Origin of the sequence: Acidisoma cellulosilyticum, from assembly GCF_020621385.1 — a bacterium.
In the GTDB taxonomy this organism is placed as follows: Bacteria; Pseudomonadota; Alphaproteobacteria; order Acetobacterales; family Acetobacteraceae; genus Acidisoma; species Acidisoma cellulosilyticum.
In genome coordinates this window covers 114,863-163,247 of the sequence record NZ_JAESVA010000011.1, presented here as the reverse complement: position 1 = coordinate 163,247, position 48,385 = coordinate 114,863, and the positions used below count along the sequence as shown (strand labels likewise).

Genomic DNA, 48,385 nt, shown 5'->3' with positions numbered 1-48,385 from the left:
TGTCGATCGTCTCGCTGTCCGTGACCTCAAGCATCGCATCCGCGCCGGTCAGCGCGATGGTGCCCGGCGTGCCGTCCGCGTTCTCGACCGTGATCCCGCCCTGAACCACCACCGTGTCGCCGTCCCCGATGGTCAGCACGCCCTCGATCGTGTCGGCGTCCAGCAGTCCGATGCCGAAATCAAGCGAGCCGCCATTTTCGATGATGGTCGCGTTGGCGATCGTTCCGTCATCAATCATCTGGCCGGAGGTCAAATTGACCTCACTGGCCGAGAAAGCCCCGTCGACCTCCACAACCCCTGCCGCGTCATCAAGCAACAGGCTGCCAACCGTGACGCTGTCTGATGCGCCGACCAAGACATCCGATACCGAGGATCCGGAAATCGTTGCGCTGTCTGTCGACCCCGGCACTTGCTGCGGGGTCCAATTTTCAGCATCCGACCAGTCGCCAGAGCCGCCATTCCAATTGATGCTAGGCATGTCGACGCCTTTCCCAAAATCTTCGCAACGAAAATCTTCGCCCCGGCGTCAATGCCTGGGCGTCGGTCACATTTGATTCTTGCACATTCAATTCTTGCTATTCGCCATGCGAAAAATCCTCACGGCGACATGTAGTCGACCGGCGAGGCGTGGAGTTGTTAACCTTCGAAGAAACTCATCCTGAAGCATCAGGCCCTCGGCACAGGTTCCCGTTTCGTTTGATGCTTCCAATCGATAGGATTTTTGGGACGCATCAAAATATAAGAGGCTTGTCCTATTTTGTCGTGACGGCTTCGTGACACCTGCCTTGCGATCGGCATCCACAAAGCCCTGCCGAACTCTAAGCTCGGCGCGGTCTGCAGGCGGAAGTTATTGCGAATAAATCGCAGTATCAATCACAATCAAAAATCGAAGACGTCGAATTATTTTTAGAATCAGTCGGATTCTGAACGCATCGGTCAATAATTCGCCGAATCATCGCATTATGATTACATGCATTGCGCTCTGTGTAACCCAATCTTAATCGTTTTGATAAGGACAGCAATTGGCTCTTTCTGGGAAAAGCGGTGCGACGACATCAAGCGGCGATTCAGTCCGCGTCAATCCACTTTGGAGATGAGCCAATGAGGACCAAGCCAGTATCGTGCTTTGCACGATCACTGCGATTGTCGGTTTTTGCCGCGACAGCATTGTCTGTCATCGGCAATCCGGCAATTTCCTTCGCCCAGAGCAGCACAGGCGTTGACCAGCTTATCGGCGTCGGAAGCCCGACAACGCCGATCGACCATGTCATCGTCATTATCGGCGAGAACCGGACCTTCGACCATGTCTTCGCGACCTATAAGCCGAAGACTGGTCAAACCATTAACAACCTTCTGTCGGAAGGTATCGTCCGCGCTGACGGCACACCGGGCACGAACTTCGTGAAAGCCGGCCAGTTCTCTGCCTCGCAGACCGGCACCTATGCCACGGCGCCCGGCGGCAAAGTTCTCTATTCCGCTCTGCCGCCGGTCGGCACTGACGGCGCTCCCTCGAAGGCTGCCGACAACGATCCGCCGCCGTTCGCGACCGTCGCTGCGGTCTCCGCGATCGAAAGCGTCATTCAGGATGGCCTGCCTTCCGCAAGCTATCGCCTGCTGACCACCGGCGCGACCGGCCTGACCTCCGACAGCACCGATACCCGCGTGACTAACGGGGCAGCACCCGGGAACGGCCCCTATCAGATCTCCGGGCCGAAAATGCCTTACGATGCCTATACCGCCAGCCCGGTGCATCGTTTCTATCAGATGTGGCAGGAAGAAGATTGCGCGGCCACGCACATCACCGCCGCCAACCCCTCCGGCTGCTTGGCTGATCTGTTTCCCTGGACGGAAGTGACCGAAGGCGCTGGCACCAACGGTGCGACGCAGCCTGCGAACTTCACGAACCTGACGACGGGCGAAGGCTCGGCCTCGATGGGCTTCTACAACATGGCCGAGGGCGACGCGGCCACGTTTAAGTCTCTCGCTGACCAGTACACCATCAGCGACAATTTCCATCAGTCCATCATGGGCGGCACCGGCGCGAACCACATAGCGATCGGCACTGGCCTCGCCATCTATTACACGGACGGCCAGGGCCATATCGCAACCCCGCCGACCAATGAAATCGAAAACCCGAATTCCCAGTCCGGCACGAATAACTGGTGGGTTCAGGACGGCTATTCCGGTGGTTCCTACAGCGATTGCTCCGTCGCGACGCAGCCGGGCGTGGCCGCGGTGCGGTCCTATCTCGCAGCGCTGCCGACCGCCATTGCGCCGAAATGCGCCACCGGCGCCTATTACCTGCTGAACAACTACAATCCGGGTTATTTCGGTGACGGCACCGTCAATACCTCGACCTTCACCATCCCGCCCTCCCCGGTGCCGACCATCGGTGACGTGCTCAACAAGCACAGCCTTTCCTGGGCCTATTACGGCGCAGGCTGGAACGACTATGTGAAGGACCCGACCAGCGACACGGGCAGCATCTACTGCAATATCTGCAACCCCTTCCTCTATGAAACCTCGATCATGACGAGCGCCGCTCAGCGCACCGCCCATCTGAAAGACGTCACGGATCTGACGACGGCTATCAGCTCCGGCTCGCTGCCGGCGGTTTCCTTCGTGAAGCCGGACGGTCTGCTCGACGGTCACCCGGCCTCGTCCAAGCTCGATCTCTTCGAAGCCTTTGCGAAGAATATCGTCACGGAAGTCCAGGCGAACCCGAAGCTCTGGGCCCATACCGCCATCCTCATCACCTTCGACGAAGGCGGCGGCTACTGGGACTCCGGCTATGTGCAGCCGCTTGACTTCTTCGGCGACGGCACGCGCATCCCGGCGATCATGATCTCTCCCTACTCCACGGGCGGCAATGTCTCCCATGTCTATGCCGACCACGTCTCTTTCCTGAAGTTTGTCGAAAAGAACTGGGGACTTGAGAAAGTCGGCACCACGACCCGCGACAATCTGCCGGACCCCGTGTCCACGACCAGCAATCCCTATGCACCGACCAACAGCCCGGCCATCGGCGATCTGATGGATATGTTTACCTTCCCCGCGACCAAGAGCTGATTGCAACAGGCCGGATGCCGCCCAAAGCGGCATCCGGCTGCCTTTTAGAAGTCTGATCAATGCTAAAGCCCGACGACCGCATCGAGGTCACAAGCCTCTCTGTCATACCGGCCTTTTCGGATGCCCGCCGTATCGCGCGCATGCTGCGGCGGGTGGCGGTTGTCGACGCTCTTTGTATCCTTGCTCTTGTCGGAACACTTGCCTGGATGCGCCGTCATATCGGCGCTCTTCCTATTTTTGGGGCCATGACGCATGACGGCCTGACCGGCGCGGTTATTGCGGCTTTGGTCGTGACGCTGACCGGTCTGCTCAGCTGCCTTCTCATCCTGTCAGGCCGCGCCCGCTCTCTCGACGCCAAGGCCGTGACGCGGCCCTCCGCCGTGTCCACCGCCGCTGGCTGGCCGCAGGGCCTGCTCATTCTCGTCGGGACGGTCGCAAGCCTCATCGCTCTGCGCGCTCTGCCACCGTCAGCGATCCCCACGACTTTTGCCAATTGGCCGATACTCATTGGCCTCCTGACATTTCCCGCCTTCGTCTTCCTGATCGGTGAGCGGCTGATCGCCGCCATTCCACTGCCTTGCCTGCCCGAGCGCGTGGCGCTCACCGCTCTGCTGCGGCTGCCGGCCGCCGTCCTTCTCGCTTATGCGGCACTTTTGGCTGCACGCGGCATGGGTGTTCCCCTCGGCAGCTGGGCTGCTGTCCTGATCCAGGGCTTCGTCGGTCTGCTGGCGGTCGAACTGGCGCTGCGCACGCTCGGCATCTGGTTCCTGCCGCCTCGCGCACCGATCGCCGCCCGCGCCATGATCGGCAGTGCGGTCGCCGCTTTGCTGCAGCCCGGCAGCGTGCAACCCGGTCGGGTCGCCGAAAAACTGAGAACGCAGTTCGGGATCGACATCACGCGTAGCTGGGCAATGGGCTATGCCCGCACCGCCGCGGCCCCCGTTCTGCTCGGACTTCTGGTTTTCGCCTGGTGCCTCTCCGGTGTCGTCCGCGTCGGCCTCAATGCCCGCGGCTCGTACGAGCGTTTCGGCGCGCCCGTCGCCATGCTAGAGCCGGGGCTGCATATCCTGCTCCCCTGGCCCTTCGGACGCGTCCGCATGGTTGAGTATGGCGTCGTTCACGCGGTCGCCCTTGACACCGCGTCCGAGGGTAGCCTCGCCGGCAAGGATGTCTCGACCGCCGACGGTCCGCCGCCGCCCAGCGCCAACCGGCTTTGGGATCAGCGATTCGTCAACGAAACCTCCTATATCATCGCAAGCGCCATCGGCAGCCGCCAAAGCTTCGAGACCGCAAACGTGAGCATCAACGTGCTCTATCGCGTCGGGCTGACGGACGCGGATGCGCGTCTTGCCCTCTACAGCATGGTTGACCCGGCAAGCCTGGTGCGCTCGGTCGCCGGCCAGGAACTGGCACATTTCTTCGTCGACCGCACGCTCGCGGAAGTCCTCGGCGAGCGCAATGAGGAGATCGCGACCGGGCTCAAAACGGCCGTGCAGCAAGATCTGGACAAGCAGCATAGCGGGCTTGAGGTCCTCTCGCTGATCGTCGAGTCGCTGCACCCGCCCGGGGGCGCCGCCATCGCATACCGAGGCGTGCAAACGGCCCAGATTATCGCCTCCATGCAATATTCGCAGGAGCAGGGACGCGCCCATACCACGCTGAGCGCCGCCCAATCGACCGCCCATAATATGCGCGTCCTGGCCCAGGCATCGGCGGCCGAGCGAATCGATTCCGCGCGCGGTGAACAGTCCCGCGCAGATGCCGATATCCTCGCCCATCACGAGGGCGGCCGCGCCTTCCTGCTCGAACGCTATTTTCATAATCTTCAGACCGCCCTGGCACAGGGTGAGGTCGAAATCGTCGATCATCGTCTGGACCAGTCCCAATCGGCCATCGTCGATCTCCGCCCGGCCGCAGGGACAATGGCGACCCCCGTGCAGGCGGCCAATGCCCCCTACACAGCGCCATGACCGATCTGCGACACAAGCTGAAAGCGCCATCATGAATACCGCCGCCCTTACCGGAACCGCGACGGCCGGCCCAAAGCGTTCAGGGGCGCGGCTGGCCATTCGCCTCGCTTTCGCCGGCATCATTCTCGCCGGTGCCGCTGTCGTCTCGTCCGACGTCATGGTGACGGACGGCGAAGCCGTCGTCGTCACGCGGTTCGGAGATCCCGTGCGCGTGCTGACGCGACCGGGCCTTGCCTGGAAAATCCCGGCGCCGATCGACAGCACCATCAAGGTTGATCTGCGACTGCATACGACCTCCAGCGGCGTGCAGGATGTCGGCACACGCGACGGGCTCCGCATTCTGGTGCAGGCCTTCCTGGCCTGGCGCGTGCCGAGCGACCCCGCTCGTATCCAGCAATTCCTGCGCGCCACCGGGAACAATCCGGACGAGGCCGCGCGGCAGCTGCGCAGCTTCGTCGGCTCCGCGCTCCAGATCACGGCAAGCGACTTCGACCTCGACGATCTGGTCAATACCGACCCGACCAAGGTGCGTCTGGCCGCTTTCGAGCAGCAGTTGCAGGACACGATCGCGCAACAGGTGCTCGCCATCTACGGCGTGCAGATCGAACAGGTCGGGGTCGAGCGCCTCAGCCTGCCGGCCGAAACCTTGGCCGCGACCGTCGCGCGCATGCGGTCCGAGCGAGAGACCGTGGCCGCGGAACGCACCGCCGAGGGGTTGCGCATCGCGGCACAGATCCGCTCCGACGCGATGCGCGACGCAAGGATCACCATCGCCAATGCTCAGGCCGATGCGGCGGCGATCGAGGCCCAGTCGCGTGAGAAGGCCGCCGAGATCTATGGCGCGACCTATGCCCGTGATCCGTCGCTTTACCTGATGCTGCGCTCGCTCGACACGCTGACGGCGATCGTCGGGCCGCGCACCCGCCTCATTCTTCGCACGGACGCGGCGCCCTTCAACGTTCTGGTCCAAGGGCCGCCACAAGGGGGGGCGCCACAAGGGGGACCGCCACAGGGCAACTCCCCCACGATCGACCGTCCCGCCCCCGCTGCACCGCCGCCATCGGCGCCTGACGCGGCGAATGACCCGGCGGTCGCGACGCCGGCCCCGTCCACGCTTGCTGCCACTGCGTCGGAACTCGGCCTGTTCGGCCGCAGCGAAGGACAGGTCGCCCGATGAGCCAAGCGCCGCGCGATCCCGCCCTGCAGGGACCGGTTGCGGGCACCGTCCGCCTTGGCTTCCTCATGCTCTACGCCCTCGTCATTCTGCTCGGCGCCGGCTGGGCCAGCGGCAATATTCATCAGGTGCCGCCCGACAGCCGTGCGGTCGTCTTTCGCTTCGGGCGGGTCAATCGCGTTCAGGAAGCGGGGCTTCTGCTGGCCTGGCCTTCACCCATCGAACAGGTGCGCATGCTGCCGGCTGCTGACCGGCAGATTGCCTATAAGGTGCAGGCGCAGGCGACCGGCTTCCAATCCGACGAGACCGATTTTCAGCTGGCGCCGAATGACGACGTCATCCACATGCAGGGTGAGCGTGACCTGTTCAACGCCGCCTATCTGATGACGGGGGACGGCAATGTCGTCTCTCTGGACGCCACGCTGTTCTACACGATCACTGCCCCTTCGGCTTACCTGCTGGTGGAAGATCACGCGCTACCGGCCCTGCAGCGCATCTTCCAGGCGAGCGCGGTTTCGCTGACGGCGTCGCGCAACCTGGATGACTTTCTTGTCGCGCAACCGGATGAGGACGTGACGGCACCGGGCAGTTCCGCCATCAGCGCCCTTGCCGCACGACGCGAAGCGCTGCGCAACGATCTGGTCGCCGCGATGAATGCGCGGCTGAACCGGCTGCGCGCGGCAGGGGAGGATCTCGGCATTGCGGTCAGCCGTGTCGATCTTGTGGCGCTGCTGCCGCCTGTCGCCAAAGCCGCCTTCGATGGCGTGCTGACGGCGGCCCAGATTGCGGATCAGAACGCCGCCGCCGCCCATACCGATGCCGAACACACCATGCAGGACGCCAATCAGCAGCGCGACGGCATCATTTCATCGGCAGCGGCTGCCGCCGATGAGCGCATCAAGACGGCCATGACGGATACCGCCCCGATCGGCGCGCTGGAAACGCAGGAAACACCGGCTGACCGGGATACGCTGCTGACCCACGCCTATCAGGACGAAATCGCCGCCATCCTTCAGCATGCGGGTGAGGTGACTGCCGTCGATCCGCGCAGCGCCCAGCAAATTCTTCTTCCGGGACCGATGCCATGAGCGCGACCGCCCTTCCCCATTCTGGCCTGGATCGTGACGCCGACAGCGATAAGGCGCCGCGCCCGACGCTGCTGAGCTTCGCCGAACGGTCCTCCCTCGCCGTTCGCCTGACCCTCTCCATGGTCGCGGGCGGGCTGCTCTGCATCGCGCTGATATGGCGTGTGGTCTTTCCCGCCGATCAGAGCTTGTCTGAACTGGTCGCCGGTCTGGCGGCCTTGCTGGTGACTGTGCCTGTCATGACGGCCGCCTGGGACAGCCTGCGCCACCCCAGCCTTCATGGCATGAGCGATCAGCTGGTGGCGCTCGCGCTGCTGGCCTGCTGGGCGACCGGGGATCTTATCACCGCCGCCATCCTGCCCATCGTCATGATCATCGGCCATGTCCTGGAGGAGCGCAGCCTGCTCGGCTCCCGAGAGGCCATCGGCGCGCTTGGGCGGCTGGTGCAAAGCAACGCCCGGCGCCTGACGGCGGATGGTCGGTCTGAGGAGGTGCCGACCCAGGCTTTGCGCATCGGTGACCGTATTCAGCTCCATGCCGGCGACCGCGTGCCGGTGGACGGCATGATCCTCGACGGCGCGGCCAGCATCGATACCGCCTCGCTGACCGGTGAGTCTGTGCCGATCGAAGTGCAGGCCGGCCAGCCGATCATGGCCGGCTCGGTCAATCTCGACGGCAGCCTTGTCGTGGAAGTGACCAGCATCGGCGACGACACCACGCTCGGCAAGATCGTGGCGCTGATGCATGAGGCCGAAGCCGCCAAACCGCCGGTCACGCGGCTGCTGGAGGCCTATTCCGGCCATTACATGGTGCTGATCCTGCTGGTCGCCGCCGGCGTCTGGTTCGCGACGGGCAGTACCGCCGCCATGCTCGCCGTGCTCGTCGCCTCCTGCCCTTGCGCGCTGGTATTGGCCGCACCGGCCACCGCCGTGGCGGCCATCGCGGTGGCCGCTCGGCACGGCATTCTCATCAAAGGCTCCGCCTTCCTCGAACAACTGGCGGAAGTCACCTCCGTCGTCTTCGACAAGACCGGCACCGTCACGTCAGGCAAGCTCAACCTCGTAGGACTGCACGCCATGCCGGGCGTCGCGGAAGGCGAAATGATGGCGCTCGCCGCCAGCCTGGGGGCTGAGAGCAACCATCCCGTCAGCCGGGCCCTTGCCGGCATCGTGCAGCCCGAACTGCATCTGCCCTTGCATGAGGCGAGGGAGGATCGGGGCCTCGGCATGCATGCCAGATTGGGGGAGGACCGGATCGCCATGGGCCGCCCCGCTTTGCTCGCCTCCTTCGGCATTGTCGCGCATGACATGCCCGACCATGACGGGCCGATGGTGGCGCTCAGCCGTGGTTCCCGCTTCCTGGGTTGGCTGATGCTGGCCGACGAACCCCGCCCGGAATCCTTCGAGGCTTTGGAGGATCTGCGGCAATTGGGACTGCGTCGCCAGATCCTGCTCACCGGAGATCGCGCCAAGGTCGCTCAGCGTATCGGCCGCCAGCTGGGCATCGGCGACATTTGTGCCGACGCGCTGCCCGAGCAGAAGATGCACCGGGTCTTGGACGAAGTGCAGCAGGGCTTCAAGCCGATGGTCATCGGCGACGGCATCAATGACAGCCTGGCGCTGAAGGCGGGCGCCGTGGGTGTGGCGATGGGCGCCCAGGGCACTGACGTCGCCCTCGCCTCCGCCGATCTTGTGCTGATGACGAGCGATCTGCGCCGGCTCGCGACCTGTATCCGCCTCAGCCGCCGCTGCCGCCGCACCATCCACATGAATGTGGCCTTCGGTCTCGGCTGGACGATCATCCTGATCGTTCTGGCCGCCTGCGGCTTACTGGGCGCGGAGGGCGCGATTATTGCGGCCGTCGTGCATAATTTCAGCACCCTGGTCGGCATGGCAAATTCCGGCCGCCTGCTGCTGTTTGACGAAACCGTCGCTGTACCGCAGGCACCTACGACAAGCCTTGCCGGCGCCGCGGCGGTCGCCTGACGCCATGGCAGGACAAGCCGTCATCGCGTTTTTGCGGCAGCATCGGGCAAATCTTCTGCTCAGTGGTTTGATCCTGTCGCTGGCGGCCGCGGTCATCGTGGAGGTCTTGCCCGCTGATCCGCGCGAACCCGTTTCAGGCGGCCGTCCAATCGCCCTGCCGAAGATAGATGCCTCCGCCAAGGATGCGGCAGGACCCGCGCAGCAATGGCAGGATAAAGCGCTGGACCGACCGCTTTTCGCGTTGGACCGGCGACCTCTGCCGATAGACGCCACGCCTGACGGCACCATGCCGCGCCTCTCCGGCACCATCCTATTCGGCAATACGGCGATGGCGATCTTCGAAATGCCCGCCGGTGCGGGCACCGCCGCCGGGACCGATGCCGGCAGCCCTCCACCGAAATCCTTGGTGCTGGGAACCGGCGCCGAGGTCGCGGGCTGGACCATCCAGACCGTGTCGGATGAACGGGTCCTGCTCACCAAAGCGGGGCAAGTTCGCGCCTTGGCTCTGGCATTTTCCAAGGCGCCACCGCCGCCGGTCAGACGTGCTTCCTTGATCCGCGTGCTGCACGGTAAACGAACCAATGTCTTCTATCAGCCCTGATGATAGCGACGGCTCCGTTTTCTCCTCCAAAACTGTCACGAAACTGAGATCGCCCTCGTCGAAAAACCCGTTAAACTTCGCCGATTAGGTCGAGATGTCTGCCATGCTTGCTGAATTTCTGACGTGGTGGACAAGACAATGGCAGACCCTTGTTCCGATCTCTTCCAAGCTTCTGCCAGACGGCAAAACACCCGGTGTGACCGTCAGGGTTCAATCCACTGGCGATGATCTCAATATCAGCCTGGAGATTGGCGGCGATGGACAGCAGACCGTTGTCCTGCCTTTGAACGATGAAGGTCTCGCCCTGCTACGCGCGATGCCTGGGGCAAAACACGCGCCGCTGCGTTTGCTCCTGCCGCCCGGCACAATTCTGGAACGCGCGGTGTCCTTGCCTTCGGCGGTCGAACGGGATCTCGGCCAGGTTCTGCAATACGACATGAACCGACTGACGCCCTTCACGGTCGCGGATGTCTTCTGGGACTGGGTCGTCGCCGGCCAGGACAAGCGGCTTGGCAAGCTTGATGTGCGCCTGCGTCTTGCTAAGCGGGACAAGCTCGCGCCCATCCTCGGCGCGCTGCAGACCTACGGCCTTCATCCGGATTGTATGGAAAGTCGCGGTGCCCAGGCAGGCTCACCCTTCCGCGTGATCCGGCTTAAGCAGGAAAAGACCACCCGATCCGCCCGCACGCCGATCCGCATCGCGGCCCTCGCCGTCTGCTGTCTGCTGTTTGTGACGCTCTGTGCCACCCCTTTCCTGCGCCAGCAGATTGAGATCGCCACGATCGGGCGACAGATTGCGGCACTGCAACCCTCCGTGGCAGCCGCAGCGTCTCTGCGCCGCAGCATCACGGCCGATGCCGAAAGCAATTCCGTCCTCAGCGTTGAACGCAGTCTTTCTGGCGCCCCATTGCAAGTTCTGGCTTCCGTCACCGATGCCTTGCCCGACGGCACATGGCTGACCGACCTCACCCTCCAACAAAGGGTTCTGCGTCTTGACGGGGAATCCCACGCTGCCGCCCAGCTTATCGGCAAACTGGCCGGCGTCGATCTCATCGGCAATCCTGCCTTTATCGCACCGGTGACGAGCGACACCGACCGCCATACGGATGTCTTTTCGATCAGTGCCGAGATCCGGCCTTGAGCGCGTCTCTCATCAAGCGATTGCCTGAGGGCCGGGCAGGACAAGTGCTGGCCGTGGGCATGACGCTCGCAGCTCTGGGTCTTGTGTGGTCGGGCTGCGTCGCGCCCTTGACCGGTCTCTTTGCAGCGCGCGAGGCGGCGCGTGCCGATCAGGCCGGCATGCTGGCGCATATGCAGATGATTGCGGCGGATTTGCCCAGTCTCCGCCGGATCGCGCGAGAGGCGAAAGCGGACCGCACAACAGGGTCGGCCTCCGCCCTCATCCCGGGCGCTACCGACGCCATCGCTGCCGCCAATCTGCAGAATGCCTTGCAGGATCTTGCGGCCGGCAGCGGCGTGCTGCCGTCCAGCGTCGAAGTGCTGCCCGCGCTGCAGCGGGGCGCGTTTCGTCGTATCGGCTTGCAGATCGAAGCGACGACGACTTGGCCGATCCTCATCAGCCTCATGAAGGCCATCAACGACAGCGCACTCGGACTTGTCGTCGATGACCTGTCGCTTCACGCATTGTCGGACGGGAGCAAGGGCAATGGCATCGATGCCAGCCACCCTGCCCTCGATGCCAGTTTCATGGTCTTCGCCTTCCGTGCCGGCACGGAGGCCGGTGACCATGCCCTCACGCGGTCCGTCGCCGTCATGACCAATCCAGCCAACTGACGTGCAACGACCGTCATGAGAAAAGCATAACCCGCCCGAATGCCATCCGCCCTTTCAGCGCATTGGTTGCGCCATCTCCTTCCCGTTTGCCTCACGGTCGCCAGCCTCGGCGGATGCGTTCGGCCAACCGCGCCGCCACCACTGACGCCGCTGCCCACGGTCTCATCCGATGCCGGCATGGCCTCCATCCGAGAGGATGGCCCGGTCGGCAGAACGACGTCGCTTGGCGCCGGCGGCGTCAGCTATGGCATCAGCAACACGCCATCCGGCAGCAATAGTGGCGCTAGCGTGACGGCCCCTGGCGCGACCGGCGCGGGTGCCACGCTCGATTTTGCCGACACGGATATCCGCGCCGTGGCCGCCCAGATCCTCGGTGCGATCCTGCACGCAAATTACACGATCGATCCGGGGGTTCATGGCACGGTGTCGCTGCATAGCTCGACCCCGATCAGCACCGACCAGCTTCTGCCGACCCTGGAGGTTTTGCTGTCGCAGGTGAACGCGACGCTGGTGACCGACGGCGCGCTCTATCGCATTGTGCCGACAAGCGGCGCCAATTCATCCGGAATCGCCACGGCACCCAATGCCGCGGGCAGCCAGATCATCCCCTTGCAATATGTCAACGCGGACGATCTCGTGCGTGTGTTGCAGCCCTTCGTCAGCCAGGGCGCACGGATCGCCGCCGCGCCCGGTGGCAATGCCATTCTCCTGGCGGGCGACCCGACCGCACGCCAGGCATTGGCCGGGTTGATCGCGGCCTTTGACGTCAATAGCCTGGCCGGACAATCCTTCGCGCTGTTTCCAGTCGACAGCGGCAGCGCCAAAGATGTGGCAACCGCGTTGCAGCAGGCGGTCGATACCTCCGGCAGCAGTTCTGCGCGCGGCCAGGCCAGCAGCAATCAGGCGACGCATGTCATTGCGATGGATCGCATCAATGCCGTTCTGGTGACCGCGAATAACGCGTCCACCATCGCCGCCGCGGAGCGCATTTTTGATCTCATCCGTCACCGTCAGAACACGACGACGCGCAGTTGGACGGTTTATTACCTGCAGAACGGGCATAGCAACGACGTCGCCTATATTCTTCAGCAGGCCTTCACACCCGACCATGTTACCGCGACGCCAACGCCGACGGCGACCGTCAAATCCATGACCGACAATTCTCAAAGCGGCAGTAGCGGCGGGGGGATCAACGGTGCCGGCGGCGGCGGTCTGGGCAATGGTGGTGTCGGCGGCGTTGGCGGCGGCAGCCTCGGCGGTTTGGGCGCGAGCGGAAGCGGTCTCGGCAGCAATAGCGGCAGCAATTCGTCTGCCAGTGCCAATCCGCTGCTGGGCGGCCTGGATGCGACGAGCGGCGACAGCGGCAGCTCCAATAACGAGATGCGGATCATTCCCGATGGGCAGAACAACGCCCTTCTCATCTACGGCACCCCGCAGGAGTTGAATACCGTCCAGGCGACATTGCGCAAGATCGACATCATTCCCCTGCAGGTGCGGATCGACGCGGTGATTGCCGAGGTGCAGTTGAACGACGCCTTGCGTTACGGCACGCAGTTCTTCTTCAAAGCCGGTGGCCTGAACGGCACGCTGACCTCGGTTTTCAACGCGACCAATAGCTTCAGCGGCTATTTCCTCGCCGGCAGCGATGCATCCCAGGTCGCGCTCGATATGCTGCAAGCGGTCAGCACCGTGCACGTGCTTTCCTCACCGGAACTCATGGTGTTGGACAACCAACCGGCGCGGTTGGAAGTGGGCGATCTGGTGCCCTATTTGACGCAGCAGGCGCAAAGCACCGTGACGAGCACATCCGACATCATCAATTCCGTGTCCTACGAGCAGACCGGCGTCATTCTGGAAGTAACGCCGCGTGTCAGCAGCGACGGTCTCGTGACGCTCGACATCGCGCAGGAGGTCAGCAACGTGAATACCACGGCAAGCTCAAGCTCCTCCACCACGGGCATCAACTCCCCCACCTTCACGCAGCGGGATGTGCAGTCCCGCGTCGTGGTGCAGGACGGCCAGACGATCGGCCTTGCCGGCCTCATTCAGGATAGCGTCACCCGCAGCAATCAGGGGGTTCCTTTCATCAAGGACATTCCGGTGATCGGCGCGCTGTTCGGTCAGCAGAACAACACGCGCACGCGCGATGAGCTTTTGGTCCTCATCACGCCCCATGTTATCCATGATCAGCGGGACGCGCTGGACCTGACCCAGGATCTGCGCGAGCAACTGCCCAACGCGGCGGCGGTGCCGCAGGTCTTGCAGCAATTGCCGCTGAGCGGATCGGATGATCCGACCGCGGGATTGCGCAGGCGCCTCGGCTCACCCTGAATCCTGCCGCATTGACAGGGTTGGACAAGACAGGCGCGACTGATCGCAAAGATTCAGGTTTCGCGCTGCTGCTCGTGCTCTGGGCGCTGGTGCTGCTATCGCTTATCATCACCCAGCTTCTCGCCGCGGGGCGACGGGAAGCGCAACTGGCCGGCAATCTGCGTCAGGCTGCGGTTGCTGAGACCCTGGCCGATAGTGCCGTCCAGGACAGCATTTTTCTTATCCTGACGGGTGATCGCGGGCGATCGGCCGCAGATGTCAGGGTCCTGGCACTGCCGGGCGGTTCGGCCAGCATTCGCATTCGCAATCTTGCCGGCCTGGTCAATCCCAATATGGCGCCGGCCCCTTTGTTGACGGCACTGCTGGAAGAATGCGGTGCTTCCGCGTCTGTCGCCACGCTTCTCACGCAATCGATCACCGATTGGCGTTCGCCGAATGACGATCCCCGCGCGCTGAGAGCGCGGTATCGTGCGGCGGGCCTCACCTACGCGCCTTTAGGCCAGGCATTCCAGACGAGAGACGAGATCCGTCTTGTTCTGGGCATGACGCCGGCCATCGCGGATTGTCTTGTCCCGCATCTATCGGTCTTCGGCGATACGCAAGTTCCGACGCCGACCTTTGCCGATCCGGTCGTGTTGCGCAGCCTGATGCGTATGATGCGCCAGACCGGTGCCACGACGCCAATGGCGCCTGACCAGCCGGGCGCCTTGGCTGTCGAGATCATTGCCGAGGGTCGAAGCGGTTCAGCCCGCTACCTGCGGGACGCCACCGTCCGCTTTAGCGATAGCGGACAGGCTTTTCGCATTCTGACCTGGCAGCATGACGACTGATCCAAGCCAGGGTCAGTGATTGCAGATCATATTGCCGCTATTCTCGGACCCATTCTGGCCGTTTGGCCCGAGAGAGCAAAGATCATAGTCCAGGGCGCTACGATTGGATGGGTTGCGATAGACATAGGGATGATTCCAAGGATCAAGCAGCGTGCCGTCACCTTTCAGATAGGGCCCGCTCCAGTTAGACGCATCCGAGGGCTGAGTGACGAGCGCTGTAAGCCCGTCCGCGGTCGAGGGATAGGACCCGACATCGAGCTTATACATGTCCAGAATGGAGCTAAGACGCTCGATAGACTGTTTCGCGACGGAGACGCGCGCGCCACCCAACTGACGCAGCACGGCCGGCGCGACGAAACCCACAAGCAGGCCGATGATGACGATGACGACAAGCACTTCAAGCAGCGTGAAGCCTTCGTCCGCGGCGGCCTTCACTTTCTGTCGTATCATGGGCATTCTACTCACCTCATCATTCCCGGTTGCTATCGCGCAACGCTTTGTCAAATCGCCCGGATTGTCCGGAGAGCATGGATGCCCATTCGGTTTCTCGCCTGCATGGCGCTCGTCGCCCATCTTTATGCGCTGCCGCCGCGTGTTCTTCCTTCGATCCAACATGTCGAAGGGGGCGATGCCGGCGTCGTACGCGCGGACGCCAATGGCACGGAAGACCTGGGCGTGATGCAAGTCAACACGATCTGGCTGCACCCGCTGGCAGCCTATTCGGGCTTCACGGAAGCCGTCGTCTACAGACGTCTTGTTGATGACCCTTGCTTCAATATCGCGGCCGCCGGGGCCATCATGCGGACCTATCTCAACGAAGCCCATGGCGACCTTCTCAAGGCCGTCGGCTATTATCACTCCCATACCGCCATTTTAAGCGAAGAATACGAACAGCAGGTTCTAAGCGCGGCTCGACAGCTATTTCAAAACAGTCAGTAAGTATGGTGAAAACTTGAAGACATCTTGCGGTCCGTAGAGCCAAAGCAGCCAGGTCGCCAAAGCGATGAACGGACCGAAGGGCAGCCTTGTCTGCCGATCGATCACCCGGCCCTGCACCTTCAGAAGCAATGCGAAAATCAGTGCCGACGCAGCCGCGATAAGGATGAGATTCGGCAGCGCAAAAAGACCAAGCCAGGCGCCGGATGCGGCCAGAAGCTTGGCATCGCCCTGCCCCAACCCGGCCAAGCCGCGCAGGCGCTGATACAGCCAGCCGATCGTGCGGAACAGCCCATAGGCCAAGGCTGCCGCGAGCGCGTGATCCGCCACCGCTTCCGGCATCAACATTGCGGTCGCGCCAAGCCCTGCCAGCAGCAATGGCAGCGTCAGTCCATCCGGCAGGCGATAGCGGGCGATATCGCACAAAGCGAGGCCAAGAAGCATCCAGCCAAGGAGGCAGGAGGCGATCAGGCCATTGCCGCTATCGACCGTCATCGCCCAGACAGCGACGAGAATGGCCGAGATCTCGATGGCCGGATGGAAGAAGGAAATGCGGCTGCGGCAATGCCGGCAACGGCCTTTCAACTGCAAAAAGCTGACGAGTGGGACAAGATCGTAGAAGGCGATCGCCACACCGCAATTTTCGCAGTTCGACCTTGCCCAGATAATGGATTGCCCGGTCCCCAGCCTGCGGACGATCACGCCCAGAAAACTGCCGATCACGGGCGCCAGGATCAGCAGGAAAAGCCAAACCGGCATTATCATTCCGACCATGCTTGCCTGCGCACCAAACTCACCTGTCATCGTCCTGTCACTTGCAGTCATATAACCTTTGCCGTCACCACATCCTTCCTTTCCAGATGCTGATGACGGCAAAGGTCAGAACTCTGCAGTAGAATGTCATGCCCTTAACAACAATCCTGTCCGACCCGATTGACGTGCCGGCTGCCGATCCCGTTACGCGGCTGATCGCGCTGCTGCTCGACAGCGGGCAATGCGAAGCGCGCGCCGTTGAGCGCGCGCGCCGTGTCGCGGAGGAAAACGGCGAGCGATTGGATATCGTCATGGGCAAGCTTGGCGTGATCAGCGAGCTTGCCCTGGCCGCCGCCTATGCCAGGCTTTTGGGCCTGCCGTTTGCCGAGAAAAGCCGTTACCCTGAAGCACCGCTTTGGCAGGACCGCCTGTCTCTCGACTTTCTCCGCCAGGCGAGGGCGATTCCGGTCAGCGAAGACGGCGATACCGCCATTATCGTGCTCGCCGATCCGCTGGACGATTTCGTGGCGGAAGCGCTATCCGCCGCGCTCGGCCAGCCGGTGGCTATAGAAATCGGCATCCCGATCGACATCGAAGCGGCCTTCAATCGCCTCTATCCGACAGAGGACGCACCGCAAGAGACCGAGCAATCCTCCGGAGCCGTCGAGGATGATGCCGAGAAATTACGCGACCTCGCGAGCGATGCGCCCGTTATTCGCCTTGTCAACCAGATCATCTGGCGCGCCGTCGAAACCCATGCGAGCGACATCCATATAGAGCCCCAGGAAGACAAGCTCCGTATCCGTTATCGCTATGATGGCGAGTTGCATGAGGCGGAAAGCCCGCCGGTCGCATTGCGAGCCGCCATCACCTCGCGCATCAAGATCATGGCGCATCTGGACATTGCCGAGCGTCGCCTGCCTCAGGATGGTCGTATCCGCCTGGCTGTGCGCGGGCAGGAGGTGGATTTTCGTGTCTCCACCGTGCCGTCGCTGCATGGTGAAAGCGTCGTGCTGCGCGTATTGGACCGTGGCGCGGTCAGTTTCGATTTTGCACGTCTCGGCTTGCCTGCGGCCATCGCAGACGCGTTCCGCACGGCGCTGGAACTGCCGAACGGCATTGTTTTGGTGACCGGTCCCACCGGCAGCGGCAAGACGACCTCGCTCTATACCGGTCTATTGGGTCTGAATTCCGTCAGCCGCAAGATTGTCACGATCGAGGATCCGATCGAGTTTCAGCTCGGCGGTATCAACCAAATTCAGGTACGCCCCCAGATCGGTCTGAATTTTGCGTCACTGCTCCGCTCCATCCTGCGCCAGGACCCGAATGTCATCATGGTGGGTGAGATCCGCGATCTGGAAACCGCACAGATCGCAGTGCAGGCGGCCCTGACCGGACATCTGGTTTTGTCGACATTGCATACCAATTCGGCCGCCGCTTCCATCGCGCGCCTGCGCGACATGGGGTTGGAAGACTATCTGATGACGGCGGTATTGCGCGGCGTATTGGCACAACGGCTGGTGCGGCGCCTTTGTCCGCATTGCAAGCGGGAGACGGAAGCGCCCCCCGAACTCGTCGAGCGTTTCAGTCTCCATACACGTCCGCGCGCGGAGCCGGACCGTCCCATCCGGCTCTGCCACGCAAGGGGCTGCGACCAGTGTCGTGGCACCGGCTATAGCGGGCGTCTGGCCATTGCCGAATTTCTGGTGCCGGATGAAGAAGTGGAACGGCTCATCTTCAAGCGCGCCGATTATAGCGAGATCGAGCGTGCCGCTGTATCGGCCGGCATGGTGACGATGTTCCAAAGCGGCCTGGATGCGGCCCTGGCGGGTGTCACCACCATCGAAGAAGTCATGCGCAGTATCCGGGCCGAGAGCTGAGGGCGGCCGATGGCACGTTTCCAGTACCGCGCAATCGCGGCCGGCGGCAAAATCATCGAGGGCGTGCAGGAGGTTGCGGACGAAGCTGCTTTGATCGCGCTTCTCCGCCGGCAGGGCAGCATCCTCATGCGCGCCGAGGCCGAGGGTAAAGCCAAGCGGGCTTGGCTTAGCATCAATCTTCTGCCCGGTGGCGGGCTGCGGAAGCAGGAGGTCACCAATATCACCGGTGAACTCGCGGCGATGCTGGCGGCGGGACAGGACCTTGATCGCGCCTTGCTTTTTGCGGCGGAGATCGCACCCAATCGCCGCGTCGCGCTGATTTTGCGCAAGCTGCGGGATAGCCTGCGTGATGGCAATAGTTTTGCCGATTCTCTCGCTGCGGTCCCCAATAGTTTCTCGCGCCTCTATATCGGCCTGATCCGTGCCGGCGAGGCCGGTGGCGCGTTGGCGCAGACGCTCGCTCGGCTCACGGAACTGCTGGAGCGTGAGCGTGCTCTGGCGGCGACCGTTACCTCCGCGCTCATCTATCCGGCGGTCCTGCTGCTGGCGGCAGCCGGGTCAATCATTCTGTTGCTCACGCATGTTCTGCCGCAGTTCGTGCCGATGTTCGAGCAAAGCGGTGCGGCCTTGCCCTGGTCCACCCAGATGATGATCGATGCCGGGCATCTCATCAGCCAATGGGGACTGCCCTTCCTCGTCGTTGCCGGGGCGGCCGGGCTTCTGGCCCAGCGCATGCTGCGGCAGCCGAAATTGCGTCTGTCCTTCGACAGGCTGCGGCTGCATTTGCCCTTGCTGGGGCCGCTGGCGCGCGAAATCATGGCCGCGCGTCTGACGCGAACGCTTGGCACTCTGCTGCTGAACGGGATGCCGCTCATCAACGCTCTGGATATTCTGCGCGAGGTTTTGGGTAATACGGCCGGTGTCGCTGCGCTGGATGCCGCCAGCCAAGGCGCACGGCAGGGTGGCGGCCTGGCGCGCCCACTGGCACAATCGGGACTTTTCCCCAAGCGGACCATTCATCTGCTGCAATTGGGTGAGGAAACGGCGCAGCTCGGCGCCATGGCCCTGCGCGCCGCCGAACTCCATGAGGAGCGTGTGCGCTTGACCGTGCAACGCATGGTCTCGCTGCTCACGCCGATGATTACCATCGGCATGGGTGGCATCGTCGCCCTCATCGTCGGTTCGGTCATGCAGGCGATGCTCGGGCTGAATACCCTTGCCCAGTAGGCACTGGCATGGAGATCATGAGGCCGGATTCACGCTGATCGAGATGCTGGTCGTCATCGTGATCCTTGGCCTGACCGCCGTGATCATCATGGCGAGCGGCCCGCCCCGCAGCGCGGGCGTCGTCGCGCGGGCGACGGCGAGCGAGATCGTCCAAAGCCTGACCTTGGCCCGCAGCGAGGCGATCGCCCGCAACGCGCCGGTCGCCGTATCGCTTGATGCATCTGACCACCGGATTTTCGTCGACGGTGTCGGTCAGACGCCGGTTCCGGCATCCTTGCCGCTGGCCCTTTATCCCAATGACGGTCCGGCCGTGCGCCGCGCCGTCTTCGTCTTCGCGCCGGACGGCAGCGCAAGCGGCGGCAGCATTCTGTTGGGTGCGCAAGGTCACAGGATTCGCATCGCCATCGATTGGCTCACCGGCCGGGTCGATGTCAGCCATGCCCGCTAAGCCGCCGCCCGCTGATGCGGGCTTCACATTACTCGAAGTCCTGGTCGCCTTCATCATCGCGAGCCTTGCCTTCGCGGTGCTGGCGGGCGCCGCGTTGGACGGTATGCGCTCCGCCAGCCTTTCGAACCGCTATCAGGAAGCTTTAACCCGCGCCCGCTCGCATCTCGCGGCCATTGGCCCCGCTTTGCAGCCGAGTGACCGTCAGGGCGATGAGGGGGATGGCTTTCACTGGCATGTCCGTATCGTCCAGCTTGCCTCCGCACCGGTGATCCTTGCCTTGCCCGGCGGCAACGCAAGGCCCTCCGCTGCCCATGCCACTCTCTATGCAATTAGCGTTGGCATGTCATGGGGCGAGCATCGCCGGCGGCAGGTCGAGCTGGACAGCGAACGTGTCGGCACCACGTCGGCACCCGCGGCGTCACCGTGAAGCGTGGTGAGACAGTGCCGGACGCCGGTTTCACCTTGGTCGAGACCCTTGTGGCGCTCGTCGTGCTCGGCTTTATCGTCGCGGGTCTGGCGCAAGGCCTGCGCTTCGGTATGCATGCCTGGGACTATCAGAACAGGACCATTGCGCGGGACAGCGCTCTCGATACCACGGATCGCACCCTGCGCGCTTTGCTGGCGGGATTGGCACCGGGCTATGACCCGCATAATCCCGCGATCGTCGGTTCACCGAATAGTCTGCAATTTAACGCGGACTTGCCGGTCAATGCGCCGATCGGCCCGACAAGGCTGGCCAGGATGCGTCTCATCGTGCAGCCGGGTCTTGGCCTTCTGTTGCGCTGGCAGCCTGAATTTCATGCTCATTGGCTGGCGCCACCCTTGTCACGAGTGTCGGTGCTACTGCCAAATGTGGATGCAATCGCCTTTGCCTATTACCGATCAGGCGGGCGCCAGCCCGCTGGTTGGGTGACGGATTGGAGCGGCAATAGTCCGCCCCAGCTCATCCGCATTCATCTGTCACTGACACCCCATAGCGATCATTGGCCGGACATCATCGTCGCCCCCATGCGCCTGCCTGACATTGACTGACCGTCTTCGTCTATCTTGGTAAAGGATGATCCCACTCATGATCTGTTCGCGCCGCACGCTGCTGCAGACCTCCGTCGGCTGCGCGGCCCTGGCCAAGTCAGCCCATGCATTGAATTTCGGTGCTCCGGACTGGCCTGCGCCGGGTGACACGCTCAGCCCGGTCGACCAGCCGAAGGAAACCCTGCGCACGGACGCTATCCAGGCGGGCGCACCGCCTATGCTCGTTTGTCCCCGCAAGCCTGACGGTCAGTTGCGAAAATCATTGTTCAGTCAATTATTGCTTTTGCGGCTGAGCCCTGAGTCAGCAGGCCCGGCGGCCGGCCAACTGCGCGCCTTTACGGCGATCTGCTCTCATGCCGGCTGCGTCGTCTCGTCGTGGATTCCCGGCGAGAATTTTTTTCTCTGCCCCTGCCATGGATCGGAATACGACCCGGCGCGCGATGGCGCGGTCGTAGGGGGCCCGGCGCCAGCGCCCTTGCCGCATATTCCACTGAAGGACGTCTCCGGCATAATCGTCATCGCAGGACATTTCTCGGCCCGCCCCGGCGGGCGTACAGGCCGCACCGATTAGCGCGCCTCTCTCATGCCTTCCCTCGGCTTTGGACTTGCCTCGGAAAAGTGGAGCGCTGCTGATGCAGCATTTATCATTTGGTGTGTCGGGCAAGCTGGATCAAGGCGAAACACGCGGTCGGGAGAATCGTAAGGAGAGCCAGTGTTTCAGCGACGGTTCTGATCGCTGCGGTCGACCAAACACGGCCAGAGCCGTCCATGATCAAGCGATCGGGTTGAAAGGGCGGAATCACGTAGCACAAACCGGAAGCCATATAGGTCAGTATTGGAAGCATCAAGAATCCTGATCCTTGCTGCTTAAGCGAGACCCGGCTCGGAATTAGATGAATAGCCAATTGGAAAAGCTGGAAGACGATCCAGGTGGTCAGAAACCACCCCAGATAATTCGACAAGGGCACTCCCAAAAACCCACCACCATTTTGCCAAACCCAATTTCTATCGACAGTCGCGTTTGAGGGATCTATCACCAGGTCCCATTGCGTTATCGTAAATGCCGCCACAATTGGAACGGCAAACAGTGAAAGACGATCGTGAGTCTCTTTGAATGCGGACCCGCATATCACAGAAGCGATAATCCATGACTGATAGGCGAAACCAAAATAGACTGGCCCGATGATAAAAGGGACTGCTCCGATATGGAGCGAGCCCTGCCCAAACAAAAAATGGTATCGGCCGAACGGCACTCCCGTCGCAATTGAGAGATTCTCGGCCGCAAAGGTAATGGCCAAGCATATGCTGGCAAATGTGATGGTGCGAATGGCGCCGAGAAGCAGGAATGCATGAGCCGTGAGAAGCGCAATTGCCAGTCCTGCCAGCGCCTGCGCAAAGCCATTCGCGCGAGCGCCTTCATATAGGATTGCTGGGACCAAGCCAGCAAACGCTATCGCCAAGCATCGTCTAAAGACAAATCGCCGCTTGTTTGAGATGATTTGCTCGTTTGCTTGCACATAACCGATAGCCTGGTCGGTCTCCGTTTCCCGGCATGAGCATTGGCCCGCTTGCCGTTGTTTTGGGAAATGGCTGCGCAACGCAATGGTCCAAGCTTCGGGCGGGAGCGAAGGCAGCTCCCGCCTGAGGTTTTCTACCGGGTCTTTGAACCTTGGCTTATTGCGGCGGCGTGATGCCGTTGCGGCCGAATAGAACCGCGCCAGCGGCATTTGGATCGCCTTTTGCCGGAAGGATGATCACCTTGACGCCACTGGTGATTTCATTGGCCGCGCCCGGAGCGATGGTGACGACCGGCACATCGGCGGGCACGACAATGGTCTTCTCCCCGCCCTTGTAGTTGACCTTCATCGTATTGCCGTTGGATGCGACAAGATTGCCGACAGTGCCATTCGTCATGGAACTGCTCTTGCCCAGGTCGTAGGGGAAATGGCCCTCTCCGATCCCTGCCATGGCGGGCGGAAAGACGGTTACTTCGAGCGCGCGGAGCTTCCCGCTGCCGCCGGCCATGGGGACCGCGGCACTGCCGATATAGCTGCCGGGCTTGATATCTGCCATCGTGCCGGTGGATTCACCCAGAAAATGCGTGCCTGAATTGACGGCAAAATTTTCAGTGGCGCCGCTGCGGGTGGCGATCGTTATTTCAGTGTCGGTGATTGCCACGACTGAGCCGCGGACATGCTGGGATGCCGCCACGGCCGGTGCGATAGCACCCAGAATGGCGATGCCAACTGCTGCCGCGGTGATGATTTTTCTATTCATAGTCAGCCTCTTTCATGTTATAGGGTAAGTTGCACATCATTGTCGTCGCAATCAGGATCGGTCATGCCGCCATGCGGTTCGAACGGCGGCGAGCGTCGCTCACCAGAAGCCAAACCCCTGAGACCAGGAAGTAGAAGGCGCCAAATGCTGCATAGGGTGCGACCGTCGTCACGTCGACGGGCGCATGGCCGCGGGCCTTCGCGACGAAATGGGCCGCGACCAGAACAGACTGACCACCGCTCAGGATCATCGCCCATTGCGCACCATAGGACTTCCAGCGCCGCAGGCCGGTAACAAGCTGAAATAGGCCCGAAAGCGCTGCCCATACACCGAACACAGCCAGAACGGCGTTCATGCTCTTTGTGAGCGCAATCGCCACGGCAAGTGTCGTCGCAACGCTGATCACGAAATTCAGCATCTGGCTTTTGTTGCTCGCCAAGCCACCGCTCCGCTTGGCGTCGACGAAGTTAGCGGCCGCGTCCCATGCCGGATAAACGAGCAGCAAAGCGGTTGCGATCGGAATTGTCTGACCTATGGTGAATGCACATGCGACCCAGATAATGGAAAACCCGGCGCGGGATAAATAGTAGGACTTCAGCCATCGGGTTTCGGTGCCTATGTCAGGCGCTTGCTTGTTCTGCGGGCTCATCTGAAATTGTCTATCCTTGGCCATCGTCTGATGATGGCAAAACGGCAATGGCCTGGCCCGATTTCTGAGCTGCCTTGCTGGGGAGTTGATTAGGTGCCAAACTTATTATCGATCATAATTTACTGGATTTGGTGCAATAATTATGACGCGATTTCTGTAGAACGACAGTTTATGGACTGGAAGGTATCGGCATAGGCTCTGTATGGCCATGACAGAAACACTAGAAAACTTGACCAATCGTCCAGAGCACGAGCCGCAGGGCGCTACTGCCGGGGACCTGCTCTCCCACGTGCTGGCACAAATTCACCTCACCGGAGATCAGGTCTTTTCGCAGACCCTTGCACAAAAGGAGGCGCTGACATTGGGTCCTGACGAGGCCCATATTATCATCGTCACCGCCGGTATGTTGGAAATACGGGCGGACAATCAGGCGTCCGACATTATCCAGGCGGGTGACTTGCTGTTGCTGCCGCGCGGTCTGGGCGAAAAGCAGTTGGTCGCGCTGAAAGCAGGCACCACAGTCGCCCTTTGCCGCTTCTGGTTTAATCCGGATACCCTCCAAACCATGGTGTTCGCGCTACCGCAGCACATTCATATTCGGCGAGCCGAAGGTGCCGATTGGATCGAGGGAATGCTGCACTTCGTGTTGATCGAGGCCGGTGACAGCCAGCCGGGCGGCGCGCTGATGATCTCGCGGATAATCGACCTGCTGGTTATCCGCACGTTGCGGACATGGGTTCACCGTGGCGAAACATCAGGCTGGCTGGGGGGACTTGCCGATGCGCGTATCGCCCGATCCTTGAAAGCCATTCATGAGCAGCCGATGCAGCGATGGAGTGTGGACGGTCTGGCTGATCTGGTCGGCATGTCCCGTTCCAGCTTCAGTGAACGGTTCACAGCCCTCGTTGGCCGCTCACCCGTGCGGTATCAGAACGAATGGCGATTGACCTTGGCGCGCGATATGCTCAAGCGGCGTAATGCAAGGGTTGGAGAAATCGGGCTTCGCATTGGCTATGAGTCCGAGGCGGCCTTCAGTCGCGCATACAAGCAATTCTTCGGCCATGCACCGCGGGTCGAATACGCGCTAAAGAACGAGAAGATGTCGAGCGACCAGCAAGGTGGCGCTTAGCCGATCGCTGGAACGGCGCGATAGCGCAGCTTTTCCGCAATCAGGGTAAATGCCGGCGAAGGCTGCCGGCGGCTCGGGTAATAAAGGTGATAGCCGGCAAAAGGCAGGCACCAATCGGCTAGCACCCGCACGAGCTGCCCATTCTCGATATAAGGCTGAACCTGATCGTCGGTCATATGCGCCAGGCCAAAGCCCGCCAGAGCGGCTTTGAGGATCAACGGAACGCTATTGAAGACGAGTTCGCCGTCAACGCGGACCCTCAACTCGCGTTTGCCTTTTTCGTATTCCCACGCGTAAAGACCGCCATAGGTCGGCAGCCTTAGGTTGATGCAAACATGACCCACCAGATCATGCGGCGTTCGCGGGATCGGCCGATTTTTGAAATAGGCGGGAGATCCCACCGTTGCCATGCGCATTTCCGGGCCTATGGGCAAGGCAATCATGTCTTTCGCGACAATGCCGCCAAGCCGCACCCCCGCGTCATAACGATCCGCCACGATGTCGGTCAGGCCGTAGTCGATGATGATTTCGACCTTCACGTCCGGATAGTTCGGAAGAAGCTTTTCGGCCGCCGGCCAAAGGATGGCGTGAGCGGCGTTCTCATCCGCGGTGATGCGGACCGTTCCCGCAGGCTTGTCCCGAAGTTCGCTAAGGGCCGCCAACTCCGCTTGAATGTCCTCGATACGGGGGCCTATCGTGCGCAGCAGCCGCTCACCGGCGTCGGTCGGCGCGACGCTACGCGTGGTTCGGGTCAGAAGCCTGAGGCCCAGGCGGGCTTCCATGCTGCGTATCGTCTGGCTTAACGCGGATTGCGAAACGCCGAGCTTGGCAGCGCCGCGTGTGAAGCTTTTTTCGCGAGCGACGGCAATAAAAGCGACTAGATCGTTCAGATCATGCTCAGCCATTAAGAAGGTCCGCTTATAGGTTCATGCGTAATTTAGCCTCTAATAGATTGCCCGATTGAACGCTATCTTTCACCAATAGATTTGCGACGCAGGAGAATGGTTTATGGATATTAAGCGAAGCGGCAGTCAGCCCTCCGGTCAGGGGCCCGCCGACTGGTTCACGGGCAAGGTGCGTATCGACCCGCTGGCCAGTCCGCCCGACCCGGCGCGCGTTGGCTGCGCTCACGTGACTTTCGAGCCTGGTGCCCGCACCGCATGGCATACCCATCCGCTGGGACAGACCCTGATCGTCACCGGCGGCTGCGGCCGTGTCCAGCGTGAGGGCGGTCCGATCGAGGAAATTCGCCCCGGCGATGTGGTCTGGTTCCCGCCAGGTGAAAAGCACTGGCATGGCGCTGCGCCCACGACCGCGATGAGCCATATCGCCATTCAGGAAAAGCTCAACGGCTCGCCGGTGGATTGGATGGAACAAGTCACCGACGAGCAATACGGCGCCTGATAAATGAGCAGGGCGCATCTTTGCGCCCGCCATTTTCTTTGCAAGGACAGCAATGCCACACATCATTGTTAAAATTGCGGTCGGACGGTCCGACGAAAACAAGCATTTGATCGCCACCGCCTTGACCAAGGCCATCATGCATTCAGCTCAGGTTCCGGATGAGGCCTTGTCCGTCAGTATTGAAGATTTCGATCCCGCCGAGTGGGGCGCAAAGGTTTTCAAGCCAGACATCATTGACAAGCCGGATTTGCTCTACAAAAAACCCGGCTACACGCCGGCTTAACCTACCTTAACCGAACCACTCGTTACGTCGCATACCGTGGCGTTCGTCATGAAACGCTGTTCCTGTCACATCGGCGCCTGGATTCGGATTGGAGCTTGCCCTCGACAAGAATGAGATTGAGCGGCTGGAGCTTGACTACGTCCCGCATCCGGTCGTGGGCTTGCTCTAACGCGCGATAAGATTGAGGAGGCCCCCTTATGGGGGCATGCGCGGTTTGCGGGCTCATCACAGGGCGAAGCGATGTCTATCGTCATCGCGATCATGAAACCCTATCCTACGCGCGTGGAGTCGACCTTCAAGCCATTCGGCGTGCGGAAAGCACAATGTATGAAACATCCGCTGCGGGGCGGTGGATGAGCGCGGTTGCGACCAAACCCGAACTGATCACCAGGGCGGCGCCGACCAGAAAGACAGCCGAAAGGCCCGTGCCGCTGCGAAAGCGCAGAAACGCTTCCTGCACCACGTCCTCGGCTTGTCCTGGGTCACCGACGATGCGGCGCACCCCATGAGGGAAATATTGGAAGGCCATCAATCGGCGGATCGCCATTTGATGGCCTTCCAAATGGCAACTACCAGGACGACGCGGACGGCGCCGCATTATCGCCAGGAGCCGACGCCGTCAATTTATGCGGCGCAGGGTGTGTGGCGCAAGCAGACACCGCAATCGTCAACAGAAGAGCAGAAATCGTATAAAGCAGCTTCATTGAATTCCTCCATATTCGGTAAGATAGAACCTGAATCGGATCTCGGCGTTCAGGATCGTGAAGACGATCGGGAGCCCCGATGCCCCGTCATCAATTCTCGGAAGCGGCTTCGTTCCATTGGCCGAAATTCGCGAGGGGAAGCTTCTTCGGCATCAGGTCGGCCTTCGACATCATCCGCATGGTCGCCGCGCCCGGCATATTGGATGTGAAGGACGGGGTCGACATGGCCGCCGCAAGACGCGTGACGGAAGGCAGCTGAGGACCGGCCATCTGCGAGGACGCGATGGCATGCGCGGAGGCGACGGCGCCACCCAGCATCGTCAGAGTGATCGCTGCACCCATGAACTGAACGATTTTCATTTTAGTCTTCTTTCTAAGGGAGAAAAATCAATAGGAACGGTATCCGCCAATGCTGTCCGACCGCCTGAGGCATTGACTGCTTGAACGAAGATCGGACGCAGAAGCGGAATTACGGTGTTTGGTCTTCGGCCTTTTGCGCGGCCTGTTCGATAACGGCCGCAACTTGGGCCGGATGGGATTCGTAGACAGAATGACTGGCGCCCGGGATGACGGTCATGTGGCTGCCCGCACGTTTGTAGTAGAAACGCTCAAGATCTGGATTGATGATCTGGTCCGCCCCGGCGACGATTCCCCAGCTCGGCTTCGTCCGCCAGGCAGCGGCGGTCAAAGGCGTCGAGAAGACAGACGCCGCGGTCAGGATTTGCGACTGCGCCTCGAACTGAGCCTGTGACAGCGGCAGATCCGGTGCAAAATATTTGGGGAAGAGATCCCGGCGCAGATAGGTAAACCCATCCGCGGTCTTCTCGATGGCGCCAGCCTGCTTGGCGAGGACGCTCGGCATCTTCTTGCCCAGCTCACCTTCGTCCTCACCGACGTCAGGGGCATGCGCCGCGACATAGACGAGGCCCACAACATGCGGGTCCACCCCCGCTTCGGTGATGATGGACCCGCCGTAGCTGTGCCCGACCAGAATGCAGGGGCCATTCTGTTCGGACAGCACGCGCTCGGTTGCTGCGACGTCGGAGCTGAGGCTTGTCAGCGGCTCCTGAACCATCGTGACCTTATAGCCATCCTTCTTGAGAATATTGAACACGGGCTGCCAGCCAGCGGCATCGACCCATGCGCCATGCACGAGGACGATATTCTTGACCGGTGCCGCCATGGCAACCGCCGGTGTGACAGTCCCGAATAGCGAAGCAATAGCGATTAGTTTTGAAAGCTTGTTCATGAGCCTCATCCCGTGTTGATGAGACGGTGATACCGCGCAGCCTCTGCCACAGTAATTCTACTCAAATATCGCCTTGCGCACCCTTGGCATGGGGCTGGCCATACTGAGGTATGAACGCTTGGATGCGCCCGCCATCTTAGCGCCAAAATGCAGCGCAAGGCCCGGGCCGACTATACGAAGGTATGAGGGAGCACAAACCAAGGGACGGGAAATTAAACTTCTGCAGAACGTCGATGACGAGCTTACCCCGATGACGTGAAGACCACCGGCTGCTATCCACTGCGCAAGGCCAAAGCTTGATTTTTCTTGGCTGACTGTCCCATCGCCGAAACTGGAGCCTTTTCCGGATGCCTAGACGAATTCCCGCTGCGCACGAGCCTGCTTGGGGGATTCTGCCGGTCATTACAGGCCTTGTCGCCCTTCTGATATTTGCGATCGATACGCTGATGATGATCGATTTTGCGGTGGCGGTCCTCTACGTCACCGTCGTTATGCTGGCCCCCCGCTTCACCGGGTGGCGCGGCATCATCGCTATATCGGCAGGCTGCGTGATGCTCACGGCGACGAGTTTTGCCATGACGCATCTGGGCATGACGAGCGATGCGGCGATCGGTCGCTGTATCGTCAGTATGCTGGCCATCGGGATCGCAACCGCACTCGTGCTCCGCAATGCCAAAGGGACTGCCTCTCTTCAGGAGCAGGCCAGCCTGCTCGACCTCACGCATGACGCGATCCTGGTACGTGATAGGCAAGACATCATCACCTATTGGGGGCAAGGCGCCGAAGAACTCTATGGGTGGGAACGCAAACAGGCGATTGGCCAGTCGGCGAGCATCCTTTTACAAACGAAGTTCCATAATCCCCTCGACGAGGTCCTGGCCGAGTTTCAGCGCACCGGCCGTTGGAACGGTGAAGTGACCCATACCAGGCGCGATGGCACCGAGGTGCATGTCGTCAGCCGCTGGTCGCTCAAATCGGACAGGCAAGGCCAGCCGACGGCGACGATGGAAACCAATAACGACATTACCGAGCGGCGGCGCGCGGAGGATGCGCTCCATGCGAGCAGGGCCGAACTCGCTCATATGAACCGCGTCATGATCCTGGGTGAATTGACCGCCTCCATTGCCCATGAGGTCAATCAGCCCTTGGCCGCGATCGTCACCAATGGTCAGGCCTGCAATCGATGGCTGAAGCGGGGCCAGCCTGATCTGCCGGAAGCCCTCATCGCGGTTGAGCGTATGATCGCGAATGCGCAGCGCGCGAGTGACGTCGTGGCGCGCCTGCGGGATCTGGCACGGCGAAGCACGCCTGACTACAGCAGTATCGACTTCAATGGCGTCATATTGGACACTGCCACTCTCCTGAATCGGGAGTTGACCAGCCACAATGTCTCCCTGCATCTCGATCTCGCTTCAGATTTTCCACGGCTGTACGGGGATCGCATCCAGCTTCAGCAAGTTCTGATCAACCTTATCGTGAACGGCTGCCAGGCGATGGATGGCGTTCCGATCCCAGACAGAGCGCTCTCGATCGTAACGGGATTCGGCCGGGATCATGCGCCGACCGTTGAGGTGCAGGATCGCGGTAAAGGGGTTCCGGCGGATATGGTCGGGAAGCTGTTCGACCCATTTTACAGTACCAAACGCGATGGCATGGGAATGGGCCTGTCGATCTCGCGCTCCATTCTGGAGGCCCATGGCGGCCGGATTTGGGTCAACTCGACGCTTGGTCAGGGCAGCCAGTTCTGCCTCGAATTCCCAATCATCAACGGAGACGCGGCATGATGGATCATGCAGGACGGATTGGCGATCCCTCGATCTCAGCACCGGTGGTCTATGTTATCGATGATGACCTGGCCATTCGGGAAGCTCTGGACAGCCTTCTCCGTTCGGTCGGTCTGCGTGTCAGCGGTTTTGGGTCTGCCTCGGCGTTTTTGTCCGCGACGCTCGCGGACGTCCCAAGCTGCCTTATACTGGACATCCGTCTTCCTGAAGTCAGCGGGCTCGACTTTCAGATGCGTCTTCAAGGCGCGGGCATCGCGATGCCCGTCATCTTCATGACCGGCCATGGCGATATCCCGATGACGGTCAGGGCCATGAAAGCCGGTGCATTGGATTTTTTAACCAAGCCCTTCCGTGACCAGGATATGCTGGACGCCGTGTCGCGGGCTATCGAGGTCGACAAAACGCAGCGGGCATCGACACGCGCAACGTCTCAGATCAAGGAATTATACGACACGCTCACTCTGCGCGAGAAAGAGGTCATGACCTTTGTCACGAAGGGTCTGATGAACAAGCAGGTCGCGGCGGAGATGAGTTTGAGCGAGATCACGGTGAAAATTCACCGCGGCAGCGCCATGCGGAAGATGAGTGCGCGCACACTCGCTGATCTCGTGAGAATGGCGGAAAGCCTGGGATTGCACAGCGACTGACCGCGCGGGCGGATGATGCAGGCAAACCTCTGTATAATGGTGGCCCGGCACGGAACGTGAGATGTTTGCGGCATCAGGCAGGACGAGATCCGCCCTAGGATGGCTTGCAAGGAACACGATGTCTTTGACTGAGGTTATTTCCATTGTCGATGATGACGAAGACGTCAGAAGTGCGACGCGCAGCCTGATGAGATCACATGGCTTCACAGCCCATGCCTTTGCTTCCGCAGAAGCGTTTTTAAATTCGCCGCTTCTGCATGAGACAACTTGCTTGATCACTGACGTGCAGATGCCGGATATCGGCGGGTTCGAGCTTCAAGCCATCTTGCTCAATCTTGGCATAACGATACCGGTCATCTTCATCACCGCTTTCCCCGAGACCTCGGTATTGAGGCGCGCCGAGGCTGTCGGAGCCCTCGCCATTTACGCCAAGCCATTCGACGGCGAGGCGATCATCAGCCGGATCGAGGAATTCACTCCCTCACATATTGGCGGAACACCCGACTAGAGTTTGTCTGATTTTAACTGAAGCTTGTCCCTAATATCGTCATGCCCGGCCCCCGAGCCGGGCATCCATTCGTTGGGGCGCCCAAGGACTGGATGACCGGGTCAAGCCCGGCCATGACGGGGCAAGGGGTCGTTTCCACCTAAACCTGACGGATTCTAAAGGCTGCCCCAATCGCAGCGAAAGGCGACCGAACCAGTTCAGGCGCCGGTGGTATCTAGCTCGTCGAAAAAGGCCGCGGGGGCGCCAAAGCTGCTCCACCGCTGAGCGCTGAATTGGCTGGAGGTGGATTGGACAATCCCGTCCATCCCTTCGTTTGAAAATAAGCGCGTAGTTGGCCCGATACACTGTCCGCCACCTGCCGGGCACGCTCACTCGCGGTCTGTCGCGCATCGAGGAGCAGTCCCGCCCCGCCGCCGACCATGCCGATGACTTGGCCGCTTCCTGCTGCAAAAGCCAAACCTAGCCCCGAACCCGGCATGGACCCGGTTGTGCTATGGCTTTGGAAACTCACGAGGTCGGCAACCGAGGCGCGTCGCAAGTCCACAACGGATGTGCGGGTGACAATATTGAACCGACCAGCACCGAACCCGACAGTCATCCGCAATGCCTGGTTGCCGACCCGGAGGCGTGTGACGGAGCAATGGATTAAAAGCGCGCCAGCCACTGGCACGCGGTCGGGGGGCATGGCTTGTTCGACAGAGACGAGGACACCGGGTGATCCGAGCCTATCCGAAAGCTCCCGTGCCAGAACCGCATCAACCACCCGTGGAATTGTGCCTGCGACGGGGCTTGGCAGGTCGTTCGTCACGACAACAATCAACTGTATCGGCTGAGCGGAACTGCTCGGCTCAGAGAGCGCTATCGCCGGGGAACTGCCTGTTTTTGCGCAGCCCGCCAGGGGCAACGCCAGCAGCACCATTGCAATTGTCACCTGTCGCAGACGACGGCCGCCGGACATCGCACGGGCTACCCAATCCCTACGTAACGGCACCGATGAGACGCGTTCAGGCATCATGACCCCATTCCCTGATCGAGGTCCAATAAGCTTGGCTTTAAAATAAAGTCAATCGTTTGATTTATTTCCTGACGATCTTCTCTTGCTGAGAAGACCAAGGGTATAGTGCCGCCATGCCTTCAAAACCCCTCGCAGCACGCGCTGTTCGTTCCCACAACACGCCGAGTGCTCCCGGGGACAAGGCATCACGCGGTGACGTCGCGCGCCTGCGCGTCCTCAACGCAGCGGTCGAGGAATTTGCAGCGAACGGCTATCGGGGAACGAGCACGCGTACGCTGGCGGCCCAGGCCGGCGTGAACCTCGCCGGTCTGTCCTACTATTTTGGTGGCAAGCCACAGCTCTACCGTGCGGCTCTCGATCATGTCGTCAGGCAGATCGATGAAGCCATTCGCCCGGTCGCTGAGAAGGTTGCGGCAGCTTTAGCGGGTGAAGCTGTCCAGGCGAACGAAGCCTATCCTCTCCTTCTGAATTGCCTTGATAGCTGGCTCGACATCATGCTGGGTCGTTCTGGCCTGCAATGGAAGCCAAGTTGGTCTCTCCTCCTCACCCGTGCGGCTATCGAGCCGCCGGAAGGTGATGATTGGCTTTATCACTCCACCGCAAGCTTGATCCTGAAGCCGGCTGCCGCACTGATCGCGAAATTGCTAGGCAGGCCGTCAGCAGACGAAGAGTGCCAGATCATGGCAATTGCCCTTTTGGGGCAGGCCTCGGCCTTCCGGCGCGATCATGACGGTCGGCTTCCCGCGCTCGGGTGGTCCTCAATCGATGCGGAGCAGCGCCAAGCGATCCGCTCTGTTATGCACAGAGGCACCGCCGCAGCATTGGTCGCCGCCGGTGCCGATGCGAAGGCGTTGTGGGGAACCGGCGATCAGAAGACAGCAGTCGAACAGAGCTAGCGGCCGGTCACGCCCCATCCGCACCGCAAACCTGACGGCGCCGTGCAGCCGCATAGCCCAGCTATGCGACCGCACCACAGAGAGCTTTTTACCGGCATGCCATCAAAGGCTGGATCTTTTCCCCGAAATTATCGAGCCCGGTCAGGAACTCATCAAAGGTCAGCATAATCCCTTTGGTACCAGGCACGCTCGCCACCTCGTCGAGCATCCTTGCCACATGAGCAAAGGACCCGACGAAGGTTCCCATGTTGAAGTTGATCGCGCCTTCCGGCCGGCTTTGGGTCTTGGCGATGGACTGGCTCGACGCCGTCTTGTCGACATTACCTTGATCAGACATCCAGGACAGCGCCTCCTGGTCCGCATTCTCCTTGTAGTTCTCCCACCGGGCCAAGGCCGCGTCGTCGGTCTCGTCGGCAATGACCATGCATAGAACATAGGAGCCGACGTCGCGTCCCGTTGCCTCGGCCGCCTTCGCCAGGCGCTCGACGGTCGGCGCGTGTTTTGTCGGCGTATTGACGCCGACGCCATTGATGAAATTGAAGTCGCAATATTTGGCGACGAACTCCATGCCCTTGTCGTTCTGCCCGGCGCTGACGATTTTCACGGGCGCGGACGGCAATGGGCCAACCTGGCAATCATCCATCTGGAAATGCTCGCCCTTGAAATTCGAGCGTCCCATTTCCCACAGGTCTTTCATGACCTGAACATACTCGGTCGAATATTTGTAGCGATAGCCGAAATAGGCGTCACCCGGCCAAACGCCCATCTGCGAATATTCCGCGGACTGCCAGCCGGAGACGATGTTGATCCCGAACCGGCCGGGGGCGATGGAATCGATCGTCGTCGCCATGCGCGCCACAATCGCGGGCGGCAAGGTCAGAACGGCGGTCGAGGCATAAAGCTTGATCGTCTTGGTGACGGCCGCCAGCCCTGCCATCAGCGTGAAGGATTCCAGCGCATGGTCCCAGAATTCGGTTGCCCCGCCAAACCCATGCAGCTTGACCATGGAGAGCGCGAAATCGAACCCGTAGCTTTCGGCCTTCTTGACGATCGCCTTGTTCAGCGCGAAGGTCGGCATATATTGCGGCGCGGTCTTGGAAATCAGCCAGCCGTTATTTGCGATGGGAATAAAAACGCCAATATCCATGATACAGTCCTAGAGCAGATCCCGGTCAGACGGAATCATATGGCCGGGTGAAGATGCTCGCAAAAGCAATGATCTAGAGCGGCACCTGTGAGCCTGGGCGAACAGGAAACGCTCTGGAGAAGGAGAAAGGCCGAAGCGCTGGCTTCAAAGCCTGCTTTTCATCCAACCAAGATAAGATGCGATGCCGGTATCGAGGTCGATGTCAGGACGGAAGCCCAGATCCCTCTCCGCAGCCGAAAGATCGAAAGGCGCCTGCACATCACCGTCCGCAGGTCCGTCGAATGACAAATCAAGTTTCGGAAAATGCTTGGCGACCTTGGCCCCGACCGATTGAAGCGTCGTCGTCTCCAGCCCATTGATCGTATAGGCCTTGCCCGCAAAGCCGTTCCTATCCAAAGCGAGCAGGATCGCGCGCGCCATGTCGTCGACATGAATGAACTGACGCGACGCGTCGGCGCTGGCCGGAAGGCGCAAAGGCCTGTCATGCAGACCAGCCAACAGCATGTGCCGAATCTCGCAATGCGTCGTCCGACGCGGGCCATAGAGCCAGCCGGGACGCAAGGCAACGGCATTGACCCCATGTTCCAGCACATAGCCGCGCATGATGGCCTCCGTCGCGGCCTTGCTCGCGCCGTAAACGGTATTCGGCTGGAGCAGAACATCTTCCGGGACGGCGGCCGTTCCCGGCGGCGTGTGACCATAGGCGGAGACGGAGGACAGCAGCACCACCCGCCGCAGACCTTGGATCCTTGCCACCTCCAGCATATTGACCGAACCGATCGTATTGATAGCGATCAGCTGCGCCGGATTGTCCTTGCCTTGCATGGGGCCCGAGAGACCGCCGCAATGGACGATAGCGCCGACCCCTTCGCGCAGGACAATCTCATGCAGCCGATGGGTATCGCGCAGGTCCAGCGCCACGAGCGCCAAACCCTCTTCCGTGCGGCTGCCCATATCGGTCGGCACGACCGGTGTTCCGCGTGCTTCCAGCGCCACACGGACGGCATTGCCGATCAGCCCGCCGGCCCCCGTTACGAGAATTTTTTCCAAGATCCTTGGTCCTTACATGACCTGGGGGCGCTTGCCGCGCCATGCCGTCGCTGTCTCATACGCATGGGCCAGGCGCAGGACGGTGGCGTCGTCAAACGGCCGCCCCGACATCTGCATGCCGAGCGGCAGGCCATTGGCGGAATAGCCGCAGCAAACCGATATCGTCGGGCTGCCGGTGACATTCGCCGGCATGGTGTAAAGCGGCTTCTCGTAGCTCCCGAAGGGGCCAACCTGCGTGATTTCCGGTGCCTCGCTGGCCGCCGTCACCGTCAGCAGCACGTCGAACTGGTGCATGGCCGCAGCGGTTTCCGCCACCAGTTCCGTGCGCCGGCGTTGCGCCCGCAGATAGTCGGCCGCCGTGATCATCGCGCCGATCGACATGCGGGCGCGGCAGGCATAGCCATACATATCCGGCCGATCCCGCAAGTCCTGCTCGTGAATGGCATAGGCCTCGGACAGCATGATGACATTGCCGCAGGCCGCATATTGGCTGAGCGGCGAAAGACGCGCCTCGCTCACCTTGCAGCCAAGCGCGGTCAGAACATGCACGGCGTCTTCAAAGGCGGCCAGCATGGCGGGCTCGGCCGCGCGATCCTCCTCGTGGAAATGGCGAATAATACCGACGCGCAGCCCCGCAACGCCTGTCGCCAAAGCCTGCCTATAGTCAGGAATAGCCACACTGGCGCTACCGGGATCACGCGCGTCAAACCCGGCCATGGCTTGCAGCATGATGGCGCAGTCTTCAGCGTTCCACGCCATCGGCCCGACATGATCGAGCGAGAAGGCCAGCGGAATGACGCCGCGGCGGCTCACCAGCCCATAGGTCGGCTTCAGCCCGGTGATACCGCAATAGGCGGCGGGGTTGCGGATTGACCCGCCCGTATCGGATCCCGTTCCGGCCAGCACCAGCCCGGCGGCGACAGCCGCACCGGTGCCGCTGCTCGATCCGCCGGTGAAGCGGGCCTTGTCCCAGGGGTTGCGCGCCGGCGGCCATGGCAGATCGAAGGACGGCCCGCCGAGGGCGAATTCATGCGTCGTCAATTTGCCGAGCACGATCGCGCCCGCCGCTTCAAGACGTTTGACGCTTTCAGCCGTCTCGCTCGGCACGCGCTCTTCCAGCAGCCTTGAATTGCCGGTTGTCCGAACACCAGCCGTATCAAAGATGTCCTTGATCCCGACGGGAATCCCGTGCAGCGGACCTTTGTACTGGCCGGACCTGATCTCGGCCGTCGCCTGCTCGGCCGCCTGCAGCGCCTGCTCCCCCGTGAAGGTCAGAAAGCTGTGGAGCACGCCGTCCTGCGCGGCAATGCGGCTCAGACAATGTTGCGTCAGATCAACCGGGGTGATCTCGCCACGCGCGATAAGGTCCGAGGCTTCAGCGATCGTCGGAAAATTGGGGACGGTATTCAACGCGACCGCTCCGCCGAAAAGATGACTGCCGATTCGACGCTGCGGTCAAGATCGCGGTCGAGATCCGTCAGCATGACCGCAAGATGCCTCGCACCCTCCGCCAGTTCCGCGAGGCGGCCCTCCGTCGGCTCCAACCCAGCGCGCAGGGCCAGGCCGCGGATCTCCGCCTCGCTCAAAACAGGGCGCGTCATATCAGGTAGTCCCCGCCATTCGGATTAAGCGTCACGCCAAGATAATAGGCACCTTCGTCGGAAGCCAGCATCACGGCGGTCGGCGCAATCTCGTCAACGGTGCCAAGGCGTCCGATGATCAATTCGTCGATCTTGGCTTGCAGAAGGTCCTGCGACATCGTCCGCGTAATGTCGGTATCGATGGGGCCGGGGCAGATGGCATTGACCGTGATGCCGGAACGCCCGACCTCCCAGGCCAGGGATTTTGTGAAGCCAACGACGCCGGCTTTCGCCGCCACGTAATGGCCGCGTTCCGCCGCCCCCTTATGCGCAAGCTGGCTCGCCGTATTGATAATACGTCCCCAGCGGCGCTCCAGCATGCCCGGCAGAACAAGCCTTGTGCACAGGAACACGCTGCGCAGATTGACCGCAATCATCTCGTCCCACATCTGGACGGACATATCCTTGATCAGGCCGACGGTTTGAATGCCGGCATTATTGACCAGGATATCGATCTGGCCCAGCCAGGCCTCGGCTTCCGCGATCGCTTGGCCGACCGCCTGCTCGTCCGAGACATCGGCGCCCACGGCGAAAGCACGGCCGCCGGACTGCTGAATAGCCTCCACGGTCTCGGCCCCGTCAGCGGCTGTCCGGTCCAGCACCACGACATCCGAACCTTCCCGCGCGAAAGCCTTCGCAATGGCCGCGCCAATGCCGCGACCGCCGCCGGTCACGATGCTCTTTTTGCCTTCAAGCCGTCCCATGATGCTCTCCTGATTTGTCCGCCGAGGCCTAGTTCGTTCTCGCGCCGATGCTGAGGATTCGTTCGGTCTCGCGCTCAAAAGCGTCGAAGACCCGGCTCATCTCATCGCTATGGCCAAGCGCCTCGTGGCGGATGCAATGGACGAAGTGATCCTCGCCCACGGGATGCGCCGGCGGCATCGCGGCACGGCATTGCTCGATCGCCAGCGGGCAGCGGGAGGCCAGAAAGCATCCGGTCGGCAGGTCGATCGGGCTTGGTATCTCCCCCTTCAACGCCACCGGAACGGGGCGAGGCAGGTCAGGGTTGGGCAAAAGCACCGATGACAGCAGACCGACCGTGTAGGGATGCCGCGGACGCCCGAAAACCTCCCTGGCCGGCCCCTGCTCCACGATCATGCCAAGATACATCACGGCAACACGCTGGCTGACATGCCGCAGCGTGCTCAAATCATGAGAGATGAACAGCGACGCCATGCCAAGATCGGCCTGGAGCGAGATCAGCAGCTCGATGATATCGGCACGCGATGTCGGATCCAGCATCGATGTCGGCTCATCCAGAACCAGCAGCTTGGGCCGCGTCACGATCGCCCGTGCGATGCCGATACGCTGCAACTGGCCGCCGGTGAGCTCGGCCGGATAAAGCTTCGCGAGCCTTTGCGAGAGGCCCACGCGATCGATCACCTCCCGCACCCGCTCCGCGCGCGCCGCGGCATCGAAACCCAAAGTCGTCAGCGGCTCCTCGACCGAGCGGAAAACCGGCAGGCGCGGGTTAAGCGCCTCCATCGATTCCTGAAAGACGATCTGCAGGTCACCGAGATGCTTCTTGCGGACTTTCGGCCCGGCCAGATCCTGGTCCTCGAAAAGGATAGACCCGTCGGTGACGTCCGTCAGACCCAGCAGGCAACGCCCGACGGTCGTTTTGCCGGAGCCGCTTTCGCCGACCAGGCCGACCGTCTCGCCCGGCATGACATGGAAAGAGATATTGTTGATGGCCTGGACAACCTTCTTGCTTCCGCTGATCGGGAAGTGCTTCTTGAGGCCGACAACTTCAACGAGTTTTTTCATCTTACCACCGGGAAATGGCATCGTGCTTCATGTCCGGGCGCGATCATCCGCAGCATGGGCTTTTCAGCACGGCAGCGGGCCTGGGCCAAGGGACAGCGGCCGACATAGCTGCAGGCCTGCTCTCCTCGTGCCGGCGCGGCTTTGTCCGCATCGGCATGCGACCATAAGGCCCTCAGGCGCTTATTATGGGAGAAGGCGGCCAGCAGCATGATCGTATAGGGATGCGCGGGACGCAGAAACACGGCCTGCCGGTCGCCGGCCTCGACAATCTCGCCCTGATGCATGACAGCGATTCGGTCGCAGACATGCGCGGTGATCCCGACATCACGGGTGATCAGCAGCATCGAGCTGTTCTGCTCGCGGGCAAGGTCACGCAGAAGCATCAGGATCTGCGCCTGAACCGTGACATCCAAACCGCTGGTCGCGTCATCCGCGATCACCACCTGCGGTCCGCAGACCAGCGCGATCGCGATGACAATGCGCTGCGCCATGCCGCCGCTCAATTCATGCGGATAGGCCGCGTATCGGCGGTCCGGATCGGAGATCTGCACCTTTCTCAGCATCGCCCGCGCGGTTTCACGGGATTCCTTGCGACCTTGTCCCAGATGGACGCGGGCCATGGTGGCGATCTGCTCGCCGACCGGCAGCAGAGGATTGAGCTCACCGCGCGGATTGGCGGTGATCATCGATATCCTGGCGCCACGCACGCGCTGCAGGCGCCGCTCCGACATGGTCAGCAGGTCTTCGCCCTGCAGTTCCGCACGGCCCTTGGTGACGCGCCCGGGCTCCGGCACCATTTGCATGATGCTGCGGGCGAGGACCGTCTTGCCAGCACCGGCCTCTCCCACCAGCCCCACCACCTGGCCAGGCTCGATGGCAAGGTCGAGGCCAGAGATCACCGCAACGTCGGGCCCCGTCAGTGAGGGAAACTCGACCCGCAGGTCCGTGACATTGACAAGCGGCCCGTTCATCGCCCGATCCTTGGGTCAAGCAGAAAATACGCGATATCGACAAGCAGATAGACAAAGAGCGAGAATACGGCGGCAAAAAGAACGAAGCCGAGGACAGGGTAGATATCGGCGTTCAGCACACCCTGCACGGCATATTGCCCTGCCCCGCCCCATGAAAAAACAATCTCGACCAGGACCGCACCGCCCAGCAGAAAGCCGTACAGAACGCTGATGATCGTGAGGATGGGCGGCAGCGCGTTATGCAGCGCATGCCGCATGACCAGCCGGCGCGGCAGGCCGCTCATCACCTCGAACCGGCTGAAATCCGATTGCAGCATCCGCTCCATAGTAGAATGCGTCATCTTCATGATCGGGCCGGCATTGATCAGGCCGAGCGTCAGCACCGGCAGCACCAGATGCGAGATCGCAGAGAAGAAGGCATCCAGGTTTCCGTCGAGAAGACTGTCGATCGTGAGGAACCCGGTCACGGTCGGCGGCGCGATCACCGCGATGTCGATGCGGCCAAGCGGCGCCGGTGCCCAGCCCAAAATCGTATAGAAGACGAAGATCAGCAGCAGCCCGATCCAGAAATCCGGCAGTGCGCCTGTCACCAGACCATAAAGTTCAGCGATGCGCGCGGTCACGCTTTTCTGCCGCATGGCGGACAGAATGCCGAGCGGCACGCCGATGAGGATCGCGACCAGCAGTCCGAAGGTCACGAGTTCGATCGTCGCCGGAAAGCGGTCGATCAGATCGCTCAGGACCGGTCGTGTCGTCTGCCAGGATGTGCCGAGATCGCCATGAGCCAGATCCTTCAGATAAATCAGGAACTGCACCGGCAAAGGCTGATCCAGGCCCAGCCGCTTCGTGAGTGCTGCGATAGAATCCGGCTGCGCCATCGGCCCCAGCATCAGCACCGCCGGATTTCCGGGAATGGTTTTGATCAGGCAAAAGCTGAGCAGCAGAATTCCGAACAGCTGGGGAATGAGATAGGCCAGCCGCCGCAGCAGAAATTTAGGGAGACCTGACATGTTACTGACCTCGCCCCAAAGCGGCACGCGGCGCCGAAGCGCGTCTCTTCCGCGCGGCGATGTCCGCGACCAGACGGCGAACCTTGGCGGGATCTGCGAAGGTTTCGACACTCGCGCCGACCAGAGAGAATCCGAAGACGGTGATCGCCAGGACAACGCCCGGGAAAACCGAGGGAGACCATTGCCCGGTCACGATGTTCTGGAATCCGGCCGCGATCATGCTACCCCATTCGGGTGTCGGCGCCCTGACGCCGGCGCCGATGAAACTCAAACCGGCCGTCATGATGACGGACCATCCGATATTGATCGAAAGCTGGGCCAGGGTCGGCGCCATGGCGTTCGGAATGACATGGCGCAGGATGATCTTGCTGTGGGAGACGCCGGCGACTTCCGCTGCTTCGACGAATTTCATCTCGCGAATGGAGATAACCTGAGACCGCATCAGCCGAAGATAGATCGGAATATTCACGAAAGCGATGGCGATCACCACCGTCTGGATGCTTTGGCCGAGGCTTGCGACAAGGGCGATGGCAAGCACGAAGACCGGAAAGGCCTGCAACACGTCGGCCGCGCGCATAATGACGAAGCCGATACCCTGCCGCACGCCCTTGCTGCGTCCATGAAAACCGACCCAGGCTCCGATCAGGCTGCCGATGACGGCCGAAATCAAGGTGCCTGACACGGCGATCGTCAGATCGATACGTGGCGCATAGAGGCAGCGGGAAAACACATCCATGCCGACCGCGTCCGTGCCGAACCAATGCGCCGCACTCGGCGACAGAAGGGCCGACTGTGGATTGGCCGAGACGGGATTATAAGGCGCCAGAACCGGGGCGAAGATCGCCCCGATCATGACCAAAGCCACGATGATATAGCCGATCGCGAATCTCGGCCGCGCCTGGACAATGGACCACAGGGTCTGATGCCAGGGGTTGCGGTCAGGCGGCGTTCGCTGCGGCCCCTCTTGAGCGTCCACGCGTGTTATGCCCTGTAGAAGTCTTGGAACCGAAGGTTATTGGCCGTGTAATAGGTGAAGCCCTTCAGATCTTGTGCGCGCGCGAGGCAGTATTGAGGGTAGGTGAAGAAGCCCCAAGGCGCCTCGTTCATGACGATCTTCTGCACTTCCGTGAAGTTCTTCTTCCGATCGACATCGTCCAGCGTCACCAGCGCCGTGCGGATAAGATCGTTCACTTTCGCATTCGTATAATTGCTGTAGTCAATATAACTGCGGCTGTCGAAATAGAGCTCAAGTGCATAGCCGGCGTCAGACGTCCAGGGCGAATCTAGATACAAGATCAAGGGCTTTGAGCGTTTCGCGACATAGTCATAGAAGACGCCGGCGGGAAGCTTGTCGAGCACGATCTTGATGCCGATTTTGGCCAGTGCCGTCTGATAGATGAGCGCGATCGGCTCATGCGTCGGGTCGCCCGCATTGTAGCTCAGCGTCGTCGTGAAGCCGGCTTTTAGTCCAGCCGAAGCAAGAAGCTGCTTTGCCTTATCGACGTTCTCTTCATATGCGTAGCTGTTGTCGGCCATCGGATAGATATGCGGCATCGGAGCCGTCATCGGCGTCGCCAGGCCGTAATAAACCGTCTCGATAATGTCTTTGTAGGGGATGACGTAATTCATCGCCTGGCGGACGCGAACGTCATCAAACGGCTTGGTGGTGCAGTTGATGGAAAGCCACATCAGATAGGACGCATCGACGGCGTCAAAGGTCGCCTTCTTTGAATTCTTCAAGGATATATATTCACGTGGCTCCAGGAACTGCGCAATATCCACGGCCCCGCCCTGCAGAAGAGACAAGCGGCTGGCCGAGTTCGGCACTTCCTTCATGATGACGTTTTTCATGAAAGGCTTGGCGCCATAATAATCGTCACGCGCGGTAAAGATCGCCTGCTGACCGCGAACGATCTGCTTCAGCCGATAGGGACCAAAACCCGCGCTATCGTTCTGGAGGAATTTCGTGCCCCAGGGATCATCGGTACCACCGACTTCCTTCAACTTCGTCGAATCGAAGATCGGGTTGGCCGGGCTGACCTGCTGCCGGAACAGAATGGGCGTGGGCTTCTCGAAATTGAACGAGATGACGTTGTCACCCTCGATCTTGATCTGGTCAGGGCTGGTCAGACCAAGGACAGAGGTATTGAACGCACCCTGCACTTTCTCCGCGAATTTGCGGTCCCAGGTCCATTTCACGTCGGTCGCCGAGAGCGTATTGCCCCAGTTGCTTTTGACTCCTTCGCGCAGCTTGAACGTTGCCTTCAGGCCATCGCCGCTGACGCCCCAGCTTTCCGCCAGGCGCCCCTGCAAAGCCAATCCGCCCGGGCGATCCGGATAAAGGCCGAGATTTTCGCGCAAGACATCCGGGCTTTTCGGATCAGGAATTTTCTCATAGGCGAGAAGATCATCGTACAGTGCACCGAGGCAATCCACAAATCCCAGGCTGACGTCGAACTCCATGTCCATGCCTTGCGGGGTCGACGGAGATGCGATCACCAAGGTATTGGCGCGAGCAGCGGAGGCCTCGGTCGCGCCTCCAATATCAAGTGCTGCTGTCGCAACACCAGCCGCACCGGCTGTCTGGATAAACCCGCGCCGGGTCATTCCGCTCGCGCGGTCGTTCGAACTCGTCATCTGTGCAACAAGCCTCCATTGAATCCGCTGCTGGGGCGTGAGATACAGACAAGCGCTCTCTGGCCCGACCACGATATATGAACATTCGCACAATTTTGCGTCAAGATGATAAATGTAAAAATTATTCCGCTGATTTTTTTGGCATTTGATTATAAATAATGCAATTACACCCAAAAATTCTGGGTTTTATAAGACAGCCTCTTGACTAAATCTGTGCGCTGGGGATGTTTCAGGTGCGATTGGAGAACTGGCCAAGCTCAGGTCGGACCAGACGATAGGCCTATAACGCGTGAGGAGACTGCCTGAGGTGACCAGCGACGACGTCTGCGGGCAGGTTGAGCAAGCCCCATCTTCCGAGGTTCAGGTTGCCCACGCGACCTCCCGCCATCTGCACGGCCTGATCAAGGCGGGCAAATGGCCGATCGGCGAAGCATTGCCACCGCAACGGGATCTCGCCAAGACCTTGAAAGTCAGTCGCTCGTCCTTGCGAGAGGCGCTGTCAATCCTCGAAGCCTTCGGCGTATTAAGAACGATACCGAGGCAGGGAACGATTGTCGCCGATACGGAGGGGACGGAGGCTCATGGAAGCCAGCCGAAATCCGGCAAAGGCTATGAGCAGTCAGAGATCTATCAGTTTCGGTTCATGATCGAAGGATACGGGGCGCGGATCGCGGCGACCCGCGCGACCCAAAGTCAAATCGATGAAATGGCTGCCAATATTGCGGCCAGCCGCAGTGCCGTCCGCGATGAGGACCTGGTCAGTTATGTGCAATGCGATTTCGAATTTCATCGCATGATTCTGACCTGCTCCGGCAGCCAGCTTCTGCTGGATCTTTATGACCAGTTCGGCGCCACCTTCCGCGAAAACCTTCGTCTGCCGCTTGCCTCTCACCGGCGGCTGTCAGAACCCTTGAATGAGCATGAGAATATCTTCAGGGCGATCGAAAGACATTCGGCCGAGGATGCTGCCTATTTCATGCATCTCCATGTCATGAAAGCGGCCAATCGCGCAGAGATCCCCTTCAATGAGGTTATCTAATTGGCCGCTGCGGGCCAAAAGATCGCCATACAGCCGCCTTTCTCTGTAAGACCGCTATGACGTCAGTTGCGCCTGCGCTTTTGCTTTCGTCCGACGATGGCTTGTCGAAGTCATCGCGGTCCTGTGGAAACCGGATTGATCATGACGGCCTGGCCCATCGCAATCGTGGTGACGGCGCCCCTGGTCGGCCGCATGGCAGACCGCTATCCGGCGGCGTTACTCACATCACTCGGCATGCTCGTCGTCAGCATCGCCTTTCTGCTGCTGCGCTTGTTGCCACTGCATCCGTCGGATTTTGACATCGCCTGGCGCATTGCCCTCGCGGGCGGTGGCTTCTCCATGGTTCAACCGCCAAACAACAAGGCCATGCTCAACGCTGCCCCCAAGCACCGTATTTCAGGTGCCAGCGGCATGATTTCCGTCTCGCGCCTGTCGGGTCAGACAATGCTGGACAAGTGAGCCTAAAAGATTCCGGCTTGATCCACTCCATCAAATGTTGGCAGCAAACACATAGGACTGAAACCCTCGCATCAACGCATTATAGAGCTGCTCGCAAAGACCCATACAATCCACAAAGCCAGACACAGGCCAGCGCCGAGGGGAAGCCGCATCCTAGGCTCGATAGATTGACGCGACCACCAAGACTTCAAGGCGGCCGCCGCTAAAGTCAAAACAGCGCCGCCGATCAGAATGTAAGGCAGAGGTCCAATGCCGACCCAGGAGCCGGCTGCCGCCATCAGCTTGGCGTCACCTTCACCCAAACCGTCCCGACCACGAATCCGACGGTAGAGGACAGCGATAGCGCGAAAGGCCAGGTAACCGAAGGCCGCGGCCAATGCATGATCCGTGATATCGCCCGGGTCGAGCCAATATGTCGCGAAAAGCCCCAGTAGGATAAGCGGCAAGGTCAGGACGTCCGGCAGGATCATGTATCCCCAGTCGATCCAGGCAAGGGCCAAAAGCGCCCAACCCAGGACGCATCCAAACCACATCACTGCCGGATCGACGCTCATCGCGATTGCGATCACGGCAATCGTGAGCGCCGCGAGTTCGATCGAGACGTAAAACAGTCCTATCGGCGCGCTACAAAACCGGCATTTTCCGCGAAGGGCAACAAAGCTGATCAGCGGAACGAGATCAAGCGGCCCCAATATATGATTGCAATCATCGCAGCGTGACCGGTCAAAGGCGACCGGCAGCCGCTTCGGCAGCCGCTTTATCAGGACACCAAGGAAACTGCCAACGAAAGGCGCCAGCAAGATGACGTATAACGAGTCGGGAGAAATTGCACTCACGGTGCCATCGTTAATTTCCTTGATCCTCTCATGTTCTACAAGCTGCACGATTTTTCATCGCGCAATCTTACCTCTCGCGATTACAACTCACAGCGCCGCAAGACGCCGAACCATGGCGGAACCCGCTTGATGATGGCTCATCCTGGTCTGCAGGTCTGCTTGCCCGCGCAAGCCAAGATCATGCGCTGCGTCTCGATTGTCGAAAACATAGCGCATATGAACGATAGCATGATCGATTGATGGCTGGGCCCATCGCAAACCGCGACGATAATTAGGGATATCACGATCCAATGTCACGACACGATGGTCTACGAGGAGGCTATTACTGTCATTCATGAAGTCGACATTCCCGGAATAACCGGTAGCGATTGACGGTTTGCCCAAAAGCATCGCTTCGATCATTGTCAGTCCCAGGCCCTCGCTACGATGCAGGGAGATGTAACAATCGCATATGCTCATAAGACTAAGCGTATCGCTACGATCGTAAACATCATCGATGATGTAGATTGGGAAACCTGCTGCCGCCGCACGAAGGCCGGCAAGCTGCGTCGGATGGTCGTTACCGAATGTCGTCTTGATGACGAGCATGACATCATCTTTCGGATCGAAGGCAGCGCGGAATGCCGCGATTAGACCAAGCGGGTTCTTGCGCTCGATCGCGCTCGTCATATGAAACATAAACAGGAACATGAAAGGTCCTTCGGGCAATCCGAAGTGCGATCTTGAACTCATACGGAATTCGGGAATTTGGAAACCAGGCGGCAAAATATGAACCGGTTTCGCATAGCGAGACTTCAATGCATCACTTACGAAAGATGTGGCTGTCCAGAGTTCGTCGCATTTGGACGCGGCCAAGTCCCAGGCCTCAGGGATATCCTCCGATTCCCAATACCAATAGCCAATGCGATAGGTCATTGGAGAGCGTTCGCTTATACCTGCCCGCGTAAAAACATCGGCGAAGTAGGGTTCGGGCTGAACGTGAATGATGGACAAGTCATAGCTTTCGACCCCGCTATATCGTTCGAATTCCGGCTCATCCCAAGACAGGTTAACCGGCACGTTTCGTAAGGATAACGGGACGTTCTGGCTTCTCAGACTATCGGCGATATTTTCCGCTGACACGCGCAGTCCAGACGGATAGGTAAAATGAGCAAGAATATTGACCCCTTCAATCGTCGAATTGATCGATGGCTCATTCTCCTCCTCGATCAATCGATCCGACTCATTGGTTAGCTGTCTGGTTGATAATGGCCATGAAAGCTCATCGACATAGCTTGCAGATGTATTGAACCGATCACGGATCCAGCGAGAAACGGGCCCTTTTCCCGCTACATTAAGGCCCGCAGGAAATTTACTCTGCCAGTCCGGTGTGTAAAGCCAAGTCTGAATCATTTCTGAGCCAATAGATTCAGCTGACTGAAGCATTGTCCACCAGACTTCCTCAAGCGTCAAAACACGAGAATCGACAGCGGCAAAAAGAATAGTCGCCAAAGCACCCCTTCCTTCTGGTAAAAGAAAGAGCGGAGAGGATGCTCGTAAAGCCTCGCTATAAAAGGCTACTTGGCGCCCTTTCTTTGACAAATCCGCCTCAAAGGCGCCAAGAATTATTGCCTTTTCCTCCGGTTCGAGACCAAAAGACGCCTCGTCATCGTCGGTCAACCAGCGGCAGAACGCGCCATTTGCTCCATCTGACAGTGCCATCGGAAAACGCTGTCGAAGTGAAACGCGACGTCTTAGCAGCGTAATTATAAAGCGGGCGGCTGCCGAAATGTCGGTGATACGAAGATCCCCATCAGCCTCGACGACGATTTCAGTGATTGGCCGTCCCACACTGCAGCTCATCTCGCGATCATTGTTCAGGTCCAGAGTCCGAGACCTCGTCGGCAGATCGCATGATTGATGTGGACCGTTCTGCTGAGAACTGCCCGCCGCCCCTGGCCCGATCGCATAGGGCCTAAGACCGCCGATTCCGAGCGCATCCATCTGGGACGTCAGAATAGATGTATCATCAACTTCGATATTCTGAATTTGGAATTTATCGTCCCAAGCTAATGACGGTTCTACCTGTATATTGCGATATCCAAACGTACTGGCACTCAAACTCAACGCGGCGTCGCCATGCATCAATTGGAATCGTTCATCATATCCGCCGATACGGTTAAAGACATT

The 48,385-nt window shown here is 60.5% G+C and carries 49 protein-coding genes (1 of these 49 only partly in view); 26 read left to right on the top strand and 23 right to left on the bottom strand.

The annotated features are described in order from the left end of the window. On the bottom strand, positions 1 to 478 hold a 478-nt coding region (locus tag ACELLULO517_RS23475; protein ID WP_227309873.1), incomplete at its 3' end, for a hypothetical protein. A gap of 665 nt (positions 479 to 1,143) precedes the next feature. Between ACELLULO517_RS23475 and ACELLULO517_RS23470 the strand changes: the two genes are divergently transcribed. From ACELLULO517_RS23470 to ACELLULO517_RS23425, 10 genes are all read left to right on the top strand, one after another. Further along, complete coding sequence (locus tag ACELLULO517_RS23470; RefSeq protein WP_227309872.1) at positions 1,144 to 3,069, top strand: alkaline phosphatase family protein; 1,926 nt, start codon at positions 1,144 to 1,146, stop codon at positions 3,067 to 3,069. Positions 3,070 to 3,128: 59 nt separating this feature from the next. Then, a complete protein-coding gene (locus tag ACELLULO517_RS23465; protein ID WP_227309871.1) occupies positions 3,129 to 5,039 on the top strand; it encodes an SPFH domain-containing protein in 1,911 nt (636 codons plus the stop codon). A gap of 31 nt (positions 5,040 to 5,070) precedes the next feature. Further along, positions 5,071 to 6,216, top strand: coding sequence for a protease modulator HflC (gene hflC / locus ACELLULO517_RS23460; RefSeq protein WP_227309870.1), 1,146 nt, complete (start codon positions 5,071 to 5,073; stop codon positions 6,214 to 6,216). Then, positions 6,213 to 7,301 carry an SPFH domain-containing protein gene (locus tag ACELLULO517_RS23455; RefSeq protein WP_227309869.1) on the top strand — a complete coding sequence of 363 codons (1,089 nt, stop codon included), beginning with the start codon at positions 6,213 to 6,215 and terminating at the stop codon, positions 7,299 to 7,301. Before hflC ends, ACELLULO517_RS23455 begins: the two co-directional genes overlap by 4 nt. Further along, positions 7,298 to 9,283: a heavy metal translocating P-type ATPase gene (locus tag ACELLULO517_RS23450; protein ID WP_227309868.1), complete on the top strand. Its 1,986-nt coding sequence runs from the start codon at positions 7,298 to 7,300 to the stop codon at positions 9,281 to 9,283. The genes ACELLULO517_RS23455 and ACELLULO517_RS23450 overlap by 4 nt, the downstream gene beginning before the upstream one ends. A gap of 4 nt (positions 9,284 to 9,287) precedes the next feature. Continuing rightward, positions 9,288 to 9,884, top strand: a complete 597-nt coding sequence (locus ACELLULO517_RS23445; RefSeq protein WP_227309867.1) for a hypothetical protein — start codon at positions 9,288 to 9,290, stop codon at positions 9,882 to 9,884. A 103-nt stretch (positions 9,885 to 9,987) separates the two neighbouring features. After that, a complete protein-coding gene (locus ACELLULO517_RS23440; RefSeq protein ID WP_227309866.1) occupies positions 9,988 to 11,025 on the top strand; it encodes a PilN domain-containing protein in 1,038 nt (345 codons plus the stop codon). Beyond that, positions 11,022 to 11,678, top strand: a complete 657-nt coding sequence (gene gspM, locus ACELLULO517_RS23435; protein ID WP_227309865.1) for a type II secretion system protein GspM — start codon at positions 11,022 to 11,024, stop codon at positions 11,676 to 11,678. The genes ACELLULO517_RS23440 and gspM overlap by 4 nt, the downstream gene beginning before the upstream one ends. A gap of 39 nt (positions 11,679 to 11,717) precedes the next feature. Then, complete coding sequence (gene gspD / locus ACELLULO517_RS23430) at positions 11,718 to 14,009, top strand: type II secretion system secretin GspD (protein ID WP_227309864.1); 2,292 nt, start codon at positions 11,718 to 11,720, stop codon at positions 14,007 to 14,009. A gap of 20 nt (positions 14,010 to 14,029) precedes the next feature. Beyond that, complete coding sequence (locus ACELLULO517_RS23425; protein ID WP_227309863.1) at positions 14,030 to 14,839, top strand: type II secretion system minor pseudopilin; 810 nt, start codon at positions 14,030 to 14,032, stop codon at positions 14,837 to 14,839. Positions 14,840 to 14,851: 12 nt separating this feature from the next. Here ACELLULO517_RS23425 and gspG read toward each other — a convergent pair whose 3' ends face one another. After that, complete coding sequence (gene gspG, locus ACELLULO517_RS23420; protein WP_319796447.1) at positions 14,852 to 15,295, bottom strand: type II secretion system major pseudopilin GspG; 444 nt, start codon at positions 15,293 to 15,295, stop codon at positions 14,852 to 14,854. 75 nt (positions 15,296 to 15,370) lie between these two features. Between gspG and ACELLULO517_RS23415 the strand changes: the two genes are divergently transcribed. Continuing rightward, positions 15,371 to 15,778, top strand: coding sequence for a lytic transglycosylase domain-containing protein (locus ACELLULO517_RS23415; RefSeq protein ID WP_227309862.1), 408 nt, complete (start codon positions 15,371 to 15,373; stop codon positions 15,776 to 15,778). On the opposite strand, the gene ACELLULO517_RS23410 is transcribed toward ACELLULO517_RS23415, so the two are convergent. Further along, the gene (locus ACELLULO517_RS23410; protein WP_227309861.1) at positions 15,758 to 16,534 is read right to left on the bottom strand and encodes a prepilin peptidase; all 777 of its coding nucleotides are present in this window, start codon (positions 16,532 to 16,534) and stop codon (positions 15,758 to 15,760) included. The genes ACELLULO517_RS23415 and ACELLULO517_RS23410 overlap by 21 nt on opposite strands. A gap of 143 nt (positions 16,535 to 16,677) precedes the next feature. On the opposite strand from ACELLULO517_RS23410, the gene ACELLULO517_RS23405 reads away from it, so the two are divergent. Genes ACELLULO517_RS23405 through ACELLULO517_RS23380 form a run of 6 tightly spaced genes read left to right on the top strand, consistent with a single transcriptional unit; the run spans position 16,678 to position 21,686 of the window. Further along, entirely contained in the window at positions 16,678 to 18,408 is a 1,731-nt protein-coding gene (locus ACELLULO517_RS23405) for a GspE/PulE family protein (protein ID WP_227309860.1), read from the top strand. Between the two features lie 9 nt (positions 18,409 to 18,417). Then, positions 18,418 to 19,635 (top strand): type II secretion system F family protein, encoded by a 1,218-nt coding sequence (locus tag ACELLULO517_RS23400; protein WP_227309859.1) that lies wholly within the window; start codon positions 18,418 to 18,420, stop codon positions 19,633 to 19,635. Then, complete coding sequence (locus ACELLULO517_RS23395; RefSeq protein ID WP_227309858.1) at positions 19,625 to 20,083, top strand: GspH/FimT family pseudopilin; 459 nt, start codon at positions 19,625 to 19,627, stop codon at positions 20,081 to 20,083. The genes ACELLULO517_RS23400 and ACELLULO517_RS23395 overlap by 11 nt, the downstream gene beginning before the upstream one ends. Next, positions 20,073 to 20,510, top strand: coding sequence for a type IV pilus modification PilV family protein (locus ACELLULO517_RS23390; RefSeq protein ID WP_227309857.1), 438 nt, complete (start codon positions 20,073 to 20,075; stop codon positions 20,508 to 20,510). Before ACELLULO517_RS23395 ends, ACELLULO517_RS23390 begins: the two co-directional genes overlap by 11 nt. Continuing rightward, positions 20,507 to 21,115, top strand: a complete 609-nt coding sequence (locus ACELLULO517_RS23385; protein ID WP_227309856.1) for a PulJ/GspJ family protein — start codon at positions 20,507 to 20,509, stop codon at positions 21,113 to 21,115. Before ACELLULO517_RS23390 ends, ACELLULO517_RS23385 begins: the two co-directional genes overlap by 4 nt. A 37-nt stretch (positions 21,116 to 21,152) precedes the next feature. Continuing rightward, the gene (locus ACELLULO517_RS23380; protein WP_227309855.1) at positions 21,153 to 21,686 is read left to right on the top strand and encodes a QcrA and Rieske domain-containing protein; all 534 of its coding nucleotides are present in this window, start codon (positions 21,153 to 21,155) and stop codon (positions 21,684 to 21,686) included. 73 nt (positions 21,687 to 21,759) lie between these two features. Here ACELLULO517_RS23380 and ACELLULO517_RS23375 read toward each other — a convergent pair whose 3' ends face one another. The 3 genes from ACELLULO517_RS23375 to ACELLULO517_RS23365 all read right to left on the bottom strand — a co-directional run bounded on the left by ACELLULO517_RS23375 (position 21,760) and on the right by ACELLULO517_RS23365 (position 23,831). Then, positions 21,760 to 22,842: a carotenoid biosynthesis protein gene (locus ACELLULO517_RS23375; RefSeq protein ID WP_227309854.1), complete on the bottom strand. Its 1,083-nt coding sequence runs from the start codon at positions 22,840 to 22,842 to the stop codon at positions 21,760 to 21,762. Beyond that, a complete protein-coding gene (locus ACELLULO517_RS23370; RefSeq protein WP_227309853.1) occupies positions 22,790 to 23,392 on the bottom strand; it encodes a hypothetical protein in 603 nt (200 codons plus the stop codon). Before ACELLULO517_RS23370 ends, ACELLULO517_RS23375 begins: the two co-directional genes overlap by 53 nt. Before the next feature lie 61 nt (positions 23,393 to 23,453). After that, a complete protein-coding gene (locus tag ACELLULO517_RS23365; protein ID WP_227309852.1) occupies positions 23,454 to 23,831 on the bottom strand; it encodes a DUF308 domain-containing protein in 378 nt (125 codons plus the stop codon). Positions 23,832 to 24,249: 418 nt separating this feature from the next. Here ACELLULO517_RS23365 and ACELLULO517_RS23360 point away from each other — a divergent pair, with 418 nt between their 5' ends. Further along, on the top strand, positions 24,250 to 25,170 hold the full coding sequence (locus tag ACELLULO517_RS23360) for an AraC family transcriptional regulator (protein ID WP_227309851.1): 921 nt from the start codon (positions 24,250 to 24,252) through the stop codon (positions 25,168 to 25,170). On the opposite strand, the gene ACELLULO517_RS23355 is transcribed toward ACELLULO517_RS23360, so the two are convergent. Then, positions 25,167 to 26,075, bottom strand: a complete 909-nt coding sequence (locus tag ACELLULO517_RS23355; protein ID WP_227309850.1) for a LysR family transcriptional regulator — start codon at positions 26,073 to 26,075, stop codon at positions 25,167 to 25,169. The two genes, ACELLULO517_RS23360 and ACELLULO517_RS23355, sit on opposite strands and share 4 nt — an antisense overlap. A 103-nt stretch (positions 26,076 to 26,178) precedes the next feature. Between ACELLULO517_RS23355 and ACELLULO517_RS23350 the strand changes: the two genes are divergently transcribed. Both ACELLULO517_RS23350 and ACELLULO517_RS23345 read left to right on the top strand, forming a co-directional pair. Next, on the top strand, positions 26,179 to 26,574 hold the full coding sequence (locus ACELLULO517_RS23350; protein ID WP_227309849.1) for a (R)-mandelonitrile lyase: 396 nt from the start codon (positions 26,179 to 26,181) through the stop codon (positions 26,572 to 26,574). 52 nt (positions 26,575 to 26,626) lie between these two features. After that, the gene (locus ACELLULO517_RS23345; RefSeq protein ID WP_227309848.1) at positions 26,627 to 26,857 is read left to right on the top strand and encodes a tautomerase family protein; all 231 of its coding nucleotides are present in this window, start codon (positions 26,627 to 26,629) and stop codon (positions 26,855 to 26,857) included. A 295-nt stretch (positions 26,858 to 27,152) separates the two neighbouring features. Here ACELLULO517_RS23345 and ACELLULO517_RS23340 read toward each other — a convergent pair whose 3' ends face one another. From ACELLULO517_RS23340 to ACELLULO517_RS23330, 3 genes are all read right to left on the bottom strand, one after another. Further along, entirely contained in the window at positions 27,153 to 27,404 is a 252-nt protein-coding gene (locus tag ACELLULO517_RS23340) for a hypothetical protein (RefSeq protein WP_227309847.1), read from the bottom strand. Positions 27,405 to 27,651: 247 nt separating this feature from the next. Further along, positions 27,652 to 27,921: a hypothetical protein gene (locus tag ACELLULO517_RS23335; protein WP_227309846.1), complete on the bottom strand. Its 270-nt coding sequence runs from the start codon at positions 27,919 to 27,921 to the stop codon at positions 27,652 to 27,654. A gap of 109 nt (positions 27,922 to 28,030) precedes the next feature. Continuing rightward, entirely contained in the window at positions 28,031 to 28,810 is a 780-nt protein-coding gene (locus ACELLULO517_RS23330; protein ID WP_227309845.1) for an alpha/beta hydrolase, read from the bottom strand. Positions 28,811 to 29,157: 347 nt separating this feature from the next. On the opposite strand from ACELLULO517_RS23330, the gene ACELLULO517_RS23325 reads away from it, so the two are divergent. The 3 genes from ACELLULO517_RS23325 (at position 29,158) to ACELLULO517_RS23315 (ending at position 31,749) form a co-directional block, all read left to right on the top strand. Beyond that, a complete protein-coding gene (locus ACELLULO517_RS23325) occupies positions 29,158 to 30,594 on the top strand; it encodes a sensor histidine kinase (protein ID WP_227309844.1) in 1,437 nt (478 codons plus the stop codon). Further along, entirely contained in the window at positions 30,591 to 31,241 is a 651-nt protein-coding gene (locus ACELLULO517_RS23320) for a response regulator transcription factor (protein ID WP_227309843.1), read from the top strand. Before ACELLULO517_RS23325 ends, ACELLULO517_RS23320 begins: the two co-directional genes overlap by 4 nt. Before the next feature lie 118 nt (positions 31,242 to 31,359). Further along, positions 31,360 to 31,749 (top strand): response regulator transcription factor, encoded by a 390-nt coding sequence (locus tag ACELLULO517_RS23315; protein ID WP_227309842.1) that lies wholly within the window; start codon positions 31,360 to 31,362, stop codon positions 31,747 to 31,749. A 214-nt stretch (positions 31,750 to 31,963) separates the two neighbouring features. Here ACELLULO517_RS23315 and ACELLULO517_RS29070 read toward each other — a convergent pair whose 3' ends face one another. After that, complete coding sequence (locus ACELLULO517_RS29070; protein ID WP_227309841.1) at positions 31,964 to 32,668, bottom strand: DUF4410 domain-containing protein; 705 nt, start codon at positions 32,666 to 32,668, stop codon at positions 31,964 to 31,966. A 209-nt stretch (positions 32,669 to 32,877) separates the two neighbouring features. Between ACELLULO517_RS29070 and ACELLULO517_RS23305 the strand changes: the two genes are divergently transcribed. Next, positions 32,878 to 33,660 (top strand): CerR family C-terminal domain-containing protein, encoded by a 783-nt coding sequence (locus ACELLULO517_RS23305; protein ID WP_227309840.1) that lies wholly within the window; start codon positions 32,878 to 32,880, stop codon positions 33,658 to 33,660. Between the two features lie 88 nt (positions 33,661 to 33,748). Here ACELLULO517_RS23305 and rutA read toward each other — a convergent pair whose 3' ends face one another. From rutA to ACELLULO517_RS23255, 10 genes are all read right to left on the bottom strand, one after another. Next, on the bottom strand, positions 33,749 to 34,807 hold the full coding sequence (rutA, locus tag ACELLULO517_RS23300; protein ID WP_227309839.1) for a pyrimidine utilization protein A: 1,059 nt from the start codon (positions 34,805 to 34,807) through the stop codon (positions 33,749 to 33,751). Between the two features lie 144 nt (positions 34,808 to 34,951). Then, a complete protein-coding gene (locus ACELLULO517_RS23295; RefSeq protein ID WP_227309838.1) occupies positions 34,952 to 35,857 on the bottom strand; it encodes an NAD-dependent epimerase/dehydratase family protein in 906 nt (301 codons plus the stop codon). Between the two features lie 12 nt (positions 35,858 to 35,869). Next, on the bottom strand, positions 35,870 to 37,267 hold the full coding sequence (locus tag ACELLULO517_RS23290; protein WP_227309837.1) for an amidase: 1,398 nt from the start codon (positions 37,265 to 37,267) through the stop codon (positions 35,870 to 35,872). Continuing rightward, complete coding sequence (locus ACELLULO517_RS23285) at positions 37,264 to 37,458, bottom strand: hypothetical protein (protein ID WP_227309836.1); 195 nt, start codon at positions 37,456 to 37,458, stop codon at positions 37,264 to 37,266. The genes ACELLULO517_RS23290 and ACELLULO517_RS23285 overlap by 4 nt, the downstream gene beginning before the upstream one ends. Continuing rightward, positions 37,455 to 38,201 carry an SDR family NAD(P)-dependent oxidoreductase gene (locus tag ACELLULO517_RS23280; RefSeq protein WP_227309835.1) on the bottom strand — a complete coding sequence of 249 codons (747 nt, stop codon included), beginning with the start codon at positions 38,199 to 38,201 and terminating at the stop codon, positions 37,455 to 37,457. The genes ACELLULO517_RS23285 and ACELLULO517_RS23280 overlap by 4 nt, the downstream gene beginning before the upstream one ends. A gap of 28 nt (positions 38,202 to 38,229) precedes the next feature. Continuing rightward, positions 38,230 to 39,264 (bottom strand): oligopeptide/dipeptide ABC transporter ATP-binding protein, encoded by a 1,035-nt coding sequence (locus tag ACELLULO517_RS23275; protein WP_227309834.1) that lies wholly within the window; start codon positions 39,262 to 39,264, stop codon positions 38,230 to 38,232. After that, on the bottom strand, positions 39,261 to 40,235 hold the full coding sequence (locus ACELLULO517_RS23270) for an ABC transporter ATP-binding protein (protein ID WP_227309833.1): 975 nt from the start codon (positions 40,233 to 40,235) through the stop codon (positions 39,261 to 39,263). Before ACELLULO517_RS23270 ends, ACELLULO517_RS23275 begins: the two co-directional genes overlap by 4 nt. After that, positions 40,232 to 41,245 carry an ABC transporter permease gene (locus tag ACELLULO517_RS23265; RefSeq protein WP_227309832.1) on the bottom strand — a complete coding sequence of 338 codons (1,014 nt, stop codon included), beginning with the start codon at positions 41,243 to 41,245 and terminating at the stop codon, positions 40,232 to 40,234. Before ACELLULO517_RS23265 ends, ACELLULO517_RS23270 begins: the two co-directional genes overlap by 4 nt. A 1-nt stretch (position 41,246) precedes the next feature. Then, on the bottom strand, positions 41,247 to 42,221 hold the full coding sequence (locus ACELLULO517_RS28970) for an ABC transporter permease (RefSeq protein WP_227309831.1): 975 nt from the start codon (positions 42,219 to 42,221) through the stop codon (positions 41,247 to 41,249). A 5-nt stretch (positions 42,222 to 42,226) separates the two neighbouring features. Continuing rightward, the gene (locus ACELLULO517_RS23255) at positions 42,227 to 43,882 is read right to left on the bottom strand and encodes an ABC transporter substrate-binding protein (protein ID WP_227309830.1); all 1,656 of its coding nucleotides are present in this window, start codon (positions 43,880 to 43,882) and stop codon (positions 42,227 to 42,229) included. Between the two features lie 307 nt (positions 43,883 to 44,189). Between ACELLULO517_RS23255 and ACELLULO517_RS23250 the strand changes: the two genes are divergently transcribed. Together ACELLULO517_RS23250 and ACELLULO517_RS23245 are read left to right on the top strand one after the other, a co-directional pair. Further along, the gene (locus ACELLULO517_RS23250) at positions 44,190 to 44,921 is read left to right on the top strand and encodes a FadR/GntR family transcriptional regulator (protein ID WP_227309829.1); all 732 of its coding nucleotides are present in this window, start codon (positions 44,190 to 44,192) and stop codon (positions 44,919 to 44,921) included. 96 nt (positions 44,922 to 45,017) lie between these two features. Further along, on the top strand, positions 45,018 to 45,380 hold the full coding sequence (locus ACELLULO517_RS23245; RefSeq protein WP_227309828.1) for an MFS transporter: 363 nt from the start codon (positions 45,018 to 45,020) through the stop codon (positions 45,378 to 45,380). 71 nt (positions 45,381 to 45,451) lie between these two features. On the opposite strand, the gene ACELLULO517_RS23240 is transcribed toward ACELLULO517_RS23245, so the two are convergent. Together ACELLULO517_RS23240 and ACELLULO517_RS23235 are read right to left on the bottom strand one after the other, a co-directional pair. Then, complete coding sequence (locus tag ACELLULO517_RS23240) at positions 45,452 to 46,216, bottom strand: prepilin peptidase (protein WP_227309827.1); 765 nt, start codon at positions 46,214 to 46,216, stop codon at positions 45,452 to 45,454. Positions 46,217 to 46,303: 87 nt separating this feature from the next. Then, on the bottom strand, positions 46,304 to 48,385 hold the 3' portion of the coding sequence (locus tag ACELLULO517_RS23235) for a glycosyltransferase (RefSeq protein ID WP_227309826.1). Its footprint extends 1,449 nt past the window's final position; 2,082 of the gene's 3,531 nt are visible here — the last part of the coding sequence; its start codon lies off the right edge, out of view; it ends in the stop codon at positions 46,304 to 46,306.

What these genes read in the sequence shown, in the direction of transcription:
- ACELLULO517_RS23465 (WP_227309871.1), top strand. Translation starts at nt 3,129, where the DNA reads ATGCTAAAGCCCGACGACCGCATCGAGGTCACAAGCCTCTCTGTCATA.
- hflC (WP_227309870.1), top strand. Translation starts at nt 5,071, where the DNA reads ATGAATACCGCCGCCCTTACCGGAACCGCGACGGCCGGCCCAAAGCGT.
- ACELLULO517_RS23455 (WP_227309869.1), top strand. Translation starts at nt 6,213, where the DNA reads ATGAGCCAAGCGCCGCGCGATCCCGCCCTGCAGGGACCGGTTGCGGGC.
- ACELLULO517_RS23450 (WP_227309868.1), top strand. Translation starts at nt 7,298, where the DNA reads ATGAGCGCGACCGCCCTTCCCCATTCTGGCCTGGATCGTGACGCCGAC.
- ACELLULO517_RS23445 (WP_227309867.1), top strand. Translation starts at nt 9,288, where the DNA reads ATGGCAGGACAAGCCGTCATCGCGTTTTTGCGGCAGCATCGGGCAAAT.
- ACELLULO517_RS23440 (WP_227309866.1), top strand. Translation starts at nt 9,988, where the DNA reads ATGCTTGCTGAATTTCTGACGTGGTGGACAAGACAATGGCAGACCCTT.
- gspD (WP_227309864.1), top strand. Translation starts at nt 11,718, where the DNA reads ATGCCATCCGCCCTTTCAGCGCATTGGTTGCGCCATCTCCTTCCCGTT.
- gspG (WP_319796447.1), bottom strand. Translation starts at nt 15,295, where the DNA reads ATGCCCATGATACGACAGAAAGTGAAGGCCGCCGCGGACGAAGGCTTC.
- ACELLULO517_RS23415 (WP_227309862.1), top strand. Translation starts at nt 15,371, where the DNA reads ATGCCCATTCGGTTTCTCGCCTGCATGGCGCTCGTCGCCCATCTTTAT.
- ACELLULO517_RS23410 (WP_227309861.1), bottom strand. Translation starts at nt 16,534, where the DNA reads ATGCCGGTTTGGCTTTTCCTGCTGATCCTGGCGCCCGTGATCGGCAGT.
- ACELLULO517_RS23405 (WP_227309860.1), top strand. Translation starts at nt 16,678, where the DNA reads ATGCCCTTAACAACAATCCTGTCCGACCCGATTGACGTGCCGGCTGCC.
- ACELLULO517_RS23400 (WP_227309859.1), top strand. Translation starts at nt 18,418, where the DNA reads ATGGCACGTTTCCAGTACCGCGCAATCGCGGCCGGCGGCAAAATCATC.
- ACELLULO517_RS23390 (WP_227309857.1), top strand. Translation starts at nt 20,073, where the DNA reads ATGCCCGCTAAGCCGCCGCCCGCTGATGCGGGCTTCACATTACTCGAA.
- ACELLULO517_RS23380 (WP_227309855.1), top strand. Translation starts at nt 21,153, where the DNA reads ATGATCTGTTCGCGCCGCACGCTGCTGCAGACCTCCGTCGGCTGCGCG.
- ACELLULO517_RS23375 (WP_227309854.1), bottom strand. Translation starts at nt 22,842, where the DNA reads ATGCCGCTGGCGCGGTTCTATTCGGCCGCAACGGCATCACGCCGCCGC.
- ACELLULO517_RS23370 (WP_227309853.1), bottom strand. Translation starts at nt 23,392, where the DNA reads ATGAATAGAAAAATCATCACCGCGGCAGCAGTTGGCATCGCCATTCTG.
- ACELLULO517_RS23360 (WP_227309851.1), top strand. Translation starts at nt 24,250, where the DNA reads ATGACAGAAACACTAGAAAACTTGACCAATCGTCCAGAGCACGAGCCG.
- ACELLULO517_RS23355 (WP_227309850.1), bottom strand. Translation starts at nt 26,075, where the DNA reads ATGGCTGAGCATGATCTGAACGATCTAGTCGCTTTTATTGCCGTCGCT.
- ACELLULO517_RS23350 (WP_227309849.1), top strand. Translation starts at nt 26,179, where the DNA reads ATGGATATTAAGCGAAGCGGCAGTCAGCCCTCCGGTCAGGGGCCCGCC.
- ACELLULO517_RS23345 (WP_227309848.1), top strand. Translation starts at nt 26,627, where the DNA reads ATGCCACACATCATTGTTAAAATTGCGGTCGGACGGTCCGACGAAAAC.
- ACELLULO517_RS23340 (WP_227309847.1), bottom strand. Translation starts at nt 27,404, where the DNA reads ATGGCGATCCGCCGATTGATGGCCTTCCAATATTTCCCTCATGGGGTG.
- ACELLULO517_RS23335 (WP_227309846.1), bottom strand. Translation starts at nt 27,921, where the DNA reads ATGAAAATCGTTCAGTTCATGGGTGCAGCGATCACTCTGACGATGCTG.
- ACELLULO517_RS23330 (WP_227309845.1), bottom strand. Translation starts at nt 28,810, where the DNA reads ATGAACAAGCTTTCAAAACTAATCGCTATTGCTTCGCTATTCGGGACT.
- ACELLULO517_RS23325 (WP_227309844.1), top strand. Translation starts at nt 29,158, where the DNA reads ATGCCTAGACGAATTCCCGCTGCGCACGAGCCTGCTTGGGGGATTCTG.
- ACELLULO517_RS23320 (WP_227309843.1), top strand. Translation starts at nt 30,591, where the DNA reads ATGATGGATCATGCAGGACGGATTGGCGATCCCTCGATCTCAGCACCG.
- ACELLULO517_RS23315 (WP_227309842.1), top strand. Translation starts at nt 31,360, where the DNA reads ATGTCTTTGACTGAGGTTATTTCCATTGTCGATGATGACGAAGACGTC.
- ACELLULO517_RS29070 (WP_227309841.1), bottom strand. Translation starts at nt 32,668, where the DNA reads ATGGTGCTGCTGGCGTTGCCCCTGGCGGGCTGCGCAAAAACAGGCAGT.
- ACELLULO517_RS23305 (WP_227309840.1), top strand. Translation starts at nt 32,878, where the DNA reads ATGCCTTCAAAACCCCTCGCAGCACGCGCTGTTCGTTCCCACAACACG.
- rutA (WP_227309839.1), bottom strand. Translation starts at nt 34,807, where the DNA reads ATGGATATTGGCGTTTTTATTCCCATCGCAAATAACGGCTGGCTGATT.
- ACELLULO517_RS23285 (WP_227309836.1), bottom strand. Translation starts at nt 37,458, where the DNA reads ATGACGCGCCCTGTTTTGAGCGAGGCGGAGATCCGCGGCCTGGCCCTG.
- ACELLULO517_RS23280 (WP_227309835.1), bottom strand. Translation starts at nt 38,201, where the DNA reads ATGGGACGGCTTGAAGGCAAAAAGAGCATCGTGACCGGCGGCGGTCGC.
- ACELLULO517_RS23275 (WP_227309834.1), bottom strand. Translation starts at nt 39,264, where the DNA reads ATGAAAAAACTCGTTGAAGTTGTCGGCCTCAAGAAGCACTTCCCGATC.
- ACELLULO517_RS23270 (WP_227309833.1), bottom strand. Translation starts at nt 40,235, where the DNA reads ATGAACGGGCCGCTTGTCAATGTCACGGACCTGCGGGTCGAGTTTCCC.
- ACELLULO517_RS23265 (WP_227309832.1), bottom strand. Translation starts at nt 41,245, where the DNA reads ATGTCAGGTCTCCCTAAATTTCTGCTGCGGCGGCTGGCCTATCTCATT.
- ACELLULO517_RS23255 (WP_227309830.1), bottom strand. Translation starts at nt 43,882, where the DNA reads ATGACGAGTTCGAACGACCGCGCGAGCGGAATGACCCGGCGCGGGTTT.
- ACELLULO517_RS23245 (WP_227309828.1), top strand. Translation starts at nt 45,018, where the DNA reads ATGGCTTGTCGAAGTCATCGCGGTCCTGTGGAAACCGGATTGATCATG.